This window comes from Streptomyces sp. NPDC034049 (genome assembly GCF_055575575.1).
The window spans coordinates 1-57671 of the sequence record NZ_JBVISJ010000005.1; the positions used below are offsets into that span (position 1 = coordinate 1).

Below are 57671 nucleotides of genomic sequence, written 5' to 3' on the forward strand. Positions count from 1 at the left end.
CTGTTGAGTTCTCAAGGAACGGACGCTTCCTTTGTACTCACCCAAGCTACTCTCGGGCTTTCCTCCGGGCAGTTTCCCTTCGGTCTTGCGTTTCCAACCTTACCAGATCCGTTTTCCGTTCCGTTTCCGGTCGGAATTCATTTCCGGTGGCCGTTGGAGGGCCTTACCTAATTGATTGCCCTGGGGCTTTCTTTCGGTGAGTCCGACTTTATCAGAAGTTTTTGACCGGGCTAACCGGCCGTTCGTTCCGATTCATCGGGTGGACTCGCTCGGGACATTGCATTCACGAGGAGCCGATACATTTTCACTGCCGCCCTGGGGTATGACCACCTCTAGGCAACTGTTCAAATCTACCTCCCCACAGTGGCCGTGTCAACGGCTCTTGCGGGAACGAAGAGGAGACTAACAGCCCGACGGGGGTGGACGCACATCAGGCGGCGGTCGGGACCGCGGCGCTGCGTTCGTGCTCCTCGACATCGCCCGTGTCGCCGGCCCGGACGGCTCGTCCGCCCAGGACATAGACGTACGCCAGGAAGGCGAGTTCGGCGAGGATGCCGATGCTGATGCGGGCCCAGGTGGGCAGGCCGGACGGGGTGACGAAGCCTTCGATGGCGCCGGACACGAACAGGACCAGCGCCAGGCCTATCGCCATGCCGAGGGCGGCTCGCCCTTCCTCGGCCAGCGCCGAGCGGCGGGTTCGGGGCCCTGGGTCGATGAGGGTCCAGCCCAGTCGCAGCCCCGTGCCGGCTGCCACGAAGACCGCGGTCAGTTCCAGCAGGCCGTGCGGGAGGATCAGGCCGAGGAAGACGTCGAGGCGGCCGGCTGAGGTCATCAGGCCGATGCCGACGCCCAGGTTGAGCATGTTCAGGAGCAGGATCCAGAGGACCGGCAGGCCCAGGAAGATCCCGAGAACGAGGCACATCGCGGCGGCCTGGGCGTTGTTCGTCCACACCTGGGCCGCGAAGGACGCGGCGGGATGGCTGGAGTAGTACGTCTCGTACTCGCCGCCGGGGCGGGTCATCTCGCGGAGCGCGTCGGGGGCCGCGATGCTGGCCTGGACCTCCGGGTGGGTGCCGATCCACCATCCCAGGAGCACGGCGACGAGGGTGGAGAGCAGCGCGGTGGGGACCCACCAGTGACGGGAGCGGTAGACCGCGGCGGGGAAGCCGTGGGTCAGGAAGCGGGTGACGTCGCGCCAGGAGGCTCGTCGGTTGCCCGTGACGGCGCTACGCGCGCGTGCCACCAGTTGGCTGAGCCGTCCGGTCAGCTGCGGGTCCGGAGCGCTCGACTGGATCAGTGACAGGTGGGTGGCGGTGCGCTGGTAGAGGGTGACGAGTTCGTCGACCTCGGCTCCGTCGAGGCGGCGCTGGCGGCGGAGCAGGGCGTCGAGGCGGTCCCACTCGGCACGATGGGCGGACACGAAGACATCGAGGTCCATCGGGTGTGCTGCTCCTCGTCCCTCTCGCACTGCGTGTCGGCTTGTCGTACTGATCGCACTGGTCGTACTGCGGCGCGATATGACCTCAGCTTGGCAGACTGGCCACTCTCGGGGCAGGTCAGGGGATGAATCCGGAAGGGACTACGGGTGTGAGTGAGCTAGTGACAGGCGAGGCGGTGGCGCTGGAACTGCGTCCCGCGAAGCTGCCGAGCCGGGCGCTGGCCGTGCTGCTCGACCTGGTCGTGGCCATGGTCGTCTACCTCGCGGTGGTTCTGGTCCTGGTGCTGTCCACGGCCGGTCTCGACGAGGCGGCGCAGACGGCGATATCCATCGCGAGTTTCCTGCTCGTCCTGGTGGGCGGGCCGATCGCGGTGGAGACGCTGAGCCATGGGCGTTCGCTGGGGAAGCTGGCCTGCGGGTTGCGGGTGGTGCGGGACGACGGGGGGCCGATCCGGTTCCGGCACGCGCTGGTGCGCGGGGCGGTCGGGGTGGTCGAGATCCTGATGACGTTCGGGGTGATCGCGTGCATCGCCTCGCTCGTGTCGGCGCGGGGGCGGCGGCTGGGTGACGTGTTCGCCGGGACCCTGGTCGTGCGGGAGCGGGTGCCTGCCGGGCGGGCGGCGTTCGTGCCTCCGCCTCCGCCGTGGCTCGCGGGACAGTTCGCCGCGCTCGACCTCTCGGCCGTGCCGGACGGGCTGTGGCTGGCCATCCGCCAGTACCTGACACGGATGCGGCAGCTGGACCCGCACGTCGGCGCGGCCATGGCGGAACGTCTCGCCTCGGACCTCGCGGCGCGTACCGGGGCGCCGGCCCCCTACGGGGTGCCGCCGGGCGCCTACCTGGCGGCCGTGGTGCACGAGCGGCAGGCCCGGGAGGCTCGCCAGGCTTTCCAGGGCTCGGCAGGGGCGGGGGCGGGTGGCGTGCCCGCCGCTCAGCACCCTGCCGTTCAGCCTCCCGCGACTCTTATGTATGCACAGCCCGGGGAGTACGTGGGTCCGGCCCCGGCTGCGGGCGGCTCCGGCTCCGGGTACGTGCCGCCGGCGGGAGCCGCAGGTGCCGCGCCCGGGCCCGAGCGCGGCGCTGTCGGCCTTCCCGGCATGGCCGCTCCCGGCGCCCCGCCCGCCTCCGAGCCGCCGCACTCGCCGTCGCCCGAGCGGCCGAGCACCGGGTTCGCCCCGCCGTCCTGAGGAGCGGGTAGGGCTGCGTCTCAGTCGAACGTGGACGGCGGAGTCTCCAGGTGCTCCAGCTCGATTCCGGGGGCCGCCAGGACGACGTCGCCCGCGATGTGAACGGTGTGCCGCTCGCCTGTGTCCAGGGCTGTGACCTGGTATTCGTCCACGGTCAGGGGGCCGTTGTCAGTGGCGTGTGCTTCTCTTGCGATCAAGGCCCAGGACTGGTCGAGGGTGCGCGGGGCCAGGACCGGGTCGGTGAAGGCGACGAGGCGTACGCGGGTGGCCGGGGCGGAGGGGGTGAGGCGCAGCAGGCGGGCTGTGGCGATCAGGAACGCCGGGGAGGTGCCGGTGAAGGCATGGGCGCGGACATTGCCTTCGGCGGCTTCCATACCGGTTGGGTCGGTGCGGACCCAGGTGACTCCGTCCAGGGCGGCGCCGCGGACCTGCCAGCTCGCGGCGTGCAGTTCGAGGCGGATGGGCCGGCCGAGTTCGTCCAGGGCGAGGTCGACGGAGCCGGCGTGGTCGCCGGAGGGGGCGGTCAGTTGCGAGACATAGCGCCAGCCGGAGGGGCCAGGCGCGCAGTGGAAGTGTTCCTCGGCGAGGAGGGTGTGGTCGTGCGGGTCGTGAAGCGAATACCGGCCGCGGGGCATGGGGGTCCTGGGTCTTGACGGGCTGGTCCGGCCGACGGGCCTGAGGAGGAGCCGAACGGGCAGGCCCCCGGCACGGGGGTGCGGGGGCCTGCCTGGGTGCTGCTGCCGTGGCGGATGCGTCGACGGTCGACGTACCCGCCGCCGGGTGGATCAGTAGCGGTAGTGGTCCGGCTTGTACGGGCCCTCGACCTCGACACCGATGTACGACGCCTGCTCCGGACGCAGCGTCGTGAGCTTCACCCCGAGCGCGTCGAGGTGGAGCCGCGCGACCTTCTCGTCCAGGTGCTTGGGCAGCGTGTACACACCGATCGGATACTCGGACTGCTTGGTGAACAGCTCGATCTGCGCCAGCGTCTGGTCCGCGAACGAGTTGGACATCACGAACGACGGATGACCGGTCGCGTTGCCCAGGTTCAGCAGCCGCCCCTCCGACAGCACGATGAGCACCTTGCCGTCGGGGAACGTCCAGGTGTGGACCTGCGGCTTGACCTCGTCCTTGACGATCCCGGGGACCTGGGCGAGACCCGCCATGTCGATCTCGTTGTCGAAGTGACCGATGTTCCCGACGATGGCCTGGTGCTTCATCCTGGCCATGTCCGAGGCCATGATGATGTCCTTGTTGCCGGTCGTGGTGATGAAGATGTCCGCCTTGTCGACGACCTCGTCGAGCGTCGTGACCTGGTAACCGTCCATCGCCGCCTGCAACGCGCAGATCGGGTCGATCTCGGTGACGATGACGCGGGCGCCCTGTCCGCGCAGGGACTCCGCGCAGCCCTTGCCCACATCGCCGTAGCCGCAGACCACGGCCGTCTTCCCGCCGATGAGGACGTCGGTGGCACGGTTGATGCCGTCGATCAGGGAGTGGCGGCAGCCGTACTTGTTGTCGAACTTCGACTTCGTGACGGCGTCGTTCACGTTGATCGCCGGGAAGAGGAGGACGCCGTCGCGCTGCATCTCGTACAGGCGGTGGACACCCGTCGTGGTCTCCTCGGTCACGCCGCGGATCTCCGAGGCGAGCTGGGTCCACTTCTGCGAACCGTCGGTGATGGTGCGGTTGAGGAGTTCGAGGATGACGCGGTGCTCGTCGTTCTCGGCCGTGTCGACCGCGGGGACCTCACCGGCCTTCTCGTACTCCACACCCTTGTGGACCAGGAGAGTGGCGTCACCACCGTCGTCGAGGATCATGTTGGGACCGCCGGTCGGGCTGTCCGGCCAGGTCAGCGCCTGCTCCGTGCACCACCAGTACTCCTCCAGCGTCTCGCCCTTCCAGGCGAAGACCGGGACGCCCTGCGGGTTGTCCACCGTGCCGTCCGGGCCGACCGCGATGGCGGCGGCGGCGTGGTCCTGGGTGGAGAAGATGTTGCAGGAGGCCCAGCGGACCCGGGCGCCGAGCGCCACCAGGGTCTCGATGAGGACGGCCGTCTGCACGGTCATGTGCAGAGAGCCGGTGACGCGGGCGCCGGCGAGGGGCTGCGCCTCGGCGTATTCCTTGCGGATCGCCATCAGGCCGGGCATCTCATGCTCGGCGAGAGTGATCTCCTTACGGCCGAAAGCGGCCAGGGAGAGATCAGCGACCTTGAAGTCCTGTCGGTTGTCGACAGTCGTCATTGCGAACTGCTCCTCGGTGTCGGGTCGAGGGTGGGTAGGGCTGGTCTGCGCGGCGGCGGACACAGGGGTGCCCCGAAGAGGACACAGGCATGCCCGCGTGCGCGCAGCGCAGTCCGTCGGAGGCCCTCTCTCCCTCGGCCGGTCCGCGGTGGGACCGCCCGACCGCCATCAGCAGCGACGTCTGGCTCCGTCCCAAGCTACACGGTGGGCTCGGCCTGCCCCAGTCCGCCTGCGTACGGATCGAGCCGAAGGGAGCGGTGCGGCGGGTGATGCGGAGGCGGAAGGCGTGCGGAGGCGGGACGGGGTGGAGGCGGCGCGGCCGGGGGACGGGCAGGGGCCCGTCGCGGCCGTTCGCGCGACGGGCCCCGGGGGTTCGGTGCCTGATGGGGTGGCCCGGCAGGGGCCCGTGGGTCAGTGCTCGGCGGGGGCGGACGGGCCGCCGGGGGCGGCCTCGGGGTCGGCGCCCTTGGCGGCTTCGGCCTCGCTGTAGATGTCGGGTTCGAGGTAGATGACGCGGGCGATCGGGACGGCCTCGCGGATGCGGGCCTCGGCCGCGTCGATGGCGTTCGCGACCTCGGTGGCCGTGTCGTCGTGCTGGACGGCGATCTTGGCGGCGACGAGGAGTTCCTCGGGGCCGAGGTGGAGGGTGCGCATGTGGATGACGCGGGTGACGGTCTCGCCGTCGACGATGGCGTTCGCGATCTTCTCGACGTTCTCCGCGCCGGCGGACTCGCCGAGCAGGAGGGACTTGGTCTCGGCGGCGAGGACGATCGCGATCAGGATGAGCAGGACGCCGATGCAGAGGGTGCCGATGCCGTCCCAGACGCCGTCTCCGGTCAGCAGGGCGAGGCCGACGCCGCCGAGGGCGAGGACCAGGCCGACGAGGGCGCCGAGGTCCTCCAGGAGGACGACGGGCAGCTCCGGGGCCTTGGCGTGGCGGACGAACTCGGTCCAGGACTTCCTGCCCCGCAGGACGTTGGACTCCTTGATGGCGGTCCGGAAGGAGAAGCTCTCCGCGATGATCGCGAAGACGAGGACGCCGACCGGCCAGTACCAGGCCTCGATCGCGTGCGGGTGCTTGATCTTCTCGTAGCCCTCGTAGAGGGCGAACATGCCGCCGACGGAGAAGAGGACGATGGAGACGAGGAAGGCGTAGATGTAGCGCTCGCGGCCGTAGCCGAAGGGGTGTTCCGCGGTCGCCTCGCGCTTGGCCTTCTTGCCGCCGAGGAGCAGCAGGGCCTGGTTGCCGGAGTCGGCGAGCGAGTGCACGGACTCGGCGAGCATCGACGACGAGTGGCTGAAGAGGAACGCCACGAACTTCGCTGCCGCGATCGCGAGGTTGGCGGCGAGTGCCGCCACGATCGCCTTGGTGCCGCCTGACGCGCTCATGTGTCCGAGGTGTCCCTTCGCCTACGCATCTGTCTGTGCGTGGGATGGGTACCCACGCTTCCGTCCGTCACCGGCCGGGCTTTGCCCGCCTTTTGCAGGGGGCATTGTTGCAGCCCGGCCGGGTGTCGGCGCGTCGGGTTGTCGAGAGGCGAGGAGCCAAAGGCGAAAGGCGAGGAGCGAAAGGCGAGGCGTGAGGGGTCAGGCCGTCACGCGATCACGGTCGCGCGGAACAGCGTGCCCGGCCCGGACACCTCGGCCTTCTCGTCCGCCGGTACGAAGACGGACTCGCCGGGTGCGAGCGTGTGTTCGCCGGCTCGGACCGAACCGGCCGTGCAGAGCAGGATCTGCGGGGTGGCGCGGGTGAGGTCGTGGGGGGCGCCGGCCTCGGGGAGGACGAAGCGGGAGAGGCGGAACTCGTCGATGGGCGTCTCGTAGACCTCCTCGCCGTCGGGGGACGCCTCCGGGCGCAGTACGCCCGGGTCGGTCGCCTCGAAGCGGACGACGCGCAGGAGTTCGGGGACGTCGACGTGCTTGGGGGTGAGGCCGCAGCGCAGGACGTTGTCGGAGTTGGCCATGATCTCGACGCCGAGGCCGTTCAGATACGCGTGCGGAATGCCGGCGCCCAGGAACAGGGCCTCGCCGGGCTGCAGGCGTACGTGGTTGAGGAGCATGGCGGCGATGACGCCGGGGTCGCCCGGGTAGTGATGGGAGAGGTCGGCGTAGGGGGCGTGGTCGCCGCCGAGGCGGGCGCAGGCGGCCGCGGCCTCGGTGACGGTGTGGGCCATCTCCTCGAGGTCGGCGCCCAGGACGGCGGTCAACACCTCGCGCAGCGCGGCCTCTTCGGGGTGGGCGTGCAGGAGGTCGACGTACGGCTTGAGGGAGTCGACGTCGAGGGCGGCCAGCAGTTCGGCGGCCCGGAGCGGTTCGCGGAAGCCGCAGAGGCCGTCGAACTCCGTGAGGGCGCAGATCAGTTCGGGCTTGTGGTTGGCGTCCTTGTAGTTGCGGTGGCCCGCGTCGATGGGGATGCCGCGCCGCTCCTCGTCCTCGTACCCCTCCCTGGCCTGTTCGAGGTCGGGGTGGACCTGGAGGGAGAGGGGGGCGCCGGCGGCGAGAAGCTTCAGGAGGAAGGGCAGGCGGGGGCCGAACTTCTCGACCGTGCGGGTTCCCAGCTCGCGTTCCGGTGCTTCGTCGATCACCTCGGTGAGGGGGCCGCGCCCGGTGCGCGAGGGGGCGCCGGGGTGGGCTCCCATCCACATCTCCGCCTGCGGCTCGCCGGTGGGCGCCACCCCGAGGAGCTGCGGGATGGCGGTGGTCGAGCCCCAGGCGTAGGGGCGGACGGTGTTGTCGAGGCGGTCCATGGTGTGTGTTTCTCCGTACGTGGGGAGCCGGTCGGGCCCGGTGGAGGTCGGGCCCGGTCGGGTCGGGCTCCGTGCGGGTCGGGCTCCGGAAGCGTCCGCGAAGGATCAGGCCCCGGAAGCGAGCGACAGGTAAACGGCGGCGAAATCGGTGATGGCGATCATCTCCGCGAGGGTCTCCAGGTCGCTGCCCTCCTCGGGCTCCAGCTCACTGATCGCGGTGTCGTGGCCGAGGGCCAGCTCGCGGGCGGCCGGGACGGCGCTCAGGCCGCCGGTGGGCCTGTCACGGACGAGCACCACGCGCGCGTGCATGACGGGAGCGTCCTCGACGCGGTCACGGAAGAAGTCGTCCGGGTCGGCGTTCCCGGCGAGCGGACCGGACAGCAGCACCATGTGCGAGGCAAGCGCCTCCGGCAGCTGGGCGACGACGGCCGGGCGCCCGGCGAGTTCGGCGAGCGCGGCGGCGAAACGGCGGCCCACGGGTCCTGCGGCCTGGCCTTCGGTCCAGATCATCGGGAGGGAGTCGGCCAGCTCGGCGGCGAGCGTCTTGGCCGGATTGCTGTACGTGGCGATGGCCGGGCCGCACCGCTCGGCGACGTGGTCGAGGCGGTCGGCGACCTTCTGCAGGGCGTCCGGCGCGGCGGCGACCAGGCCGGTGCGGTCCAGCAGCGCGAGCATCGGGGTGAGCAGCGCCCAGAGCACGCCGGGGGCGGCGGCGCCGAGGGGCACCTCCTGCTCGTACGGGGCGGTCGCCATCGGTACGAAGAGCCCGTGGGCGCCTTCCACGGCCTCGGCGACCGGGGTGCGGGGCGGGGCCACGGCGACGATGGTGCAGCCGCGCCGGTAGGCCTGGTCGACCAGGAGCGACAGGCCGGGTTCGGCGCCGTCGGCGGTGGCGATCAGCAGGAGGTCGACCGAGCCCGCCCAGCCCGGAAGGTCCCAGCGGAGAGCGCCCGCCGCGGGGGCCACGCCGGTGGGGTGGATGCGGGTGAGGGGGCAACTGGATCCCGCGAGGGCGCCGAGCAGGTCGGCGACGCCCGCGGAGGCCATGCCCGGGCCCGCGATCAGGAGCGCGCGGGGGCGGCCGTCGGGTTTCAGGTCCGGGATGCCGGCCTCGATGCCGAGGCGGATGGCCGTACGGACCCTGGCGCCTGCCTCGGCGGCGCCGCGGAGCAGGTCGCGGCGGTCCGCCTCCGACAAGGCGTCGGGGGTGTCTAGCAGCGATTCGTCGAGCATGGGCGGCAGCCTCCGATCGCCGGGTGCCCTGATGCGCCTTTTGCCGGGTTTCCCCGCTCGTACGGGGTTACGCCTTGCGCGGGATCGTGATCGCGTGGGTCACGCGGGGCGGCGGGCCTCGTCGACGAGGAGTACGGGGATGCCGTCCCGGATGGGGTAGGCGAGGCCGCAGTCCTGGCTCGTGCAGGTCAGCTCGGTGTCCTCCTCCGTGAGAGGGGCGTGGCACGCCGGGCAGGCGAGGATCTCCAGGAGGCCGGCTTCGAGCGGCATGTCTCGGTCCCTTCGGGGGCGGGGTCGTGCGGTGCGGCCTGGTCAGAGTACCGCCGTGGGGAGGTTGGCGCCGGGGTTGGGGGCGGGGTGGTTCGCGCCCCCGCCGCCTCTACCCGTCCCATCCGGAAGGGGCTGCGCCCCTTCGACCCCCAAGCGTCCGCCCGGTGGGGGCTGGTCGCGCAGTTCCCCGCGCCCCTGAAAGGCAGGGGCTCAGGCCCTGATGATCGCCAGGACCTCGTCCCTCACCTTTGCCATCGTCGTCTCGTCCCTCGCTTCCGCGTTCAGTCTCAGCAGGGGTTCCGTGTTGGAGGGGCGGACGTTGAACCACCAGTCGGCGGCGGAGACCGTCAGGCCGTCGAGGTCGTCGAGGGTGAGGCCCTCGCGGCCCTCGTAGGCGGAGCGGATCGCGGCCAGGCGGCCCGGCTGGTCGGCGACCGTGGAGTTGATCTCGCCGGAGCCGGCGTAGCGGTCGTACTGGGCGAGGAGGCTCGAGAGGGGGCCGTCCTGGCCTCCGAGGGCGGCGAGGACGTGGAGGGCGGCCAGCATGCCCGTGTCGGCGTTCCAGAAGTCCGCGAAGTAGTAGTGGGCGGAGTGCTCGCCGCCGAAGATGGCGCCGGATCTCGCCATCTCGGCCTTGATGAAGGAGTGGCCGACCCGGGTGCGCACCGGCGTGCCGCCGTTCTCGCGCACCACCTCCGGGACGGACCAGGAGGTGATCAGGTTGTGGATGACCGTGCCCGTGCCGCCGTTCCTGGCGAGTTCCCGGGCGGCGACCAAGGCGGTGATCGCGGAGGGTGAGACGGCATCGCCGCGCTCGTCGACGACGAAGCAGCGGTCGGCGTCGCCGTCGAAGGCGATGCCGAGGTCGGCGCCCTCCTCGCGGACGCGCTTCTGGAGGTCGACGATGTTCGCCGGGTCGAGGGGATTGGCCTCGTGGTTCGGGAAGGTGCCGTCCAGCTCGAAGTACATCGGGACCAGGTCCAGCGGCAGGCCCGCGAAGACCGTGGGGACGGTGTGGCCGCCCATGCCGTTGCCCGCGTCGACGACGACCTTCAGGGGGCGGACGGAGGTCAGGTCGACGAGGCCGCGCAGGTGCGCCGCGTAGTCCTCGAGCGTGTCCCGCCGGGTGATCGTGCCCGGTGCGGCGGCCGGGGCCGGCGCTCCCGACTCGCTCCAGCGCTCGACCAGCTCACGGATCTCGGCGAGGCCGGTGTCCTGGCCGACGGGGGCGGCGCCGGCGCGGCACATCTTGATGCCGTTGTACTGGGCGGGGTTGTGGGAGGCGGTGAACATCGCGCCGGGCAGGTTCAGCGCGCCCGACGCGTAGTACAGCTGGTCCGTGGAGCAGAGGCCGATCTCGGTGACGTCCACGCCGAGCGTCGCCGCGCCGCGCGCGAAGGCACGGGACAGGCCGGGCGAGGAGGGCCGCATGTCGTGGCCGATCACGAGGGCGTCGGCGCCGGTCACCTGGGCGAAGGCCGCCCCGAAGAGCTCGGCCAGGGGCTCGTCCCACTGGTCCGGAACCACCCCGCGTACGTCGTACGCCTTCACGATCGTCGACAGATCAGCCGCCACGGCCACACCCTCCTGAAGTCCCCACCGGATCACCCCAAACTACCCGGACGGACCGACAGCCGAGGGCGGGACCTCCGGGTGACGGCCGAGGGTGGCTCGGGTCCGGCGGAAGGGCCTCAGGGAAGCATCCATTCCAGTACGGGCGTGCTCTGTCCGACCACGATCAGGCACATCACCAGCAGCAGTCCGAGGCTCCATGGCAGCACCTTGCGCAGCAGGTCGCCCTCGCGCCCGGCGAGGCCGACCGCGGCGCAGGCGATGGTCAGGTTCTGCGGGGAGATCATCTTGCCGAGGACGCCACCGGAGCTGTTGGCGGCGGCGAGCAGTTCCGGCGACAGGCCCGACTCACGGGCCGCGTTCACCTGGAGGGCGCCGAAGAGGGCGTTGGCCGAGGTGTCCGAGCCGGAGACCGCGACGCCGAACCAGCCGAGCACCGGCGACAGGAAGGCGAGTCCCACGGTGAGGATGGCGAACCGCAGTTCGTGGACCGTCGCCGCCCACTCCCTGACCGCCACGCGCGCGTGGACCCCCAGGACCACGGCCGTGAGAAGACCGGCGAGCAGCACCAGCGTGCCGCCGGTGGACACGATCGGCCAGGTGAAGACGTTGCCTCCCACCGGGTCGCCTTCGGGGCCCGCGACGTTCAGGAAGGGCCAGTCGTACGTCCGGGTCGCACCGGCCAGCCAGTCCTTCACCGCGGGGAGCTGGGCGACGGAGAAGATCACGACGATCAGCGCGTACGGGGCGTAGGCGCGCAGGACTTCGCGGGGCGGGTCCTGTTCGTCGAGGTCCTCGCTGCGCACACCGGTCAGGACGGCGGCGCGTACGGGCTCGGCGGCGGGCCGACGGGCCTGCGGTACGGCGACGAGGGCGCCCGCGCCCAGCAAGGCGGCGCCGATGTCGGCGAGTTGTGCGGAGACATAGTTGGAGGCGATGAACTGGCCGACCGCGAAGGCGAGTCCGCACACGAGGGCGGGCACCCAGGTCTCGCGCAGCCCGCGGCGCCCGTCGACGAGCCAGACCAGTACCAGGGGCACCGCGAGGGCGAGCAGCGGTGTCTGGCGGCCGACCACGGACGCGACCGTGTCCAGGGGCAGTTCGGTGACCTGGGCGAGGGTGACGACAGGGGTGCCCATGGCGCCGAAGGCGACGGGCGCGGTGTTGGCGACCAGGGCGACCACGGCGGCCTTCACCGGTTCGAAGCCCAGCGCGACGAGCATGACGGAGCAGATGGCGACCGGCGCGCCGAAGCCGGCGAGGGCTTCCAGGAGCGCGCCGAAGCAGAACGCGACGACGAGCGCCTGGATGCGCGGATCGTCGGAGAGCCGCCCGAAGGAGCGGCGCAGGATGTCGAAGTGCCGGGTGTGGACCGTCATCCGGTACACCCAGAGGGCGTTGACGACGATCCACATGATCGGGAAGAGGCCGAAAGCGACCCCCTGGGCGGCGCTGGAGAGCGTCTGACCGAGCGGCATGCGGAAGGCGAGCCAGGCGACCAGAACGGCCGTCAGAAGGCCGGTCAGGCCCGCCAGATGGGCTTTCAGTCGTACGACGCCGAGCAGCACCAGGACGGTGACGAGAGGCAGGGTCGCGACGAGGGCGGACAGGCCGAGCGAACCGGCCACGGGTTCCAGTTGCTGGACGTACACGGGAGCCTCCCCGGATTCCGCGATGCGGAAGCGGTCTCTCACGGCACGGGCACCCGGAATGGTCGCGTCCGCACCGAGGCGGCGTCAACAGGCGTGCGCCCTCGCGGGGAACGGTGCGAACGGAAAGAGCCACGACGGGAGCGGAGCCACGGCGACGGCCTCTCGTCAGAGGCGAGCCGGAGTCGGCCCGGGTCAGCCGGAGATCAGCCAGACATTAATTGTCGGGCGAGCGCAGCACTCGGAGGTGGCCGCGGCGGGCGACCTCCATCGGGTCGGCCGTGCGAGCGCCGCCACCGCCACCGGCCTCGGCCGTGCGCTGCTGCGGACGGGCCGCCTCGCGCACGGCGTTGGCCAGTGCCTCCAGGTCGTCACCGCTGGGGCGCGCCGGGGCCGAGGCGTCCAGCAGCCGGACGACCTCCCAGCCGCGCGGCGCGGTGAGGCGCTCGGAGTGCTCGGCGCACAGGTCGTAGCAGTGGGGTTCGGCGTAGGTGGCGAGCGGGCCGAGGACCGCGGTCGAGTCGGCGTAGACGTACGTCAGCGTCGCGACGGCGGGGCGGCCGCAAGCGGTGCGCGAACAGCGACGTACAGGGCTCACGACGTTGGACGGTACCGCACTCTTGAGCGGGCCGCGACGACTCTGCACCAGGTCACTCCCCCGTGTCGTGCTGTGAAACGCCCCACACGCCCCTGGAAACCCACCTCGTTGACCTGCGAGTAACCCCGTGTCCGGCATGCCGAACAGTACCGAGGCCGATCAATTTTCCGCATAAACCACGCCAATTGGCGCGAGATCGCCGGTCTCGTGGAGATACGGAAACGAGCCCAACCTTGGCTGGAATGGTCATCCCGCGACAGGCCGCGGGGCCCGCCGGGGCGCCTCCGTGCGGCGAGCCGGTTGGACAGGCCAGGTCAGCGGTGCCGGGTCCGGGGCGCGGCCGGGAGTGTGGAGCCGGGCGGGCGGACCGTGCGGGGACTACGCTTCACAGGTGATGGACGACCTCGTACCGCCCCGCGCCGCCTCCGCACCCGGGCCCCGCCGCCGAGATCGGCACGGCAGGGGGATGCGCGGGCCCATCGCGCCGCCGCAGGTGCCGCTCGCGGCGAGTCGCGCGGACGTGTTCGCGGATCTCGTGCAGGACTCCGTGGAGCGGCTGGAGCGGCGGTGGCCGCAGCTGGCGGACATCGACTTCCTCGTGCTGGAGGTGCCTCGGCTCGACGGGCCCTCGGACGGGGCGTGGAACGACGAGGCGGTGCCGCTCGGGGGGATCGTGGTGGCGCGGGAGGGGCGGCCGGCTCGGGTCGTGGTGTATCGGCGGCCGGTGGAGATTCGTACCAAGGGGCGTGAGGAGCGGGCCGCGCTGGTGCATGAGGTCGTGGTGGAGCAGGTGGCCGAGTTGTTGGGGCTGAATCCGGAGACCGTGGATCCGCGGTACGGGGAGGACTGACGTCGGTGGGTGCGCCCGGGAGGGGTCGCCCCCGCCGCCCCTACCCGTCCCATCCTCAAGAGGCTGCGCCCCTTCGACCCCCAGCGTCCGCCCGGTGGGGGCTGGTCGCGCAGTTCCCCGCACCCCTGATGGCCTGCGGCCATCTCAGAAGCGCGGGGAACTGCGCGAGAAGCCCCACTCACCCGCACCCGCCGACGAAACCCGCACCCCCGAGTTCTCCGGCGAACCCGTCCCCCACCTAACGCTGCATGATCGACAGGTCCTGGCGCGCCTTCGGGACGGCCACCATTCCTCGGTCGTCCGGGAGGGTCTGGATCGTGAAGGCGGGGATGCCGTCGAGCTTGGATTCGAGGGTGCGGGAGGCGTAGACGGGGGCGCCGGACGTGGACTCCACGGTGAGGGCGTAGGTGCCCTTGAGGCCGCTCGGGGCCGGCATCTCGACCTTCTGGGTGGTGCCGGCCTTGATCTTGAAGGTCTTCGTCGTGGCCTCGCCCCCACCGCTGCCGACGGACGCGGTGACCTTGACCTCGGCCGCGCCCGTGGGGGCGGTGAGGGCGAGTGTCGTGCCCTTGGCGCGGTTGTCGGTGACGGTGGCGCGCGCGCCGACCGCGCGGGTCGCCGGGATGAAGGCCGTCTCCTGGTCGGCGCCCTTGCCCCGGACGACCCGGAGGGCGGCCACCACCGGGACCGCATCGCCGGTGGGGGCGAGGATCAGCGACCCGGGCTCGCCGCGCGTGATGTCGCCCAGGTCGGCGGTGGCGGTCATACCGCCCTTGACGTGCAGCGTCTCGTTGCCGGCCGGGGTGATCGAGCCGCTCGGCGCGGCGAGGCGGAGCTTCAGGTCGGCGTCGGTCTCGCCGGGGGCGAAGGCGACGAGGGTGACGGAGGTGGCGTCCTCCGGGATGCCGGGGAGGACCAGGGTGCCCGCCGGGTCGGCCGCGGCCGAGAGCCAGTCGCCGCCCTGCTTGTCGTCGAGGGCCTGGACCGCGGCGGCGACCCGGCCGCTGCGGACGTTGATGTGGACCGTGAGGCCGGCCTCCTTCGCCGTGGCGAGCGTCGACAGCAGGACCGGCTCGCCGGAGCGGGGCTGGACCGTGATGCCGTCGCCCACCGTCGACTTCAGGGCGCCGTCCTTGCCGAAGAGCTCGATGTCGACGACGGCCGCCGAGTCGTCCGGGTTGACGAGGTGGACATAGTCGGTGCGGCCGGCGGCCGTGCTCGCTCCCGGGAACCAGAACTCGGTGTCGGGGGCGGAGCAGTTGACGCCGAGCAGACCGCGGCCGGTGCCGGCGGCGACCTCGGTGGTCTCCTGGACCGTCCAGCCGGGCGCGAACTTCCCCTCGGCCGTGCCGATCAGCGCGGGCGAGTCACCGCCGTCGGTGCTGTCGGCGACGGGCTTGCCGGGCTCCTTGACCTCGATGACCGGCTTGGCGGCCTTGCCCTTGCCGCCGCCGTCGCCCTTGTCGCCCTTCTCTCCCTTGTCGTCCTCGCCGCCTGTGTCGGGGGCTGTCGATCCCCCGCCGGCCGCGACGAGTTCGGCGGCGCCCTCGCCGGCGGTGCCCTTGGTGACGGGGGTGAAGGCGGTGTACGCCGTCTCCGCGAGGTCCGACGTGCTCGGCTGGGGGCAGAGCAGACTCGTGCGCTGGACGGGCAGTTGGGCCGCCGCCTTCGTCGTGGTGTCGCCGCCGGAGGCGTCGGGCGCGGAGAGCGCGGCGAAGCCGGTGACGGCGGCGAGGGCGGTCGCGCCGGCGATCAGGGACAGGGTCTGGCGGTTCACTGCTGGTGGCTCCCGTCGGGGCGCTCGCTGTCGGCGCCGGTGCCGTGCGACGGGTCGTACGTCGCGTCGTAGCCCTGGGCGTACGTCTGGTCGTACGGGGCCGTGTTGCCGCCGTAGGTGGCGTACGGGTCGTACTGGGCGCCCTGGTAGGGGTCGGCCTGGTACTGCTGCTGGTCGTAGGTGCCCGCGGGGTACTGCTGGCCGCCCTGGTAGGCCTGGTCGTAGTGGCCGTACTCGGCGCCCGCCTGGTCCGCGGTCGCCCACTCCCCGTACGTCTGCTGCTGCGGGACGGGGGCGCCTACCGGGGCCTCCTCCGGCGCGGGGGGCGGGCCGGCGTCGGCGGACTGTTCGGCCTCCGCCTCCGCCTGGGCGCGCAGTCGGCGGGCCCGGCGACCGTCGCCGGTGAGGTCCTGGGCGGGCACGGCGACGGGCTCGTCGGGGAGGTCGTCGTCGACGTCCCGGCGGCGGCCGGGCAGGGCGAGGACCACCAGGACCACGGCGAGCGAACCCTGGGTCCACAGCCAGCCGGTGTGGGTGACCGGGGCGTCGAAGGTGACGTCCAGCCTGCCGCCGTCGACGGGGAGCTGGAAGCCCTGGGCCCAGCCGTCGACCGTGGTCGGGGTGAGCGGCTTGCCGTCGAGGGTGGCCGTCCAGGACTCGTCGGCGGTGTCGGCCAGCCGCAGGACCCGGCCCGAGCCGCCGGCCGGGATGGTGGTGTGCACGTCGACGGGGCCCGCGGCGACGGGCTCGGGGGCACCGGAGGAGGCCTCGACGGTGACGCGCGCGACCTGGCGGTCCACCCGCCACAGGGCGCTGCCGTCCTGCTGGCTGAGCCTGCTCAGACCGGGCGTGGCGTCCAGGACCCGGCTGACTTCGCGGGGCGCGCCCGGCCGGACCAGGACGTAGCGCACGGCGAAGCCGCCGAGTTCGTCGGTCTGGTCGGCGCCGGAGCCCGCGACGAGGTTGGCGACGACCTTGTCGAGCTGTTCGTTCTCCCCGGCGCCGGCGGTGAGTTCGGCGTCGCCGAGGCGGACGCCGGAACCGCGGATCAGGGTGTAGCCGACCTCGGCGGCGGAGTCGCTGTCGAGGACCAGGGTGCGGGCCTGGTCGCGGGTGCCGCTCTCCTCGGCGACGAACGCGGGCACCTGGACCGGGTCGCGGCGCTTCAGGGGGCCGTCGGCGCCGCCGAGCACCCAGCCGGCGGCGGCCAGCAGCGGGCCGACGGCGGCGGCGAGCGCGATGAGCACGGCCACCGGCTGACGCCAGCCGAAGCTCTGCTCGGCCACCCGGTGGCGGGCGCCGTCGGCGCCCAGGGTGGCGGCGGTGAGGAGGGCGATGCCGTAGACCAGGGTCGCGGGGCCGGCCCAGGTGGAGCCGTTGGAGAGGACCGCGAGGACGAGGGCCACCAGGGCTGCCGTCCAGGCGGTGCGGATGGCCGGCTGGCGTTCCGCGCGCAGCAGGGCGGCCAGTGCCGCGAGGACGACGCCGATGAGCGTCAGCCCGCCGACCGTGCCGGGCCCGCCGGGACTGATGCCGAGCAGATCGGTCGCCGAGGCCGTGCCGGAGCCGTACTCCAGACCGGCCTCCTCGAAGAAGCCGAACGGCAGCAGCGTCAGCGACCAGGGGGCGAGGATCAGCAGCGGGGTGCCGAGCTGGGCGAGGAAGCGCGGGCCGTAGGCGGTGATCTCGCGGCGGCGGACGACGAGGAGCCCGAGGCCGAGGAGCAGCGCGATGGGCCACACGATCGGGGTGAACGCGGTGGTGATCGTCAGCAGCAACGCGTACGCCCAGGTGGCACGCCAACTGCCGCGCGCCCCCGTGTTGCTCGTGAGCCCGGCGGCCGCGGCGCCCGCGCGGGCGATGAGGGGCAGCAGGATCGCGAGGACGGCGGTGCCCAGACGGCCGGTCGCCAGCGCGCCGGTGACGGCGGGCAGGAAGGCGTACACGATCGCGGCCCAGGCGCGCAGCAGCCGGGACTCGACCAGGCGGCGGGAGGCGAAGTACGCCGTGAAACCGGCCAGCGGCACGGAGGCCACCAGGAGCACGGTGACCGCGAGTCCGGTGGAGCCGAACAGCAGCGAGGCGAGCATGGCCACGACGGCCAGGTACGGCGGGGCGGCCTCGGCGCCGCCCGCGCCGACCGGGTGCCAGGCGTCCAGGTAGCGCGACCAGAGCTCGGCGGAGTCCGCGGGGGCGGGCAGCAGGGTGCCGCCGGCCAGCGCGCCGCCGCCGAGCAGGGCACGGCAGGCGACGAGCGAGGCGAGCAGCAGGAGGGCGAAGAGCACGGGGCCGGGGGCGCGCGCGATGCGCTTGAGCCGGGCGAACTGCTCGACCTGGAGGAACTCGGCGTCGTCGTCGCCGGGGCCCGACTCGACCGCGCCGCCGTGCCGTCCGGCCGGGGTGGTCTCGGCGTCGGTGTGGCCGAACAGGTCGCCGGCGGCCTGTTCGACGGTGGCCCGGACGGTCGCTCCGGGCGGCGGGAACAGCGGCCGCAGCTCGCCCTTGTCCAGCTGCGAGCGGCCTCGTCTGCGCCGCCCGGCGATGATCCGCTCGGGCCGCAGCAGCACGCTCAGCAGGCCCCGGATCTCGTCGACGGCCTGTCCGGGGACCTTGCCGACGAGGTACGCGACGATCCTGAGCAGGGTGCCGAGGACGATGCGCAGCAGCACCCAGGGGAGCTGCGCCGTACGGGAGTTGACGAGGAGGGTGTAGACCGCGCCGGCCTTGTCGACCATGTGCGGGGAGGCGGCGCTGCGGCCCACGCAGTCGACGGTGCGGCGCTCGCGCGAGGAGGCCTCGGCGTGCCGGACGACGGCCTCGGGGGCGACGAGGACGCGGTGTCCGGCGGCGGTGGCGCGCCAGCACAGGTCGACGTCGTCCCGCATGAGGGGCAGTCGGCGGTCGAAGCCGCCCAGCTCCTCGAAGACGTCGCGGCGGATCAGCATGCCCGCGGTGGAGACGGCGAGGCTGGGCTTGACGTGGTCGTGCTGGCCCTGGTCCTGCTCGCGGCGGTCCAGGCCGGTCCAGCGGCGGCCGGAGTGGGCGATGGTGACGCCGACCTCCAGGAGCTGACGGCGGTCGTACCAGCCGCGCAGCTTGGGGCCGACGACGGCGACGTCGTCGCGGCCCAGCTCGCGTTCGTTCTCCACGACGCGCAGCAGCTGGGCGAGGGCGTCGGGTTCGGGGGCGCAGTCGTCGTGCAGCAGCCAGAGCCATTGGACCGGCTCCCCGTGGGGGAGTTCCGGCAGGTCGTACGCGTCGTCGCGCCAGCTGCGGGTGACCGGGTCCCAGCCGCTGGGGCGGCGGAGGTAGGCGAGGTCGTCCGGGGTGAGGACGCCCGCGGTGCGGTTGGCCTCCTCGACGGCCTGGCCGAAGCCGGTGCGGCGGGCGAGGTGCAGGACGCGGTCCTCGCCGAGGGCGTCGGAGAGGAGCCGGGCGGAGTCGTCCGCGCTGCCGGTGTCGGCCGCCATGGCGCTCTGCACGGGGCGCTCCTGGCCGAGCAGGCCGGCGAGCGCGTCGGGCAGCCAGCGGGCGCCGTCGTGCGCGACGAGGACCGCGGTCACCACGTGACGTGGGAACTCGGGAGTGGCAGCGTCGTGGTGGGCTGCGGTGTGGCTGTGCACGGACATCGAGGTACGGGCCCCGGTTCGGTGGACTGCGGTGGACGTCTGTGTCCGGCGGGGACAGCGGGACGTCTCGGACGAGGGCCCACACTAACGGCTGAGCAGCACGGCGGCCCGCCGCCTGTGGACAACCCACGCGCGACGGGCCGGACATGTTCGGTTGTTTCTGTTCGACTGTCCCCGGGACGGGTCGGGTGTTCCGGGAGGGGTCAGACGGCCGCCTTCTTGAGGCGGCGACGCTCGCGTTCCGACAGGCCGCCCCAGATCCCGAACCGCTCGTCGTTCGCGAGGGCGTATTCGAGGCACTCGGAGCGGACCTCGCAGGCGAGGCAGACCTTCTTGGCCTCGCGGGTCGAGCCGCCCTTCTCGGGGAAGAAGGACTCGGGATCGGTCTGGGCGCACAGCGCGCGCTCCTGCCAGCCGAGTTCCTCGTCCGCGTCGTCGACCAGCAGTTGCTGCACGAGCTCGGTCATGTGCGCCCCTCGTCCGTCTTTCGCGTCCCCGTCGTGCGGCCGTTACCGATTTCGGCTGAACGACACGAGTGAAATTACAAGTGTGCTGCTACGGGCGAGTCAAGCCGAGATCTGCTATTGAGCCCCTTATTCACTCTGCGGAACCAAGGCTATGCGGAAAGTGTTCAAATCGGCATAAACCCTGACGGCAGTGCGGCCGCAGAGGGGAGCTCTCACCGGATCACCCTTCCTTACGGGGAAAGACGCCCAGGAGTTCGATCTCGTTCCGGCTCGATCCCACTCGCTCGTTGCGGGATGTGCGCCATGTGTCCCCGACTCCCCCAGCACAAACCTTTCGCCGCGCGGATGCACCGAAAGAGGTGAACAGGCATCCACATACCGGACCCGAAGTTGACAGCGGAGGTGTGAACCGCTGTGCTTGTGGGCATGCTCGCGCACTTGGCACTCACCACGACCCGGACCGCCGGGTCCCATGGTGCTGCCCGCTGCCGCTGTAGCTGTTGCTGTCCCAGCTGTTGAGCCTTCCCCGCTCCGGCTGCCACTGAGCCCGTCCCGGCTCGGCTGCTGTTCCCACTTGCGAAACCCAGCCCTCCCCCACGCACTCATCGTCGAGGACCACCTCTCTTCATGAACAGCGACAGCGACCTCCAGATCGCCGGCGACCTTCTCGAAGTACCGCACCTCCTCCAGGCGCCGCGCCAACACCCGGTCACCGTGGCCGAGTTCGCCGGACTGGCCCGTGCCCTCGCCGACGACCGCTCCCGCTGGGAGCACCTCGTCGAGTACGACGCGACCACCCGCTGGTACCACCGGCTGCTGACCGGGCCCGGGTACGAGGTGTGGCTGCTGTCCTGGGTGCCGGGCCAGGGCACCGGACTGCACGACCACGGGGGCTCCTCCGGCGTACTGACCGTGCTCGACGGCACGCTGACCGAGCGCACCGACCGGGGCACGCGCGTGCTCGGCGCGGGCGCGCAGCGGGTGTTCGCGCCGGGCTACGCGCACGAGGTCGTCAACGACACGCTGGAACCGGCCGTCAGCCTGCACATCTACTACCCCGGCCTGACGGACATGCCGATGCACACCAAGGCCTGCGCGACGGGCGCGGCGACCGCCACGGTCTGAGCCGGGCACCGGGCACGCCGGCCCGCGGCCCGCCCCGGGGTGCGAAACCGGCCGTGATCACGGCCGGGCGACCCGTTGTCGTACCCGCCTGCGAGACTGAGTGCCATGCGCATTGTGGTTCTGGCAGGCGGCATCGGTGGTGCCCGGTTCCTGCGCGGTCTGAAGCGGGCCGTGCCGGACGCGGACATCACGGTCATCGGCAACACCGGGGACGACATCCACCTCTTCGGGCTGAAGGTCTGCCCGGACCTCGACACGGTGATGTACACCCTCGGCGGCGGCATCGACGAGGAGCAGGGCTGGGGCCGGGCGGACGAGACCTTCCACCTCAAGGAGGAGCTCGCGGCGTACGGCGTCGGGCCCGAGTGGTTCGGCCTCGGCGACCGGGACTTCGCCACGCACATCGTGCGGACCCAGATGATCGGCGCCGGATATCCGCTGAGCGCCGTCACCGAGGCGCTGTGCGACCGGTGGAAGCCGGGCGTGCGGCTCATCCCGATGACCGACGACCGCGTCGAGACCCATGTCGCCGTCGAGGTGGACGGCGAGCGCAAGGCGATCCACTTCCAGGAGTACTGGGTGCGGCTGCGCGCCTCCGTGCCGGCCGAGGCGATCGTGCCGGTCGGCGCCGAGCAGGCGAAGCCCGCGCCCGGGGTCCTGGAGGCCCTCGCCGAGGCGGACGTGATCCTCTTCCCGCCGTCGAACCCCGTCGTCTCCGTCGGCACCATCCTCGCCGTGCCCGGCATCCGGGAGGCGATCGCCGAGGCCAGGGTCCCCGTGGTCGGTCTCTCCCCCATCGTCGGTGACGCGCCCGTGCGCGGTATGGCCGACAAGGTCCTCGCCGCCGTCGGCGTCGAGTCCACGGCCGCCGCCGTCGCCGAGCACTACGGCTCCGGGCTGCTGGACGGCTGGCTCGTCGACACGGTCGACGCGGGCGTCGTCGAGCGGGTCGAGAGCGCCGGGATCCGGTGCCGGGCCGTGCCGCTGATGATGACCGACGTGGAGGCGACGGCGCGGATGGCGCGTGAGGCGCTGGCGCTGGCGGAGGAGGTGCGGGGGGCGTGAGCGATACGCGGGACTCTCGGGAGTCACAGCAAGCGCGGGACCTCGGGGGCGCGTCGGGCGCGGCCTTGGGTGGGGACGGTCTGCCCGGTCCCGCCTACCGGGTCTGGGCGCCGACGGGGATCCCCGAGGTCCAGCAGGGGGACGATCTGGCCAAGCTGATCGCCGCCGCCGAGCCGCGGCTGGCCGACGGGGACGTGGTGCTCGTCACCTCCAAGATCGTGTCCAAGGCGGAGGGACGGTTGGTTGAGGCGGTCGACCGGGAGGCCGCGATCGACGCCGAGACCGTGCGGGTGGTGGCCCGGCGCGGGGCGCTGCGGATCGTGGAGAACCGGCAGGGCCTCGTCATGGCCGCCGCCGGGGTCGACGCCTCCAACACCCCTTCCGGGACCGTGCTGTTGCTGCCCGAGGACCCCGACGCCTCCGCGCGGGCGATCCGGGACGGCCTCAGGGACGCGCTCGGGGTCGAGGTCGGGGTCCTGGTCACCGACACGTTCGGGCGGCCCTGGCGCAGCGGGCTGACGGACGTCGCCATCGGTGCGGCGGGTGTGCGGGTCCTCGACGACCTGCGCGGCGGCACCGACGCGCACGGCAATCCGCTCAGCGCGACCGTCGTCGCCACCGCCGACGAGCTGGCCGGCGCCGGTGACCTGGTGAAGGGCAAGGCCGCCGGGCTGCCCGTCGCCGTCGTCCGGGGGCTCGGGCAGGTGGTGGCCGAGGACGCCGGCGAAGGGACCCGGGCACTCGTTCGGGGCGCGGCGGACGACATGTTCCGGCTCGGCACCTCCGAGGCCGTACGGCTGGCGGTGACCCAGCGGCGTACGGTCCGGGCGTTCACGGACGAGCCGGTGGACCCCGGGGCGGTGCGGCGGGCCGTGGCCGCCGCGGTGACCGCGCCGGCGCCGCACCACACGACGCCGTGGCGGTTCGTGCTGCTGGAGTCGGAGGAGTCGCGGGTGCGGCTGCTCGACGCCATGCGGGACGCGTGGGTCGCGGATCTGCGGCGGGACGGCAAGAGCGAGGAGTCCATCGCGAAGCGGGTACGACGGGGGGACGTGCTGCGCAACGCGCCGTATCTGGTGGTGCCGTGCCTGGTGATGGACGGGTCGCACACGTACGGGGACGCGCGGCGGGACGCGGCCGAGCGGGAGATGTTCGTCGTCGCCGCGGGCGCCGGGGTGCAGAACTTCCTCGTCGCGTTGGCCGGGGAGCGGTTGGGGTCGGCGTGGGTGTCGTCGACGATGTTCTGCCGGGATGTCGTACGGGAGGTGCTGGGTCTGCCCGAGGGGTGGGATCCGATGGGGGCGGTGGCTGTGGGGCACGCGGCGGTCGCGCCTGCGGCGCGGGCGGAGCGGGATGCGGGGGCGTTCATCGAGGTGCGGTGACGTGTGACGGGTAGGGCCGGGCACCTACGGTTCAGGGCGCCTATGGTTCGGGGTGGCTCGGATCGGTGGGCGGGTACGGCTGTGTGGGGCTTCTCGCGCAGTTCCCCGCGTCCCTCGGGCGTCACCGCTACGCGGTTCCCCCCGCTCCTGAAAGGCCCCTACGCTCATAGGGTGCCCCTCACTACCTAGGACCTCTTCGTGGCCGGACGGTTTCCTCAGCGGCCCACTCGTACGACCGTGCGGGGTGGGCATGTCGCCGTGCCCGGTGGGGTGCCCCGGCAGGGGCTGGTGGCCGGGCGGCGGCGGAGCTGGGTGCCCGAGGGGGCGCTCGATCTGGGGCTCGTGCTGGGGCCGCTGCGGCGGGGGCCCGGCGATCCGACCTTCCGCGCCACACCGGACGGGTCCGTGTGGCGGGCCAGTCGTACACCGGTCGGCGCCGGGACGCTGCGGGTCGCGCTGCGGGGCGGGGTCGTCGAGGCGGAGGCCTGGGGGCCGGGGGCCGAGTGGCTGCTCGACCAGGTGCCCACGATGCTCGGCGCGTCGGACGAGCCCGAGGCCTTCGCGCCCCGGCATCGGATCGTGGCGATGGCCTGGCGGCGGCGCCCGGGGCTGCGGCTGACGCGGACCGGGCTGGTGCTGGAGTCGTTGATCCCGTCGGTGCTGGAGCAGAAGGTCACGGCGGACGAGGCGTATCGGGCCTGGCGGCTGCTCGTACGGCAGTTCGGTGAGCCCGCGCCTGGGCCCGCGCCGGGGCGGATGTGTGTGATGCCCGGGGCCCGGGACTGGGCGCTGATCCCGTCCTGGGAGTGGCATCGGGCCGGGGTCGACGACAAGCGGGCGTCCACGATCCTGCGGGCGGTGCGGGTGGCGGGGCGGCTGGAGGAGGCCGTGGGGATGTCGCCGGTGGAGGCGCGGGCGCGGTTGGAGCTGGTGCCGGGGATCGGGCCGTGGACCTCGGCGGAGACCGTGCAGCGCAGTCATGGGGCGGCGGACGAGGTGACCGTGGGGGATCTGCATCTGCCGGGGATCGTGGGGTTCGCGTTGGCGGGGGACCGGGATGCGGACGACTCGGTGATGTTGTCGTTGTTGGAGCCGTATGCGGGGCAGCGGCATCGGGCGGCTCGGTTGGTTCTGTTGTCGGGGCGGGTGCCGGCGCGGAGGGTACCGCGGATGCCTCGGGGGGACATCGGGCGGTTGTAGCGCCCCCGCCGCCCCTACCCGTCCCATCCCCAGGGGCTGCGCCCCTTCGACCCCCATCCGCGGGCCCGGTGGGGGCTGGTCGCGCAGTTCCCCGCTCCCCTGAAAAGCAGGGGCTGCGCCCCGTGCTTTTCGGCCCGAAAGGGCCGTAGGCCCTTGAGGGGCGGGGGGAACTGCGCGAGAAGCCCCACTCACCCGCACCCGACAACGCACCCCGCAGTTACTGGTCCGACGAGAAGCGGAGCGCCCCCGTGGGGATTTCCGCGTCGCACCAGACGCGGACCCCCGTGCGGAGTTCGTTGTCGGCGCCGATGATCGCGCCGTCGCCGACGACCGTGCCGGTGAGGACCGAGCGTTCGCCGATGCGGGCGCGGGCGCCGATGAGGGAGTCGGTGATGACCGCGCCGGGTTCGACGACCGCGCCGGCCAGGACGGTGCTGCCGAAGACCCGGGCTCCCTCGCCGACGAACGCGCCCTCGCCCACCACCGTCCCGCCGGTCAGCTTGGCGTCGCCCGCGACCCGGGCGGTGGGGAGGATCAGGCGGTCGCCGCAGCGGCCCGGGACGGCGGGGGACGGGGCCCGGCCCAGGACCAGGTCGGCGGAGCCCCGGACGAAGGCCGCGGGGGTGCCGAGGTCCAGCCAGTACGTGGAGTCGACCATGCCCTGGAGATGGGCGCCGGCGGCGAGGAGGTCCGGGAACGTCTCGCGTTCCACCGAGACCGGGCGGCCCGCCGGGATCGTGTCGATGACCGAGCGGCGGAAGACGTACGCCCCCGCGTTGATCTGGTCGGTGACGATCTCCTCGGGGGTCTGGGGCTTCTCCAGGAAGGCGAGGACGCGGCCCGTGCCGTCGGTGGGGACCAGGCCGTAGGCGCGGGGGTCGGTCACCTGGGTCAGGTGGAGGGAGACGTCCGCGCCGGTCGTCTCGTGGGTGGCGACCAGCCGGCGGATGTCCAGGCCGGTGAGGATGTCGCCGTTGAAGACGAGGACGGGGTCATCGGGTCCGGAGTGGAGGTGCGAGGCGGCGTTGCGGATCGCGCCGCCCGTGCCCAGCGGTTCCTCCTCCGTGACGTACTCGAGGTGGAGGCCGAGGGCGGAGCCGTCGCCGAAGTGGGGTTCGAAGACCTCCGCGAGGTAGGAGGTGGCGAGGACTATGTGGTCCACACCCGCCGCTCTGGCTCTCGCCAACTGGTGGGTGAGGAAAGGGACTCCGGCCGCCGGGACCATGGGCTTCGGAGTGTGCACCGTGAGCGGACGCAGCCGAGTGCCTCTGCCGCCGACCAGGAGGATCGCTTCTGTCACCTGTCGTCTCTGCTTCCTGCCGGGACCGGCCGAACTGTCATTCGACCGGCCAGTGTATGCAGACCGTTCCATGGCGCCTTCGCGGCCGTACGCATAGCCGTTGACGTGCCCCGGGGCACGTCAACGGCGGTGTCCGTCGAGGGCGCGGCGGGCGCGCCCCCGGCCTGTGCTGTACGTGTGTGACCCCCGCCCGGTCACCGGCCCTGCAAGCGGGCGGCCTCCGAGCGTGCCGTACCGAGCTTTCCGTAGAGGCGCCCCCCCGGGCACTCGGTCGCGAACCCGTCGCGGTGACCGGAGATCACGTTCAGTCGCACCTTCTTGCCCTTCGGGTAGAGATTGCCGCCCCCCGAGGTGAGGTATGTCTTGCCCTTCGGGTTCGCTCCGTAAAGACCCAGTTTCCAGGCGGTCAGTTGCGCGATCGCCTTGACGGAAACGGCGGGCGGCTTGGTCGCGCCGAAGCTGCCGATGACCGCGATGCCCATGCTGTTCGTGTTGAACCCGAGGGTGTGGGCCCCCATGACGGCCTTCGCGACGCCACCCGCGCGGCCCTCGTAGATGTTTCCGCACTTGTCGACGAGGAAGTTGTAGCCGATGTCGCGCCAGCCGCTGCTCACGACGTGGTAGCGGTAGATACTGCGGATGACCGAAGGGGCCTGCGCGCACTTGTAGTTGTTGCCCGACGCGGTGTGGTGCACGAAGGCCGCGCTGACCCGGTTGGTGTAGCGGAAGTCGCGCTCGCGCAGCTTCTCGTCGGCGCCCCAGCCGGCCCGCGTGACGATACGGGGACGCGGGCCGATGTACGGCTTCGCCCCGGGCACCGCGGTCGCCAGCCGTTCCACCGTCTCCTTGCGCGACAGCGCCGGGATCGTGGTGGAGCCGAGCGGCGCGAGGTCGGCGTTGACGGCGGAGGCGGCGGCCGACTCGGCGGTCAGCGCGCCCAGCCGCGGGGCGTCCACGGTGCCGACGGGCGGGGGTTCCGCGGTGTGCGCGGCCTCCGTCACGGTCTCTGGTCCCGCAGCCGCGCCGGGGGCGCCGACGCCGGGGTCGACCAGCTCCAGACGCAGGCCCTCCGGGAGCAGCTGGACGCCCGGGGCGGCCGTACGGCCCCGGGTCTCGGCGCGCACCCGCACCTCGACGCCGTCCGAGTCGCCGACCCAGAGCGGGGCGGTGGAGCCGCGCACCCGGCCCGAGGAACGTTCGGCGGTGTCCAGGTCGGCGGCGTGCTCGTGATTGTGCGTCTCGACGTCCTGCCAGCCCGACCAGCGAGCGGTGTCGGTCGCGCGGGCGCGGACCTGGACGCGGCCCTCCAGCTCGGCGTCCGGGTTGTCCCAGACCACGCCGACCAGGGAGAACGAGCGGACGTCCCGCTTGCCGAGGCCCTGTTCGGGAGCGGCCGGGCCGAGGTTCCGGTCCACTCCGAGGGGGGCGAGGGGGATCGACTGGGTGCTGCCGGACGCGGGGGCGAGCGCGAGCGGACGGGTGGGGGTCGAGGGCTGCGCCAGGGCCCGGGTCGCCGTGGAGGACGAGTCCGTCGGGGTCACCGCGGAGGCCGTCGCCGGGAGTGCCGCCGGGAGGGCGAGTGCCGCGGCGCAGGTGACGCCGATCGAGGACGCGAGGAATCGTGATCTACGCATGCGTCTGATCCTGGACATAGTCATACATATCTGTCCATCGCGGAATTGACGGGTCGTCGACTCCGCTCCGCCGAACCGGTTAGCCTTCCGCTCCGCCCGGGCCCGCGGGCGGCGTGCTGCCCGCGTACGCTTACGCGGATGAACGCCACCGACCGCACCCCTGCCGACCTGCTGCGATCCGCACTGGCCGCGGACCCCGCGCGCCCGCTGGTGACCTTCTACGACGACGCCACGGGCGAGCGGGTCGAATTGTCCGTGGCCACCTTCGCCAATTGGGTGGCCAAGACCGCGAACCTCCTCCAGGGCGAGCTGTCGGCGGAGCCCGGCGACCGGGTCGCCCTGCTGCTGCCGGCGCACTGGCAGACGGCGGTGTGGCTGCTGGCGTGTTCGTCGGTAGGAGTGGTCGCCGAGGTCGGCGGGGACCCCGGGGCGGCCGACCTCGTGGTGAGCGGCCCGGACACGCTGGACGCGGCCCGGGCGTGCTCCGGCGAACGCGTCGCGCTCGCGCTGCGGCCGCTCGGCGGGCGGTTCCCGCAGGCGCCCGCCGGGTTCGCCGACTACGCCGTCGAGGTGCCCTCGCAGGGGGACCGGTTCGTGGCGTACGCGCCGGTGGATCCCGAGGAGGCGGCGCTGGTCGTGGCCGGGCGGGAGTTCAGCGGGGCCGAGGTCGTGGAGCGGGCCCGGGCCGACGCCGCCGGGCTGGGGCTGACGGGGCCGGGGTCACGGCTGCTGTCGGGGCTGGGGTACGACACGTGGGAGGGGCTGGCCGCGGGGTTGTACGGGCCGCTCGCCAGTGGGGGGTCCGTGGTGCTGTGCCGGCATCTGGAGCAGGTGGGTGAGGACGCGCTCGCCAAGCGGATCGAGAGCGAGCGGGTCACTTCGGTCTCTCGGTGACGTGTTCTCGTGACGTGTTCTCGTGACGTGTTCTCGGTGACTGTGCGCGGTGACGCCATGGGGGCGAGGTCGGTGGGCGGCTGCGGGTGCGTCGTGGTTGCTCGCGCGGTTCCCCGCGCCCCTGAAGGGCGCGGCTGCCCCCGCCCATCAGCCGCAGGGTGCCGCCCCGTCCCCCGTTCGGCCTAGCCCCGGCCGCCCCTCCGGCCCCTCCCGCGCCATCGTCGTAGGAGCAACGACTCGCTCGTACGCCGTGAGGGGTGGCCGGACATGGACGACGTCGGAGGGCAGGCGCGTGGGCTGGGGCCCGGTGCGGGCGGTTCGCCCACCGGGCTCGGGCCCATGCGTCGGCGTCGACGGCGGTGGGTGCGGTGGGTGGGCGGCGGCGCCGCCCTGATGGTCGTCGGGGCCCTGGGGGTGGGCTGGGCGGCGTACCAGAAGCTGGACGGGAACATCACCTCGGACCGGTCGGCGGCGGACGAGCTGGCGCGGTACGAGAAGGAGCGGCCGACGGCGCTGGTGCGGGGCGCGCAGAACATCCTCGTCATCGGGTCGGACTCGCGGTCGGGGGACGAGAACGGCGAGTACGGGCGCGATTCGGGCACCGAGCGCTCCGACACCACGATCCTGCTGCATCTCGCGGCGGACCGGCGGAGCGCGACCGCGGTGTCGCTGCCCCGGGATCTGATGGTGGACGTGCCGAGCTGCCGGCGGCCGGACGGCAGTCGCACCGAACCGGTGTTCACCATGTTCAACTACGCGTTCCAGAGCGGCGGCTCGGCCTGCACGATTCGGACGGTCGAGCGGATGACCGATATCCGTGTCGACCATCACATCGTGGTGGACTTCAGCGGCTTCAAGGAGATGGTCGACGCCGTGGACGGGGTCGAGGTGTGTCTCACCGAACCCATTCACGACAAACAGGCCGAACTGCGACTGCCCGCGGGCAGGGTGAAGCTCGACGGGGAACAGGCCCTGGGATATGTGCGCGCCCGCAAGTCGCTGGGTGACGGCAGCGACACCGAGCGGATGGACCGGCAGCAGCGCTTCCTCGCGGCGCTGGCGGCGAAGGTGCGCGGCAATGACGTTCTGCTGAATCCCGTGAAGCTCTATCCGGTGCTCGACGCGGCCACCTCGTCACTCACCACGGACCCGGGACTGGCGAGTCTGCGCGGACTCTACGACCTTGTGCGCGGCCTGCGTACGGTCCCCATGGAAAAGGTGCAATTCCTGACCGTCCCCCGGAAGTCGTATGCGTACGACGTCAATCGCGACGAGCTCGTCGAGCCTGCGGCGCGGAGCCTTTTCGCACGGTTGCGCGCCGACGCACCCGTGGCGGTGGCGCGGGAACTGCCGGAAGGAACGCGGGAAGGGCATTCGGAAGAGCTTTCGGGAAGCCTCTCCGGGACACCGGATCCGGTACCGACTTTCCGGGGCAGTACGGCCGCCGAGGAGGACTGCGGATGACTCCGGAGGGGTTCCGCAGGTAAAGCGCACGTCAACAGCAGGAACAAATGCTCTAGGAAATGGGCGGATTGCCCGGTTGTAGGGACGTGCAATTTGTCACCGCCGTCGCTCGGCGCCTGATCGTGCGGCTAGTGTGAGCGATCCGGTGCGGCAGGCCTTCTCGGCCACGCACCTTGCAGCGAGACCCGAGCGTCTTTTGAGGGGGAAGACGCCGCGTGGCCCCGACGGAGGAATCAGACAACCGTGGACGCGCAAGGCCGTGGGCGGGCGGACGACATCGACCCCGCAGACCAGTGGGTACTCAACCCGAGCACCGGTGAATACGAACTGCGACTGACCCCTTCCGCACCGCAGTCGGCGGTGCCGAGGCCGCGTCGGGCCGCGCCCGCCACGGCGGGGGCCAGGACCGCGGGAAGCGGTACGTCCACGCGCTCCGCGTCGGCGGGCACGGACACCCGGGAGATCCCCGACACACTGCCGGGACCCCGGCGTCGGCGCGGTACGCCCGAGGAGGAGCCGCTGCCGGGTCGCCGCGGCGGCCGGGGCAGGACCAAGCCCAAGAAGTCGACGGGCAAGCGGATACTGGTGTGGACGGGCGGCACGCTGGCCTTCGTGCTGGTCGGGGTGAGCGCCGCGGGCTACCTCTACTACCAGCACCTGAACGACAACATCCAGAAGATCTCGGACGACGGCGCCGGCACCGGCGGCTTCAGCAAGGACCGGGCGATCAACCTGCTGGTGATCGGCACGGACAAGCGGACCGGCGCGGGCAACGAGAGCTACGGCGACAAGGAGAGTGTCGGCCACGCCGACACCACGATCCTGTTGCACGTGTCCAAGGACCGTACGAACGCCACCGCGATGAGCATCCCGCGCGACATGATCGTGGACATCCCGGACTGCCTCACCACACAGGAGGACGGCTCCAAGAAGAACATCCGGGGCACCTCCAACGTCCGCTTCAACACGAGCCTCGGCCAGGACGGCCGGACGCCGAGCTGCACCATGCGCACGGTCACCGAGCTGACCGGGATCACCCCCGACCACTTCATGGTGGCCGACTTCAACGCGGTGAAGACGCTCTCCACGGCCATCGGCGGCGTCGAGGTGTGCCTGGAGAAGGACATCAAGGACTCCAAGTCCAAGCTGGACCTCACCGCGGGCAAGCACACCATCGAGGGCGAGGAGGCGCTGGCCTTCCTGCGCACCCGCTACAGCGTCGGTCTCGGCAGCGACCTGAGCCGGATCGAGCTGCAACAGCAGTTCCTCAGCTCGATGATCCGGCAGATGAAGTCCAAGGACACGCTGACCGATCCGACGAAGGTGCTGGACCTCGCGGAGGCCGCCACCAGTGCGCTCTCCGTCGACTCCCAGATCTCCGACATCAAGAAGCTGGCCTCGCTCGGCCAGGAGGTCGGCAAGGTGAAGACGAAGAACATCACCTTCACCACCGTGCCGGTCATCGACAACACCGACGGCGCGACCGTGCTGCCCAAGCCGCAGAGCGCCGAGCAGCTCTTCGAGACCATCAGGAACGACGTCTCGCTCAGCGAGGTGAAGAAGCAGAAGAAGGAGAAGGAGGCCGCGAAGCTCAAGGGCGAGCGCGCCGACGCCTCCGAGGTCCGGGTCAGCGTCTACAACGGCGGTGCCGAGGCCGGCAGCGCACAGGCCACTCTCAGCTGGTTGCAGAACGATGTCGGCGTGACCAAGTCCAGCCAGCTCGGCAACGCCGACAAGACGTTGTCGAAGACGACCCTCGCGTACGACCCGGACCAGGCCGACCAGGCGCGCAAGCTGGCCGACCTCATGGGTCTGTCCGCGTCCGCGCTGAAGCCCGGCAAGGGCAACAGCGAGACCAACTCCCAGGGCCTGCCCTCGATGGTGCTGACCCTGGGCAAGGACTTCAAGGGAGCCGGGGTGCCGCTCAGTGGGGGCTCGGCGGCGGATCTGGACGTCCAGAAGAACACCGCGGACAAGGAAAAGTGCGCCAGTTGATGACCTGACGGGGTCGTGGCGCGTCTGACCCGACGCGAGCAGCGCAAGACAGTCGAGAGATCCGGTGGTGCACCGGGCGGGCGCGAGGACGCCCCCGCCCGGTGTCGTGAATGTCGTCGAAGTGCCGTGGGGCGGCGAGTGCCGCCGCGGCGAACCGTGTCCGCATGTCATCCGGTCGGAACACATGACGCGTTCAACAGAACATGAGTACATCCCGGTTGGGTTCTCGACAGTCCAACAGGAGGCGGGGACGGCCCCGCCACGGCAGGGTGGGGAGGGGCAGGGAGATGGTACGGAGCGACGTGCGCGGGGACGGGGGGCGACCGCGTGTCGACGAACCCGGCGACCGGGACGGGGACCTGGATCCGAAGGACGACGCGTCCGGCTCGGACGGCGACGCGGGCGCCAGGGTTCCCGAGCAGGGCGGGCGGGGCGGACGCAAGCGCCGCAACGGCGGCGGGGGCGATGGCGGGCGAGGGCGCGCCAAGGCCCCCGGGAGGCCCCGGCGCAGACGGGTGCTGCGCTGGTCGGCGACGGTCCTGGCGGTGGTGATACTCGGCACCGCCGGTGCCGGATACCTCTACTACCAGCACCTCAACGGCAACATCAAGAAGGAGAAGCTGAACCTCGGCGACACGAAGATCGCCGAACCGACGCCGAACGCGGCCGGTCAGACCCCGCTGAACATCCTGCTGATCGGTTCGGACGCCCGGGACACCGCGGAGAACCAGAAACTCGGCGGCGCCCGGGACACCTTCGACGGCCCGCCGCTCGCCGACGTGCAGATGCTGCTGCACCTGTCCGCCGACCGCACCAACATGTCGGTCGTCAGCATGCCCCGCGACACCCTGCTCCCCATCCCCAAGTGCACGGACCCCGACAGCGGCGACGTGTACGACGCGTCCACCCAGGCGATGACCAACGACTCGCTGCGCCGCGGTGGCCCCGGCTGCACGGTCGCCACCTGGCAGGAACTGACCGGCATACACATCGACCACTTCATGATGGTCGACTTCTCCGGTGTGGTGTCGATGGCCGACGCGATCGGCGGTGTGCCGGTGTGCGTGGACGCCAACATCTACTCGCACACCAGCGACGGCAAGGGCTCGGGGCTGAAGCTGGAGGAGGGCACCACCTACATCCAGGGCAAGCAGGCCCTGCAGTGGCTGCGCACCCGGTACGGGTTCGAGGACGGCAGCGACATCGCGCGCGCCAAGGCCCAGCACCAGTACATGAACGCGATGGTCCGCGAGCTGCGCGAGAACGCCACGATCACCAACCCGAACAAGCTGCGCAAGCTCGCCGAGGAGGCCACCGACGCGCTCACCGTCGACGAGGGCCTCGGTGACGTCGCCAAGCTCTACGACCTCAGCACCGAGCTGCGCAAGGTCGAGCCGGCCCGGATCACGATGACGACGATGCCGTACACGTACGCCGGCGCGCGCGTCGTGCCCAAGGAGGGCGACGCGGAGAAGCTGTTCCGGCTGGTGCGCGAGGACATCGCCCTGGACGGCAAGGACAAGAAGAAGACCACCACCGAGGACGTGGCCTCCGATGATCCGGCTGCGGCGAAGGACGAGATCGGGGTGCTGGTGATCAACGGCACCATGACCTCCACCCTCGCGCCGGTCGCGGGCCGCGCGCTCTCGGTGTCGCAGCTGCTCGTCGAGGACGGCTTCGCCAAGGCCTCGTCGTCCACGACGACCGCGGTCGTCGAGGACAAGACCGTCGTGCGCTTCCCGAGCGCCGAGTTGGAGGGTGACGCCCAGGCGGTCGCCAAGGCCCTCGGCATCCCGCTGGCCCAGGTGGAGAAGTCCACGAACGTCAGCGGTGTCACGCTCGTCGTCGGCGCCGACTGGCGCGAGGGGAAGACGTACGAGGCCGAGAAGGAGGACGACACGACTCCGGAGTCGGCGGACGCCCTCAACGGCGCTGACAAGAAGGCCTGCATGAAGGTCAATCCGGCGTTCACCTGGTGAGTGCCCGGAACGTCGAGCGGGGCCCCTCCCGGCGGTGGGAGGGGCCCCGCTCGTACGTGCTCGGTGCCCAGCTTTCGGTGCTCAGCTTTCGGTCAGCACCGCCGGGCGGCGGGAGGCGATGACCTTCTTCGCCAGCGATTTAGGGCTGGTGAGGAAGCCGAAGCCCCACGACATGTGCATGGTGGCGAGGGCGACGGGGATCTGGAGGCGGGCCTTGAGCGGCAGCCCCTTGCCCGCCGGGACCGAGCCCGCGACGATCGCCGCGAGATAGCCGCCGGGGACGACGAAGCCCAGCGGGGTCAGCAGGGCACCCACCAGGGTGCCGGCCACGATCGCGCACACCGCGGTCGGCGGGGCGAGATAGCGCAGGTTGATGGAGCCCTCGTGGTAGCGGGCGACGACGTGCCGCCAGCGCCCGTAGTCCTTGTACTGCTTGGCGAGCGCCTTCACGCTGGGCCGGGGCCGGTACGACACGCGCAGCTCGGGCGAGAACCAGATGAGGCCGCCCGCCTCACGGATGCGGAAGTTCAGCTCCCAGTCCTGGGCGCGGATGAACTCCACGTTGTAGCCGCCCTGCCGCTCCAGCGCCTCGCGGCGGAAGACGCCGAGGTAGACCGTCTCGGCCGGGCCCGCCTCGCCGCCCGTGTGGAAGGCGGCGTTGCCGACGCCGATCTTCGAGGTCATCGCGGCGGCGACCGCGTGCTCCCAGTCGTTCTCGCCCTCGGCGTGCATGATGCCGCCGACGTTCTGCGCGCCGGTCTCCTCCAGGAGCCGTACGGCGGTGGCGATGTAGTTCGGCGAGAGGATGCCGTGGCCGTCGACGCGGACCACGATCGGGTGGCGTGAGGCCTTGATCGCGGCGTTCAGCGCGGCGGGCGTACGGCCGGTGGGGTTCGGGACGGTGTGCACGCGCGGGTCCTCGGCCACGAGCTGGGCCGCGATCTCGTCCGTACGGTCCGCGGACGGACCGAGGGCGATCACGACCTCCATCTCGCCGGCGTACTCCTGCGCGAGGATCGCTTGGACGGCTCCGCGCAGATGCCGCTCCTCGTTGAGGACGGGCATGATCACGGACACGGCGGGGAGCGGCACGTCGGGCTTGGCGTTCATAGGGGGCTCACGTTACCGCGAACGGGGGACACGAACGCGCGCCGCCCGGTCGCGTGCGCGGGGCGCGGATGCCGGGACCCTACGGTGCTCAAGGTTCTCCGACTCTCCCCTTCCCCTGACCGGTCTCGCGGAGGTGTCCCCCGTGTCCGCACCGCCCCGTCCAGCCCGTCCGCAGCAGCCCCGGCCCCCCGTTCCTCCCCGGCGGCGGAGCTGGGCCATGCGGGCGGTGACCACGCTCTCGGTGGTGGTGCTGGCCGCCGCGGGCATCGGGCACGCGGTGGTGACCCGCCTGGACGGCGAGATCAAGCGGGTCGACGCCTTCAAGGACATGAAGAACCGGCCCGAGGCGGGCCACGGCATGAACGTGCTGCTGGTGGGCACCGACGGCCGCGACCGGATCAGCGAGCGGGAGCGGCGCAGGTACCGGCTGGGGGGTGCCCCCTGCCACTGCACGGACACGATGATGATCGTGCACATCTCGGAGGACCGGGAGCGCGCGAGCGTGGTGAGCCTGCCGCGCGACTCCTACGCCGAGACGCCCGAGCACACCGACCGCGCCACCGGGAAGGTGCAGCGCTCCCACCCGCTCAAGCTGAACGCGGCCTACGCCGAGGGCGGGCCGCAGCTCACCGTGCGCACGGTCGAGCACATGACCAAGGTGAAGATCGACCACTACGTCGAGGTCGACTTCACCAGCTTCATGCGGACCGTCGACGTCCTCGGCGGTGTCGAGATCTGCACCACGCGCCCCCTCAAGGACTCCTACACCGGCCTCGACCTGGACGCGGGCACCCACGAGCTGGACGGCGGCGAGGCGCTGCAATACGTCCGCTCCCGGCACACCGACGGCTCCTCGGACCTCGGCCGGATGAAGCGCCAGCAGCGGTTCATGGCGGCCCTGATGTCCCAGGCCACCTCCTCCGGGGTCCTGCTCAACCCGATGAAGTTCCGCGACATCACCCAGGCCGTCCTCGGTTCCGTCCGCGCCGACAAGGAGTTCGGCACGGGCGAGCTGATCGACCTCGGCCGCGCGCTGCGCAATCTCACACCGGCGTCCTCGGAGTTCACCACCGTGCCCATCGGACGCATGGGGTACGCCGTGGAGGGCGTCGGCTCGACCCTGAAGTGGGACGACGCCAAGGCCGCCCGCCTCTTCGAGGCCCTGCGCGACGATCGCCCCCTCGCCCCCTACAAAGCGCGCGGCACGTACACGCTCGTCGACGTGGCCCCGCAGCAGATCCGTGTCCAGGTCGAGAACGGCACCGCCGTCCCGGGCCTCGGCAGGCAGGTCGACCGGCAGCTGGCCGCCACCGGCTTCCGCACCACCAGGTCCCCGGTCAACGCCCCGCAGCCGAACGTCACCCGCACCCTGGTCCTGCACGACCCCCGCTGGGACCGTTCCGCCCGCTCCCTCGCGGCCGCCCTGCCGGGCGCGGAGCTCCGCCCGGTCCGTGCCCAGGGCCCCACCATGAAGGTGATCGCCGGCACGGACTTCGAGCGGGTCCGCAAGGTGCGCGCGGAGAACCCCGAGCAGGGCGAGTCGGGCGTGGTGCGGGGCGACCAGGTCTCGTGCGCCTGACAGGCCCGCCCCCGACTGTTCGACTTGCGTGCGATTTGTGTCAGCTTGGCAACAGCACGGCCCTGGTTTTTCGTCGACCCTTGTGAAGGGCACTGCCCTACCCGGCACACTGGGGCGCATGAACGATTGGCCCGAGGGATGGTCCGGCAACAACCGCGGCGGCGACTACGCCCAGCCCGACGGGCCGCGCGTGATGCGCCAGGTCCGGCGCGGCCCGTCGGCACCCCCTCAGGGTGGCGTGCCCCAGCAGCCGTCGTACGGCGACCCGTACGGTGACGGCTACGGCAACGGCGGCCCCGACCAGTACGGCGGCGGCCACAGCGACTACAACACCGGCCAGGTCTACGGCGCCGGCTCGGGCGGCATCGGTGGTCACGGTGGCGGCCGGGGCGACCGTCCCGCGCCGAACTGGCGGCGCCGTATCAAGGTGACCGCGATCACGGCCACCGTGGTGCTGCTCGCGACGACGATCGGCACGTACTTCTGGGCCGACTCCAAGCTGAACCGCGAGGTCGACCTCTCCAAGGTCATCGACCGGCCGGCCGAGGGCGAGGGCACCAACTACCTGATCGTCGGCTCCGACAGCCGTGCGGGCCTGTCCGACGAGCAGAAGAAGGAGCTCCACACCGGGTCCGCCGAGGGCAAGCGCACGGACTCGATGATGATCCTGCACACCGGATCCAACGGCCCGACCCTGATCTCGCTGCCCCGCGACTCCAACGTGGAGATCCCGTCGTTCGTGGGCTCCGAGTCCGGCAAGACCTACAAGGGCACCGGCCGCCAGGTGAAGCTGAACGCGGCGTACGCGGAGGACGGGCCCGAGCTGCTCGTCCGTACCGTCGAGGCCAACACCGGGCTGCGCATCGACCACTACGTGGAGATCGGCTTCGCGGGCTTCGCGAACATCGTCGACGCGGTCGGCGGGGTGGAGATCGAGATCCCGAAGGGCGGCATGAAGGACACCAAGTCCGGTGCCGACTTCGAGGCGGGCAAGCAGACCCTCAACGGCGAGCAGGCCCTCGCCTTCGTCCGCACCCGCTACGCCCTCGCGGGCAGCGACCTGGACCGGACGAAGAACCAGCAGAAGTTCCTGGCGGCCCTCGCGAGCCAGACGGCGACGCCGAGCACGATCCTGAACCCCTTCAAGCTGTACCCGACGATGGGCGCGGGTCTGGACACCCTGATCGTCGACAAGGACATGAGCCTGTTCGATCTGGCCGACATGTTCTGGGCGATGAAGGGCGTGACGGGCGGTGACGGCAAGTCCATGAACATGCCGATCTCCGGCAACGCCGGCAACGGCAACCTCCAGTGGGACACCGCGAAGGTGAAGCAGCTGGTGGAGCAGTTGAAGAACGACGACACGGTGACGGTGTCGAGCAACTGACCCGGCGACTCACCCGGCGGACGACGTGACCGAGGGGCACCCCCTGTTTCAGGCGGGTGCCCCTCGGCCGTTCAGGTGTTCGTGTGACGGGTCAGGCGGTCGCGCCCGCCATCGTCCGGCACATCTCGGAGCAGCGGCGACACGCCTCCGCACAGCGCATCATCTGCGGGTCGTCCGGCATGGACATACACGCCTCGGCGCACATGTCACAGGCGCGGGCGCACATCGCGCACATCTCGGCGGACAGCGGCGAGCGGCGCATCATCATGTCCGCGCACATACGGGTCATCTCGGCGCAGTCCATCAGGGCGCGCATGATCTGCATCTGGGCCTGGCCGCCGGCCTGCATGCAGGAGCTCATGGTCTCCTCGCACATGCTGTGGCACGTCATGCAGGCGTCGACGCAGTCCTGCATCTCCTTGCTCATCGCGGTCATGTTCCCGGCCTGCTGCGTCATGGCTCCTCCTGGGGTGGTGGGAGAACGGGGTCCGGGGCCGGACCCTCGCACCTTCCGTCCTACGCCTCCGCGCCCCCGCCCGCCATCGGGCGGACGGAACCGATCCGCCCCGTTCGTCCCGTACGACGACAGCCCCCGGCGGGACACCGGGGGCTGTGCACGGACCGCGCCGAGGGGGTTACGGCAGGTTGCGCGCCATGACGATGCGCTGGACCTGGTTGGTGCCCTCGTATATCTGCGTGATCTTGGCGTCGCGCATCATGCGCTCGACCGGGTAGTCGCGGGTGTAGCCGTAGCCGCCGAGGAGCTGGACGGCGTCGGTGGTGACCTCCATGGCGACGTCGGAGGCGAAGCACTTGGCGGCGGCGCCCTGGAAGGTGAGGTCCTTGTCGCCGCGCTCGGACTTGGCCGCCGCCTGGTAGGTCAGGGCCCGGGCGGCCTCGATCTTCATGGCCATGTCGGCGAGCATGAACTGGATGCCCTGGAAGTCGGCGATCGGCTTGCCGAACTGCTTGCGCTCCTGGACGTAGCCCTTGGCGTAGTCGAGGGCGCCCTGGGCGACACCGAGGGCCTGGGCCGCGATGGTGATGCGGGTGTGGTCCAGGGTCTTCATCGCCGTGGCGAAGCCGGTGCCCTCCTCGCCGATGATGCGGTCGGCGGGGATGCGGACGTTGTCGAGGTAGACCTCGCGGGTCGGGGAGCCCTTGATGCCGAGCTTCTTCTCCGGGGCGCCGAAGGAGACGCCCTCGTCGGACTTCTCGACGACGAAGGCGGAGATGCCCTTGGAGCGCTTGTCCGGGTCCGTGACGGCCATGACCGTGTAGTACTCGGAGACGCCCGCGTTGGTGATCCAGCGCTTCACGCCGTTGAGGATCCAGTGGTCGCCGTCGCGGACCGCACGGGTCTTCATCCCGGCCGCGTCCGAGCCCGCGTCCGGCTCGGAGAGGCAGTACGAGAACATCGCGTCGCCCTTGGCGAGCGGGCCCAGGTACTTCTTCTTCAGCTCCTCGGAGCCGGAGAGGATCACGGGCAGCGAGCCGAGCTTGTTGACGGCCGGGATCAGGGAGGACGACACGCAGGCGCGGGCCACCTCCTCGATCACGATGACCGTGGCGAGCGCGTCGGCGCCGGCGCCGCCGTACTCCTCGGGCACGTGCACGGCGTGCAGATCATTGGCGACCAGCGCGTCCAGCGCCTCCTGCGGGAAGCGGGCCTCCTCGTCCACGGCGGCGGCGTAGGGCGCGATCTTCGCCTCGGCGAGGGAACGGATCGCGTCACGGAGCATGTCGTGCTCCTCGGACGGGCGGTACAGGTCGAAATCAGCCGATCCGGCCAAGGTCTCTCACGCTCCTGACGCTAACTACCGTTAAGTAACTCAAATTTTAATGGGCTGCCCACGGCACTGGGTACGTGAGTTTGACGACAGGCCGCGCTCCTCCGGGCAATCTGCCCGGTGAAGGGCTCGAACACGCCCCGACTATGCTCACGAGCACGCGTGCACACGACATGTGCGCGCGTGCACAACCTCTCGGCCGGACACCCCAGGAGCACCCCATGGCCCTCAAGATCACCGTGATCGGCACCGGCTATCTCGGCGCGACCCACGCCGCGGCCATGGCCGAGCTGGGGTTCGAGGTGCTGGGGCTCGATGTCGTCGAGGAGAAGATCGACATGCTCCGGCGGGGCGAGGTCCCGATGTACGAGCCGGGGCTGGAGGAGCTGCTGCGCAAGCACGTCGCCGGGATCGAGGGGTCCAGCGGGCGGCTGCGCTTCACCACCGACTACGCCGAGGTCGCGGCCTTCGGCGACATCCACTTCGTCTGTGTGAACACCCCGCAGCGGCACGGCGAGTACGCCTGCGACATGTCCTACGTCGACGCGGCCTTCGCCTCGCTCGCCCCGCATCTGACGGGCCCCGCGCTGGTCGTCGGCAAGTCGACGGTGCCGGTGGGGTCCGCCGACCGGCTGGCCGCCTATCTCGCCGAGCACGCGCCCGCCGGGCAGGACGCCGAGCTGGCCTGGAACCCGGAGTTCCTGCGCGAGGGCTTCGCCGTGAACGACACGCTGCACCCGGACCGGATCGTGGTGGGTGTCCGCAGCGAGGGGGCCGAGAAGCTGCTGCGCGAGGTGTACGCGACGCCGGTCGAGGAGGGCTCCCCGTTCGTCGTCACCGACTTCCCGACCGCCGAGCTGGTGAAGACCTCCGCGAACTCCTTCCTCGCCACCAAGATCTCCTTCATCAACGCCATGGCCGAGATGTGCGAGGCCTCCGGGGGCGATGTCGCCAAGCTCGCCGAGGCCATCGGGCACGACGACCGGATCGGGAAGAAGTTCCTGCGGGCCGGCATCGGCTTCGGCGGCGGCTGTCTGCCGAAGGACATCCGGGCGTTCATGGCCCGCGCCGGTGAACTCGGCGCCGACCAGGCCCTGACGTTCCTGCGCGAGATCGACTCCATCAACATGCGCCAGCGCGGCCAGATGGTGGAGCTGGCCCGGCAGGCGCTGGGCGGCGGTTCCTTCCTGGGCAAGCGGGTCGCCGTGCTCGGCGCCACCTTCAAGCCCGACTCCGACGACGTGCGCGACTCCCCCGCCCTCAACGTGGCCGGGCAGATCCACCTCCAGGGCGGCCAGGTCACCGTCTACGACCCCAAGGGCATGGACAACGCGCGGCGGATCTTCCCGACGCTCGGGTACGCCGACACCGCGCTGGACGCCGTACGGGGCGCCGACATCGTGCTGCACCTGACGGAGTGGCAGGAGTTCCGGGCGCTGGACCCGGAGGCGCTGGGCGAGGTCGCGTCGACCCGGCTCGTGCTGGACGGCCGCAACGCGCTGGACCCGCAGCTGTGGCGCCGTGCGGGCTGGACGTACCGGGCGATGGGGCGGCCGACCGCGTAGGGCGCCTCGCGGCGTGCCCTGAGGGGCTCACCGCAGTGACAGGTGACGCCGTTCCGGCCGAGGCTCAGTCGGCCGGAACGGCGTCTTTAGCCATTGTCCACCGTTCCGGCGCCCGGCGGGGGCGAAGCGCTTACTTCGCTCGGTAGCGGCGCATCTTCGCACGGGCCCCGCACACCTGCATCGAGCACCAGCGGCGGCGTCCGGCCGGGCTGCGGTCGTAGTACGCCCAGTGGCAGTCACCGGCCTCGCAGGCCTTGAGGCGCTGCCAGGTGCCCGCCGTGAGGGCCTCGGCGACGGCGGCGGCGACGCGGGAGAGAAGCGGGGCCGGGTCGACGGCGGGGCGCAGCCTCGCCGAGCCGTCCTCGGCACGGACCGCGACGACGAGCGGCGCGGCGGCCAGCAGGGTGCCCAGCGGGGTCACCGCGCGGTGCGGGGGGTGACCGGCGTGGGCCAGCAGGGCCGCGCGGAGGGACTCCCGCAGATCGCGTACGGCCGTGAGGTCCTCGTCGGCCGCCAGGTACAGGCGGGCGCGGCTCTCCGGTGTCTCCAGGGTGTCGGCGCCCGTCTCCAGGTCCAGCGTGTTCACCAGGTCCTCGACGAGGGCCAGGGCGCCCGGCGCGGACGCTCTCTCGCTCATAGCGGTGAGGTTACTGCTTATGGGGGTGCATAGGGTAACCGTTACTGGTTACTCTGCCCTACAGGTAACGCTGTGTGGGTGAACAGAGAACGAGCAAGGAGAAGGCCATGGCCATCGCCAAGCTGGATGTCGTCGTCCTGGACTGTCCCGACCCGGCCGCGCTCGCCGGGTTCTACGCCGAGGTGCTCGGCGGGAAGGTCAGCGGGGAGGGGGAGTGGGTCGATCTGGAGGTGCCGGGCGGGGGTGCGCGGCTGGCGTTCCAGAGGGCGCCGGGGTACGTCGCGCCCGCGTGGCCCTCGGCGGAGCGGTCGCAGCAGTTCCATCTCGACCTGGACGTGGAGGACATGGACGCGGCGGAGAAGCAGGTGCTCGCGCTGGGGGCGACGGTGCTGGACGCGGCGGACCGGGAGCGGGGGTTCCGGGTGTACGCGGATCCCGCGGGGCATCCGTTCTGTCTCTGCCGGAGTTGAGTGCGCGATAGCGGGAGGGGGTGCGGGGAACCGAGCGGCCGCGGGTCGTTCGTGGCTGGTCGCGCAGTTCCCCGCGCCCCTGACGGGCAGTGGCCCCGTCAACCGTCCAGTTCCGCGATCCTCGCCGTCGAGGCCTCCCGGCGGTCGCGTGCCGCCCTGGCCGTGAAGTCGGCGGTGCGCAGGACGCGTTGGACGTTGCCCCAGGTGAGGAGGGCGAGGTCGGCCTCCGGCCAGCCCCGGTGCATGAGTTCGGCGACGAGGCGGGGGTAGCAGGAGGCGTCGGTGAGGTCCCGGGGATGGGCCTCGCCGGAGTCGTAGGCGCCGGAAAGGCCGACGCACTCGGGGCCGGCGATCGCGCGGACGTGGTCGAGGTGGTCGGCGACGTCGCGGATCGAGGGGCCGGTCTGCTCGGCGGTGAGCGGCACCATGCACAGGCCCCGCGCCTCGCCCAGCGCGGCGAGGAGGTCGTCGGGGAGGTTGGCGGGGTGGGACCGCAGCGCGGCGGCCGCGGAGCGGGTGCACACCACCGGCGCGCGGGAGACCGCGAGCGCCCGGCGGACGGTCTCCCCGGAGGCTCCGGAGAGGTCGGCGAGGACACCGATGCGGTTCATCTCGCGGACCACCTCCTCACCGAACCGGCTCAGCCCGGACTCGCCCGCCCAGGACGCGCCGGCCAGGGTGAGGGCCTTGAGGCCGAGGGCGTGCAGGGAGCGCAGGATGCCGAGGGAGTCGCCGATCGCCGGGGCTCCGGCGGGGCCCAGCAGGACGGCGACGCGACCGCAGTTGCGGGCGTCGGTGGTCTCACCGGCGCTGTGCGTCAGCCGCAGGCCCTCGGGGTGGGCGTCGACGACCGTCCGGACCAGGTCCAGCTGCTCCAGCGTGGCTCCCACGGCCCGCTCGCCCGCGAGGCCCTCCGGAAGGTGCAGCGACCAGAACAGTGCGCCGATGTGGCCCTTGCGCATGCGCGGCACGTCGGTGTCCACGCCGCCCCCGCCCAGCTCCAGGTCGTACCGGGGCAGCTGACGCAACACCCACGGCAGCCCGCTGTATCCGTCGGCGACGGGGTGCGCGACGAGGAAGGCGTCCGCCTCGGCCAGCTCCGAGGAGGGCGAGGCGGGCGAGGCCGCCGAGGAGGGCTCGGGGCCGGACACCACGACGGCTTCGCCTCCGGGTGCCTCGGGGACGTCCGCTCCGCCGCGGCGGACGTCGGCCGCTGTGCCGGGACGGATGTCGTCGGCCGCGCCGTCGCCGGGGTGGCCGCCGTCGCCGGGGGCTATCGGCTCCGCCGCCGGCGGGCGCCGGTCGCGTTTCCGCCCGGGCCCGGTGCGGGTGGTCGTGGGAGGCGTGTCGAGTTCGCCGGCCTCCCCCGCGGCTTGCAGTTCGTCCTGCAGATCTGCCATGGCGGACCTCCGTAGCCGTTGGGTGATCGCAGTACTCGTCACCGTGGCACGGAGGCAGCCCGCCTTCCTGGTGGGTGCGGCGTTCGGGTTGAACGGCCCTCGCGGGACCGCCGCTGGGCCACCCGGGTGAGGTCCGGGCGGCGCCCGGTGTCACCCGTCCAGCTGCTCCAGCGTCGCGTGGGACGCGCTCGTGCGGGCCTGGAGGTCCCGGGCCACGTCCTCCGCCGCGCCCAGCACCCGGACCGCGTTCCGCCAGGTCAGCTTGGCCAGGTCGGTCCGGGACCAGCCGCGGTCGAGCAGCTCGGCGATCAGGTTCGGGTAGCAGGAGACGTCGCCCAGACCGTCCGGGGTGAAGGCCGTGCCGTCGTAGTCGCCGCCGATGCCGAGGTGGTCGACGCCGGCGACCTCACGCATGTGGTCGAGATGGTCCGCGACCGTGGCCACCGTGGCGACCGGGCGGGGGTTGCGCTCCTCGAAGGCGCGGTGGACCGCCATCCCCTCGGGGGTGGTGTCGAGGTGGTGCAGACCGTGGGCCCGCATGTTCTCGTCGGCTGCCGCCGTCCAGTCGACGGCGGCCTGGAGCACGAACTTCGGCACGAACGTCACCATCGCCACTCCCCCGTTGGCCGGGAGCCGCTCCAGGACGTCGTCCGGGATGTTGCGGGGGTGGTCGCAGACGGCCCGCGACGAGGAGTGGGAGAAGATCACCGGGGCGACCGAGGTGTCCAGCGCGTCGCGCATCGTCGTCGCGGCGACGTGCGAGAGGTCGACGAGCATCCCCTCCCGGTTCATCTCCCGCACGACCGCCCGGCCGAAGGCGGTGAGGCCGCCGACCGCCGCCTCGTCCGTCGCGGAGTCCGCCCAGGCGATGTTGTCGTTGTGGGTGAGCGTCATGTAGCGGACGCCGAGCGCGTACAGCGTCCGCAGCGTGGCGAGGCTGTTGTCGATGGAGTGGCCGCCCTCGGCGCCCATCAGGGAGGCGATCCGGCCCTCGGCGCGGGCCGCCTCCATCTCGGCGGCGGTCAGCGCGGCCCGCAGCTCCGCCGGGTGACGGTCGATCAACCGCCGTACGCAGTCGATCTGTTCGAGGGTCGCGGTGACGGCGCCCGGCAGGGCCGCCGCGTGCGAGGGGACATACACCGACCAGAACTGCGCCCCCACCCCGCCCGCGCGCAGTCGCGCGAGGTCGGTGTGGAGGAAGGCGCTCTGGTCGTCTGCGATGTCGCGCGCGCCCAGGTCGTAGCGGACCTGCTCACGCAGTGCCCAGGGCAGGTCGTTGTGCCCGTCCGCGACCGGGAACTCCCGCAGCAGTTCCCGCGCCGCCTCCAGCGATGCCATGGCCATCTCCCCCGTGTCCCCCGTGTTCCCCGTCATGTCGGTCGTGCCTACTTCCCGAAGCCGAAGCCGCTGCCCGCTCCCTCGACCTTGGTGCGCAGGCGCTTGCCCTTCTCGGTCGCCTGGTCGTTCAGCTCCTGCTGGAACTCCCGCATACGGCCGAGGAGTTCCTCGTCGTGCGTGGCGAGGATGCGCGCGGCCAGCAGACCGGCGTTGCGGGCGCCGGCGACGGAGACCGTCGCGACGGGCACACCGGCCGGCATCTGCACGATCGACAGCAGGGAGTCCATGCCGTCGAGGTACTTCAGCGGCACCGGCACACCGATGACCGGCAGCGGCGTCACGGACGCGAGCATGCCGGGCAGATGGGCGGCACCGCCCGCACCCGCGATGATCACCTTGAGACCCCGTCCCGCGGCCTCCTCACCGTAGGAGACCATCTCGCGCGGCATCCGGTGCGCCGAGACGACGTCGACCTCGTACGCGATCTCGAACTCGTCGAGGGCCTGCGCGGCGGCCTCCATGACGGGCCAGTCGGAGTCCGACCCCATGACAATGCCTACGACAGGGCTCATTCGGTGATCGTGCCTCTCAGGTAACCGGCAGCGTGACGGGCGCGCTCCAGCACGTCGTCGAGGTCGTCGCCGTAGGTGTTGACGTGACCGACCTTACGGCCCGGCTTCACGTCCTTGCCGTACATGTGGATCTTGAGCTGCGGGTCGCGGGCCATGCAGTGCAGGTACGCGGAATACATGTCCGGGTAGTCGCCGCCGAGGACGTTGACCATGACGGTCCACTTCGCGCGGGGGCGCGGGTCGCCGAGCGGGAGGTCGAGGACGGCCCGGACGTGGTTGGCGAACTGCGAGGTGATCGCGCCTTCCTGGCTCCAGTGGCCGGAGTTGTGGGGGCGCATGGCCAGCTCGTTGACGAGGATGCGGCCGTCGCGGGTCTGGAACAGCTCGACGGCGAGGTGGCCGACGACGTCCAGTTCCTTGGCGATGCGCAGGGCCATCTCCTCGGCGCGCAGGGCGAGCGTCTCGTCCAGGTCGGGGGCTGGCGCGATGACGGTGTCGCAGACGCCGTTCACCTGCCGCGACTCCACCACCGGGTACGCGACGGCCTGCCCGTGCGGCGACCGTACGACGTTGGCCGCCAGCTCCCGTACGAAGTCGACCTTCTCCTCCGCGAGGACCGGGACGCCGGCGCGGAAGGGCTCGGCGGCGTCCTCGACGGACCGGACGAACCAGACGCCCTTGCCGTCGTAGCCGCCGCGGACCGTCTTGAGGATGACCGGAAACCCGTCGCCCTCGGCGCCCTCGGGGAGCCCCTCGGCGGCGAAGGCGGCCACGTCGTCGGGGTCCGCGACGATCCGGTGCCGTGGGCACGGTACGCCGATCTCGACGAGCTTGGCCCGCATCACACCCTTGTCCTGGGCGTGCTGGAGCGCGTCCGGGCCGGGGCGCACGGGGATGCCGTCCGCCTCCAGTGCCCGTAGATGCTCGGTGGGTACATGTTCGTGATCGAAGGTGATCACGTCGCAGCCCTGCGCGAACGCCCGCAGCGTGTCGAGGTCGCGGTAGTCGCCGATGACGACATCGCCGACGACCTGCGCCGCGGAATCCTGAGGGGTGTCACTGAGGAGCTTGAACCTGATGCCGAGCGGGATGCCCGCCTCGTGTGTCATACGAGCGAGCTGGCCACCGCCGACCATGCCGACTACCGGGAACGTCACACCCCCAGGGTATCGGCCACGGAATCGGCCACTCCCGGGTGCCCGATTTCCTCGCCCATTTCCCCACCGGGCCGCCCCCGGACCTCCCGTGCGTCCCGGCTGTGAGCTTCTGCACAGGCAGCGTCCAGGGGCGCTGGTTAGCATGGCGGGACCAGTGGAATTCGACCGAAGATCAACTCATTTCTGATCGTTCAGATCTTTTCGGACGGGGCAGCGCCCGGCTGACCACCGGCACGACACCGACCGGAACCGAGTGACGGGGGCAGCACACGATGGGACATACCAGCTCGGGGCCTGATACGAGGCCCCGCGGCGCCCTGCGCCGCCGACTCGACCTGCTCGTGCGCGAGCTCGCCAAGTTCGGCGCGGTGGGCGGTGCGGGGCTGTTGGTGAACCTCGGGGTGTTCAACCTCGTGCGGCACACCACCGAACTCCAGGTGGTCCGGGCCAGCGTCATCGCCACGGTCGTCGCCATCGCGTTCAACTACGTCGGCTTCCGCTACTTCACGTACCGGGACCGCGACAAGAGCGGCCGTACGAAGGAGCTGTCGCTGTTCCTGCTGTTCAGCGCGGTCGGCCTGGTCATCGAGAACGGCGTCCTCTACACCGCCACGTACGGCTTCGGCTGGGACAGCCCCCTGCAGTCCAACGTCTTCAAGTTCCTCGGTATCGGCGTCGCGACCCTCTTCCGGTTCTGGTCGTACCGCTCCTGGGTGTTCCGGGCCCTCCCGGCGCGCGAGACGGTGGCCCGAGCGGAATCGTTCCTGGAAGCGGAGTCGGCCCACCCGCGGACGGTCACGGGCAAACGCCGCTGAAGGGGCGCGGGCCGCTCCTTTCAGGGGCGCGGGGAACTGCGCGAGGAGCCCCACCGGCCCGCAGCCGCCGTCCTACGCTCCGGAAGGCCACGGCGCATCCGCGAACCTCCGCACCGACCGCCGAGAGCCACGCGGCCGCCGGGCTACCGAACCGGCCGGTCCTCGCCGGAAGGCGTCCGCACCGGCGTGCGCGACAGAAACAGCCCGAACACCGGCGGCTGTGCCTGGAGCATCTCCAGGCGCCCCCCGTCGGCCTCGGCAAGGTCCCGCGCCACCGCCAGCCCGATGCCCGTGGAGTTGCGTCCGCTGATCGCCCGCTCGAAGATCCGCGCCCCGAGGTCGGCGGGGACGCCGGGCCCCTCGTCGGTGACCTCGATCACCGCCTGGTTGCCGGTGACCCGGGTGCGCAGCGCCACCGTGCCGCCGCCGTGCATCAGCGAGTTCTCGATCAGCGCGGCCAGCACCTGCGCGACCGCGCCCGGTGTGCCCACGGCCTGGAGGTGGCGTTTGCCGGAGCTGACGACGGCCCGCCCGGCGCTGCGGTAGGCCGGCCGCCACTCCTCCAGCTGCTGCTTGATGACCTCGTCGAGCTCGAAGGAGACGGCGGAGCCGTTGCGGGGGTCGCGCGAGTTGGTCAGCAGCCGCTCGACGACGTCCGTGAGGCGCTCGACCTGGGTGAGCGCGATGTGCGCCTCCTCCTTCACCGTGTCGATGTCGCCGGTGAGGGTGATCTCCTCCAGCCGCATCGACAGCGCGGTCAGCGGTGTGCGCAGCTGATGGGACGCGTCCGCGGCGAGCCGCCGCTCGGCGGTCAGCATGCGGCCGATGCGCTCGGCGGAGGCGTCCAGCACGTCCGCGACCCGGTCCAGCTCGGGGACGCCGTACCGCTTGTGGCGGGGGCGCGGGTCGCCGGAGCCGAGCCGTTCGGCGGTCTCGGCGAGGTCGGTGAGGGGGGAGGCGAGGCGGTTGGCCTGGCGCACGGCGAGGAGGACGGCGGCGATGACGGCGAGCAGGGCCACGGCCGCGATGATCAGCAGCGTACGGCCGACCTCGCGGCTGACCGCCGAGCGGGACTCCTCGACCGTGACGACCTCGTCCTTCTCGCCCTTGGCCTGGTGGCTGATGACGTCGCCGACGGGCTTCTCGCCGATCTCGATCACGGACTGGCCGGGGATCTCGATACGGGCGTAGCGCTCGTCGCCGACCTGGTCCCGCAGGACCTCGGCGGTGATCCTCTCGTCGCCGATGATCCGGCTGTCCACGATGCTCGTCAGCTGGACGGCCTCGGACTCCACGCGTTCCTCGGCGCTGTTGCTGATCGTGCGGGTCTCGACGATGACCAGGGAGACGCCGAACACGGCGATGACCACGAGGACCACGGCGAGGGTGGACTGGATGAGACGGCGACGCACGGTTGCCCTCCGGGCGGGGCGGGTTTTCCTGGACCTCTGATTGTGCGGCACCCGGCACCCGCCGCCGGGCGGGGGTCGGTGCCGCCCGCCGGCGCCGGCGGGGGGCCGGCGTGCGACGGGGCGAAGCCCCGTGAGGGGCACGGGAAGCGGCGCGGCCGGCCACGAGGGACCCGCGGCCACCACACGTCCCGCACCCCCGAGCCGTGGGGCGCCCGGCTCGGCCCGGCAGGTCTCAGTTCTTCTCGAACCGGAAGCCGACCCCGCGCACCGTCGCGATGTACCGCGGGTTCGCCGCGTCGTCGCCGAGCTTCTTGCGCAGCCAGGAGATGTGCATGTCGAGGGTCTTCGTGGACGACCACCAGGTGGTGTCCCAGACCTCGCGCATCAGCTGGTCACGGGTGACGACCCGGCCGGCGTCGCGCACGAGCACCCGCAGCAGATCGAACTCCTTCGCCGTGAGTTGGAGCTCCTCGTCCCCCATCCACGCCCGGTGGGACTCGACGTCGATCCGCACGCCGTGGGTGGCGGGCGGCTGCGCCGGCTCGGAGGAGCCGCGCCGCAGCAGGGCCCGGACGCGGGCGAGCAGCTCGGCCAGCCGGAAGGGCTTGGTGACGTAGTCGTCGGCGCCCGCGTCGAGACCGACGACGGTGTCCACCTCGTCGGCGCGCGCGGTCAGGATGAGGATCGGCACGGTGTGCCCCTCGGCGCGCAGCCGACGGGCCACCTCCAGGCCGTCCATCCCGGGCAGCCCCAGGTCCAGGACGACCAGGTCGACGCCACCCTGCATTCCGGCGTCCAGCGCGGTGGGACCGTCCTCGCGGACCTCCACCTCGTACCCTTCCCGGCGCAGTGCGCGAGCCAACGGCTCCGAGATGGACGCGTCGTCCTCGGCGAGCAGTACACGGGTCATGGGCTGATGGTAGTCCGCCGAGAACCGCAGGTGGAGGGTGATCGGCAAGCGTGATTCACACCTTTGTCCCGTGGTTCTCTTACTCCCCATGGGCATGATCCACTGCGGTGGGCGTTTCGTCCGCCGCCGGTGAAGATCCGCGTCGCCGTGTGGAGATGACGGCCGGGTTCGGTGGGAATCGGCGCCGCCCCCGTGAACGAGGCGTCGCGACGCCGCGCCCTGTGGGGTCACATCCTGTACCTGCGCGCCACGAACCCCCGATTCACCTTGGAATATGCGATCACAGGGTCTTCTTACCTGTGATCCCTCTCTCAAGCCCTTCCGTTTCCTGCTTCCTCCTGGCGTATGGTGACGGAACGCCTGTAGCTGCACGTGGGGACCTTTGGCGACATATCCGCGCCGAGGGTCTCTTTTGTGTGCGGAACAACCTGTGGGCGCGCGCCCCCACGCGCGCCGTCCCGAACAGCAAGGAACGACCATGGCGTCCAGCCTGACGAAGGACTCGGCCGGCCGGGAAACCCCCGGCGCCGAGGGCACCTTCTTCGGCCACCCCCGCGGACTGGCCACTCTCTTCATGACCGAGATGTGGGAGCGATTCTCCTACTACGGCATGAAGGCTCTCCTCACCGTCTACCTGCTCTCCGGCGGTCCCGACGCCGGCAAGGGGAGCATGGGAGGCGGCCTGGCCATGGACCTGGCCACCACCACCACGATCGTCGCCGTCTACTCGGCGATGGTCTATCTGCTCGCCATGCCCGGCGGCTTGCTCGGCGACCGTGTCTGGGGCCCCCGCAGGACGGTGGCGATCGCGGCCGTCACGATCATGTCCGGACACCTGGTGCTCGCCCTGCCGGGCGGTCAGGCACCGTTCTTCGCCGGCCTGGCGCTGGTCGCGGCCGGCTCCGGTCTGCTGAAGGCCAACATCTCCACGATGGTGGGCCACTTGTACGACGGCCCCGAGGACCCGCGGCGCGACGGCGGCTTCACGATCTTCTACATGGGCATCAACGCGGGTGCCTTCTTCGCCCCGCTGGCCATCGGCACCGTCGGCCAGGAGGTCAACTGGCACCTCGGCTTCGGTCTGGCCGCGGTCGGCATGGCCATCGGTCTCGCCGTCTTCCTCGCCGGCAGCCGGACCCTGAGCCCGACGAGCGACATCGTCCCGAAGCCGCTGGCGGCCGAGGAGCGCGCCGCCTGGCTGCGCAAGGGCCTGCTCTGGCTGGCCGTCGCGGCCGTGTTCTACGGCGCCGTGGGCCTCAGCGGCCACTTCACCCTGAACTGGGCGATGATTCCCCTGACCGTCATTGGTCTGGTCGTCCCGGCCGGCGTGCTGCTGCGCATAAAGCGCGACAAGGAGCTGACCACCGCCGAGCAGTCGAAGATGACCGGCTACATCTGGTTCTTCGTCGCCGCCGCCGTGTTCTGGATGATCTACGACCAGGGCGCGTCCACGGTCCAGGCGTTCGGCTCGAACGACGAGAAGGTGGCCGGCTCGCTGCTCGGCTTCGCCTTCCCGACGTCCTGGTACCAGTCGCTGAACCCGCTGTTCATCATGGCGCTGGCGCCGGTCTTCGCCTGGCTCTGGCTGTGGCTCAACCGCCAGGGCAGGGAGCCCAGTACGGCCGTGAAGTTCGCGATGGCCCTGGTGCTCATCGGTGTCTCGTTCTTCTTCTTCCTGATCCCGCTGGGCATGGCGGCGGACGGCACCCTGGCCAGCCCGATGTGGCTGGTGGGCATCTACTTCATCCAGACCGTCGGCGAGCTGTGCCTCTCCCCCGTCGGCCTGTCGGTGACGACGAAGATGGCCCCGGCCAAGTACGCCAGCCAGATGATGGGTGTGTGGTTCCTCGCGGTCACCGCGGGCGACTCGATCACCGGCCTGCTCTCCAACCCGGCCGTCGGCGGCTTCGACCTCAGCGGCACCGCCATGGTCGCCGTCGAGGCCACCCTCGCCGTCCTCGCCGGCTTCGCGATCTACATGTACCGCAAGAAGGTCAGGGCCCTCACGGGCGACGTCAACTGAGGGACGACGCCCGCCGAACCGTGGGAAGGGCCGCCGCACTCCGGGTGCGGTGGCCCTTTCGCGCGCTTCACGTGCCCGTACGGTGCGACCGCGCCCCTCCGGCGGATGTGCCCGCCTCCGCGTCCGTGTCCGAGTCCGAGTCCGGCGTGAACCACGGCAGGGTCGAGGGTGGGCGCGGCGGGGTGCGGGGCTGGGCGTGGGCCGCGGTCGACGGAGGTGGCCGGGGGAGCCAGGCGGGGAGGGACACGACGCGTCGCCTCCGGGGTTTCCGCTCGGGAGCCTCGCGCCCTGGCCGGACGCGGTCCACCACCACCATGCCGATCCGGAACAGCGCGGCGGGCACGACGAGGCAGAGCATCAGCCAGAAGAGGGTGACGCCCCAGGGACGGCCCACGCTCCACGGCTGCTCGGCGAGGACCTTGCCGCCGTACGTGAGCGAGACGGTGTAGTCGCCGTGGGCCCCCGCCGCGAGCTCGACGGGCAGGGTGATGCGGGCCTCGCCGCCCGGCGGCACCGTGCCGCGCCACCGCTGCTCCTCCCAGCGTGGCGCGAACACCCCGTGGGAGGTGCCGACCTGGAAGACCGGGTCCTTCACCGGGGAGGTACCGACGTTGCCCACGGTGAGGACCAGTTCACGGGCGGGCGGCGCCCCGAACCAGGTCAACAGCCCGCTGGAGCCCGTCAGTCGGCTGTCCGTCAGGAGCGACAGGCGTCCGCCGGTCACCTCCCGCGGCAGCGGCTCGACGGAGTGCCCGGCGACCCGGAACGCCGCATCGGCCTCGGCCTCCGGGCCGGTGATGGTGGAGACGTGCACGACGCACGGGCACGGCACCGGGGGCTCCGCCACCGGCAGCTCCCGGCGGAACGCGCCCTTGTCGTCGACGGTCACGGCCCGTCCGTCGGCGTTGGCACAGGAGTCGGTGCCCCCGGGCACACCGCCCGACGGAGTCGACCGGCCGCAGATCAGCACCATCAGGATGGCCTTCGGCCGCCAGCCGCTCCCGGTCACGGTGACCGAACCACCGGTCCCCGCCTCCGACTTCGACAGCTGCACGATCGGCGTGGCCGCGTTCGCGAGGGGTGCCGGGAGCACCAGGGCAAGGGTGAGCACCACCAGGGTGAGCACCCTGGTGGTGTACGACGCCGGGGTCCGCCCACTGATCACGTCCGGCTCCCGTCAGCGACGTACCGCCTGGTTCCTGCGCGTCACCCACAGCACCCCCGCCGTGCCCGCGAGCAGCACCGTGCCGCCGAGCGTGCCGAGTGCGACCGCCGAGTCCAGGGGGCCGGTCTGCGGCAGCTCGCCACCCGAACCGCCCGAGCCACCCGTACCGCCCGTACCGCCCGACGTGTTCGACCCGCCCGAGCCACCGGTGTCGGACCCGCCGCCCGAGTCGCCTCCGGCGGTGACGTCGAGGGTCAGCGACGGCCCGGGATCGTTGCCCGGGGTGCAGGTGGTCACCGTGCCGAGGGCCTTGATGGTCAGGACCCCCGCGGTGAACTCGACCTTGCCGGTCTTCTTCGGGGTGTACGTGCCGCTCAAATCGTTGATCTTGATCGGTGTGTTGGCCGGGATCGCCTCCTCGTTGGCCGGCCCCGTCACCGTGAGCGTGCCGCTGTCGGCCCCGCCCAGTTCGATCGTGGCGCTGGGCGTCATCGCGCCCTTGCCCAGCTCGACCGGGCTGGACGAGACACCCTTCTGCCACGACATCGTGATCTTGTAGCCGTCGCCGCTCTCGACACCCTTGATGTCGATCGGCGACACCGCGGACTTGTCCCCGATCGGCGTCTTGCAGTTGTACTCGACGTCCACGACCTCGGCACGGGCCACCGGGGCGGCCATCAGCACCGCCGAGCCGGCCAGGGCCGCGAGGGACGCGAGCGCGGCGGTTCGTTTCTGGTACGTCCGGTACGACACCTCGGCACCCCACATTCTGACGGAACATCAGATCGGCGGCTCAAGGTACGCCGGGGCCCTTGGAGAAGGAAGACACGCGCAAGTGTCGGATGTGTGTCGACGAGCCGGGCGACGCCACGGCGAGGACGGGTGAGGCCACGGCGGCACAGAGGAAGCCACCACGAACGTGGGCGACGCCACCATGAGCGCGGCTGAAGTCACGGCGGGCGCGGCCGAGCCATCGCGCGACGGCGCGGTGGACGGTGCGACGGCGGTGGACGGTTCGGCCCGCCGGTTCGCGCCCGCGCGCCCGGCGCGGGGCCGCTACGCGGGCGCCCCCAGCTCGGCCCACACCGTCTTTCCGGACGCCCCGGGATCCCGTACGACGCCCCAGTCCAGGCAGAGCCGCTGGACGATGAACATCCCGTGCCCGCCCGGCCGTCCGGCTCGGTGCGGCGTGCGCGGCGCCGGGCTGCCCGTGCCCCGGTCGGCCACCTCGATGCGCAGCACCTTGTTGTCGCAGCCGATGCGCAGCTCGGCCGGGCCCCCGGCGTGCAGGCAGGCGTTGGTGACCAGCTCGGAGACCACCAGCAGCACGTCCTCTGCCGCGGCCCGCTGGTCCGCGGTCGCGGCCGGCAGCCACCCCCACGCGTACAACGCCTGGCGGGTGAAGTCGCGGGCGAGCGGCACCACCCCGCTCTCTCCGTCGAAGCCGAGTCGACGGGGGAGACGGCTCGCGGCGGGAGCCTCGGGCGGGTCTCCGCCCGGCACCCCGGAAGCGCCGCCGGCACCCGGTTCCGGGCCGCGGTCGCCCGGCGAGAAAGGCCGGGTGGTGCTCATCAGCGCTTCACCTCACCGATTCACCAGTTCACGATTCAGGACTTGTCAAGAGTGCGGGACGAGGGCCCGCGGTGCATGCCGTTCTCTGCTGTCATCCGTTGCGCCATCCGTAATTTCCGTCACGCCTCGCCGTACTGCCGGGCCGCCGGGCCGGGACCCGGCCGTATCCGGGTCACCACCTACGCGTTCAGGATGTCTCCTGCCCGAGCGAACCGTCAGAACACCCATGTTTTCGGCACAGAACCTGTGACGCGAATAACCCGACGGGCGGGGTGCCACACCTGGGGTGGGCCAGGACATGCGAACGGCCGACGCCACCGACCCACCTCCACCGACCCACCTCCGTCGACCCGCCGTCGTCGGCCGGGCCGGGCGACGGGGCTCGTGACGGAGGTCACGGGCGGGCCGGCCGCGGCTAGGGGGTGTCTCGAAAGTCCTGTGCGGTGCCCGCGGCCTCCGGTGCGTGCTCTCGGCGTGCCGGACGAAAGCCCTCGTACTGGACGTACTTGGACTTTTGGCCGGTGCGGCGAGAGGGCGTGCCGGGCGCCGTGGGTGCTGTGCGGGACTTTCGAAACACCCCCTAGTCGCCCAAGGCGGCCTCAAGGGTGTCGTGGACGGTGAACACCGCGTCCGCCCCGGTGATCTCGAAGACGCGCGCCACCGCCGGAAGCATTCCCGCCAGATGGACGCCGCCGCCCGCCGACTCCGCCCTGAGTCGCACGCCCAGCAGGACGTTGAGCCCGGTGGAGTCGCAGAACTCCAGGCGTGTGCAGTCCACCACCAGACGGGCGAACCCCTTGTCCAGGCAGCTCTCGAGTGGCTCACGCAACAGATCGGCGGTGTGGTGATCGAGCTCACCCGCCGGGGTCACGACGGCACTGAGGCCCTCTTCCCGTACCTCGACCCGTAGTCGGCCCGACTGTGCGCTGCCGACCGTCCCACGGTCCATGCCGTCTCTCTCCCGACCGTCGTGACTGCTGACTCGCCCTCGAACACTACGCCTTCTCCACACTCCCCGACACCCGAACAATCGCCCGCAAAGGGACATTTCGCCACAGGAGGCACTTGCGACGACCTCGGGAAACCGGGTAGGGCTAGTACTGACACCAATCGACACGGCCGGCTTTGGAGGCGCCGCACACCGCAGTGCACGTATTGGCATCGGCGGCCATATGCCGAGAACGATGGAGGACATCATGTCACCCCGGCTCGACGAATCGCATACCCAGAGGGCGACGTCGGCATCCGCCCCGGAAGAGACGCAGGACGACCTCGCCCACAATCCGGGCGCCGCACTCGCCGACCTCCCGGAGATCCCCCCGTACGACGAGGTGGGACCGGTGGACGCGCGAGCCCTGTCCAAAACCCTCTTCGAGCGGCTCGAATCCCTTGAGGAAGGCACGTACGAATACTCGTACGTCCGCAACACCCTGGTCGAACTCAACCTGGCTCTGGTGAAGTTCGCCGCCTCCCGGTTCCGCTCGCGCAGCGAACCCATGGAGGACATCATCCAGGTCGGCACCATCGGCCTCATCAAGGCGATCGACCGCTTCGAACTGAGCAGGGGCGTCGAGTTCCCCACGTTCGCGATGCCGACGATCGTCGGCGAGATCAAGCGTTTCTTCCGCGACACGAGCTGGTCCGTGCGGGTGCCGCGCAGACTCCAGGAGCTCCGTCTCGACCTGGCCAAGGCCGGTGACGAGCTCGCTCAGAAGCTCGATCGCGCTCCGACGGTGGGAGAGCTGGCGGAGCGCCTCGGGCTGACGAACGACGAGGTCGTCGAAGGCATGGCGGCGTCGAACGCGTACACCGCCTCGTCGCTGGACGCCCAGCCCGAGGAGGACGACTCCGAGGGTGCCCTGGCGGACCGGATCGGCTACGAGGACCACGGGCTCGAAGGCATCGAGTACGTCGAGTCCCTGAAGCCGCTGATCGCCGAACTGCCGCCGCGCGACCGGAAGATCCTGTCGCTGCGGTTCGTGGCCGGCATGACGCAGTCCGAGATCGGGGACGAACTGGGCATCTCCCAGATGCATGTCTCCCGCCTGCTGTCCCGCACGCTGGTGCGCCTGCGCAAGGGCCTGACCCTGGAGGAGTGAGCGCGCGCCGGCGCCGACGACGGTCCTGGTGACGGAGTCGGTGACGGACGTGCGAAGAATTCGAGTCGGCCGGGTGCGATGGGAGTTGCGACACTCCCGACGTATCCGGCCGAACTGCGCCCGGCCCGCCCCTGTCTCACTCCCCCTCGCCCCCTTACCGCAAGAAACCCCTTCCCCCCGGTTCACCTTCCGCCACTATGGTCACGCGCCAGACTGTTCGGTATGCCAGAAGCCGACGGGCGGACACGGGGGTGCGAGGAGGCACGAGGATGGCTCGGGCTCGGGACGAGCGCCCCGGCGGCGACGACGGCCATGCGGACCACCACCGGGACACAGGTGCGCCGGGCGCACGCCCCGACGACGGGTCCGAACACCGGCACGCGAACGCGTCGGACTCCCGACTCACCGCGCTGTTACGGTCCGACTCGCCGACCGCGTACGCGGCCCTGCGCGAACTGCGCGAGCGCCACCACCCGTCGGTCCTCGCCTACGCCCGGCTGTGCGCCGCGAGCGAGTCCGCGGCGCGGGAGCTGGCGACGCAGGCGTTCACCGTCGCCACCAAGGAGACGGCGCGAGGGGTCGAGGCGACCGTCCCCTGGCGCCATCGGCTGCTCCTGCTGACCGCGCGGGTCGCCGCCGGCTGGGCCACGGACGGCGGCGCGACCGGACTCGCCCCCGCCCTGCGGGTCGTGCTGGACACGGCGGGCCCCGGCGGCCGCGTCCCGCCCCTGCTGGCGGCGTTCGAACTGCTGCCGCCCCGGCCGCAGGGGCTCATCTGGTACGGCATCGTGGAGGAGGAGCCCGACGACCGTACGGCCGTGCTCCTCGGCCTCACGCCCGACGACGTGACCTACAAACGGGAGTCCGCGCTCGACGCCCTGCGCCAGGCCTGTCTGCGTGTGCGCCTGGCCGCCTCGGACGACCCGCGCTGCCAGGACTTCCGTCGGCTGATCGAGGAGTCCGTACGGCCGG

General features: G+C 71.6%; 47 protein-coding genes (1 of these 47 running past the window's edge). 18 read left to right on the top strand and 29 right to left on the bottom strand.

Annotation, left to right across the window (positions count from 1 at the left end; translation table 11 throughout):
• Positions 1–430: 430 nt before the first annotated feature.
• On the bottom strand, positions 431–1438 hold the full coding sequence (locus tag ACZ52C_RS16305) for a stage II sporulation protein M (protein ID WP_469075354.1): 1008 nt from the start codon (positions 1436–1438) through the stop codon (positions 431–433).
• Between the two features lie 149 nt (positions 1439–1587).
• On the opposite strand from ACZ52C_RS16305, the gene ACZ52C_RS16310 reads away from it, so the two are divergent.
• Complete coding sequence (locus ACZ52C_RS16310) at positions 1588–2625, top strand: RDD family protein (RefSeq protein ID WP_469075355.1); 1038 nt, start codon at positions 1588–1590, stop codon at positions 2623–2625.
• 20 nt (positions 2626–2645) lie between these two features.
• Here ACZ52C_RS16310 and ACZ52C_RS16315 read toward each other — a convergent pair whose 3' ends face one another.
• From ACZ52C_RS16315 to ACZ52C_RS16355, 9 genes are all read right to left on the bottom strand, one after another.
• Complete coding sequence (locus ACZ52C_RS16315) at positions 2646–3260, bottom strand: hypothetical protein (protein ID WP_469075356.1); 615 nt, start codon at positions 3258–3260, stop codon at positions 2646–2648.
• 150 nt (positions 3261–3410) lie between these two features.
• Positions 3411–4868, bottom strand: a complete 1458-nt coding sequence (gene ahcY, locus ACZ52C_RS16320) for an adenosylhomocysteinase (protein WP_469075357.1) — start codon at positions 4866–4868, stop codon at positions 3411–3413.
• A gap of 411 nt (positions 4869–5279) precedes the next feature.
• Complete coding sequence (locus ACZ52C_RS16325; protein WP_469075358.1) at positions 5280–6257, bottom strand: cation diffusion facilitator family transporter; 978 nt, start codon at positions 6255–6257, stop codon at positions 5280–5282.
• 206 nt (positions 6258–6463) lie between these two features.
• Positions 6464–7615, bottom strand: coding sequence for a mannose-6-phosphate isomerase, class I (gene manA, locus ACZ52C_RS16330; protein WP_469075359.1), 1152 nt, complete (start codon positions 7613–7615; stop codon positions 6464–6466).
• A 105-nt stretch (positions 7616–7720) separates the two neighbouring features.
• A complete protein-coding gene (locus ACZ52C_RS16335) occupies positions 7721–8848 on the bottom strand; it encodes an SIS domain-containing protein (protein ID WP_469075360.1) in 1128 nt (375 codons plus the stop codon).
• 99 nt (positions 8849–8947) lie between these two features.
• Positions 8948–9118 (bottom strand): Trm112 family protein, encoded by a 171-nt coding sequence (locus ACZ52C_RS16340; protein ID WP_005485663.1) that lies wholly within the window; start codon positions 9116–9118, stop codon positions 8948–8950.
• A 210-nt stretch (positions 9119–9328) separates the two neighbouring features.
• Positions 9329–10693, bottom strand: a complete 1365-nt coding sequence (locus tag ACZ52C_RS16345) for a phosphomannomutase/phosphoglucomutase (RefSeq protein WP_469075361.1) — start codon at positions 10691–10693, stop codon at positions 9329–9331.
• Between the two features lie 116 nt (positions 10694–10809).
• Complete coding sequence (locus ACZ52C_RS16350; RefSeq protein WP_469075741.1) at positions 10810–12342, bottom strand: L-lactate permease; 1533 nt, start codon at positions 12340–12342, stop codon at positions 10810–10812.
• Positions 12343–12556: 214 nt separating this feature from the next.
• Entirely contained in the window at positions 12557–12985 is a 429-nt protein-coding gene (locus ACZ52C_RS16355; protein WP_469075362.1) for a DUF3499 domain-containing protein, read from the bottom strand.
• 346 nt (positions 12986–13331) lie between these two features.
• Between ACZ52C_RS16355 and ACZ52C_RS16360 the strand changes: the two genes are divergently transcribed.
• Positions 13332–13787 carry a metallopeptidase family protein gene (locus tag ACZ52C_RS16360; protein ID WP_093793006.1) on the top strand — a complete coding sequence of 152 codons (456 nt, stop codon included), beginning with the start codon at positions 13332–13334 and terminating at the stop codon, positions 13785–13787.
• Positions 13788–14025: 238 nt separating this feature from the next.
• On the opposite strand, the gene ACZ52C_RS16365 is transcribed toward ACZ52C_RS16360, so the two are convergent.
• The 3 genes from ACZ52C_RS16365 to ACZ52C_RS16375 all read right to left on the bottom strand — a co-directional run bounded on the left by ACZ52C_RS16365 (position 14026) and on the right by ACZ52C_RS16375 (position 19660).
• Complete coding sequence (locus ACZ52C_RS16365) at positions 14026–15564, bottom strand: DUF5719 family protein (RefSeq protein WP_469075363.1); 1539 nt, start codon at positions 15562–15564, stop codon at positions 14026–14028.
• Positions 15561–19193 carry a glycosyltransferase gene (locus ACZ52C_RS16370; RefSeq protein WP_469075364.1) on the bottom strand — a complete coding sequence of 1211 codons (3633 nt, stop codon included), beginning with the start codon at positions 19191–19193 and terminating at the stop codon, positions 15561–15563. Before ACZ52C_RS16370 ends, ACZ52C_RS16365 begins: the two co-directional genes overlap by 4 nt.
• A gap of 203 nt (positions 19194–19396) precedes the next feature.
• Entirely contained in the window at positions 19397–19660 is a 264-nt protein-coding gene (locus ACZ52C_RS16375; RefSeq protein WP_003975777.1) for a WhiB family transcriptional regulator, read from the bottom strand.
• A gap of 627 nt (positions 19661–20287) precedes the next feature.
• Here ACZ52C_RS16375 and ACZ52C_RS16380 point away from each other — a divergent pair.
• The 4 genes from ACZ52C_RS16380 to ACZ52C_RS16395 all read left to right on the top strand — a co-directional run bounded on the left by ACZ52C_RS16380 (position 20288) and on the right by ACZ52C_RS16395 (position 24432).
• Positions 20288–20785: a cysteine dioxygenase gene (locus tag ACZ52C_RS16380; RefSeq protein WP_469075365.1), complete on the top strand. Its 498-nt coding sequence runs from the start codon at positions 20288–20290 to the stop codon at positions 20783–20785.
• 105 nt (positions 20786–20890) lie between these two features.
• Complete coding sequence (cofD, locus tag ACZ52C_RS16385) at positions 20891–21850, top strand: 2-phospho-L-lactate transferase (protein ID WP_469075366.1); 960 nt, start codon at positions 20891–20893, stop codon at positions 21848–21850.
• Between the two features lie 65 nt (positions 21851–21915).
• A complete protein-coding gene (locus tag ACZ52C_RS16390) occupies positions 21916–23232 on the top strand; it encodes a coenzyme F420-0:L-glutamate ligase (protein WP_469075742.1) in 1317 nt (438 codons plus the stop codon).
• 198 nt (positions 23233–23430) lie between these two features.
• Positions 23431–24432, top strand: a complete 1002-nt coding sequence (locus ACZ52C_RS16395) for a DNA-3-methyladenine glycosylase family protein (protein WP_469075367.1) — start codon at positions 23431–23433, stop codon at positions 24430–24432.
• Positions 24433–24649: 217 nt separating this feature from the next.
• On the opposite strand, the gene manB is transcribed toward ACZ52C_RS16395, so the two are convergent.
• Positions 24650–25732, bottom strand: coding sequence for a mannose-1-phosphate guanylyltransferase (manB, locus tag ACZ52C_RS16400; protein ID WP_469075368.1), 1083 nt, complete (start codon positions 25730–25732; stop codon positions 24650–24652).
• 194 nt (positions 25733–25926) lie between these two features.
• On the bottom strand, positions 25927–27384 hold the full coding sequence (locus ACZ52C_RS16405; protein ID WP_469075743.1) for a peptidoglycan recognition protein family protein: 1458 nt from the start codon (positions 27382–27384) through the stop codon (positions 25927–25929).
• Between the two features lie 120 nt (positions 27385–27504).
• Here ACZ52C_RS16405 and ACZ52C_RS16410 point away from each other — a divergent pair, with 120 nt between their 5' ends.
• The 4 genes from ACZ52C_RS16410 (at position 27505) to ACZ52C_RS16425 (ending at position 33698) form a co-directional block, all read left to right on the top strand.
• A complete protein-coding gene (locus ACZ52C_RS16410; protein WP_045556343.1) occupies positions 27505–28260 on the top strand; it encodes a TIGR03089 family protein in 756 nt (251 codons plus the stop codon).
• 267 nt (positions 28261–28527) lie between these two features.
• Entirely contained in the window at positions 28528–29724 is a 1197-nt protein-coding gene (locus ACZ52C_RS16415; protein WP_469075369.1) for an LCP family protein, read from the top strand.
• Positions 29725–29967: 243 nt separating this feature from the next.
• Positions 29968–31719 (top strand): LCP family protein, encoded by a 1752-nt coding sequence (locus ACZ52C_RS16420; RefSeq protein ID WP_469075370.1) that lies wholly within the window; start codon positions 29968–29970, stop codon positions 31717–31719.
• Between the two features lie 287 nt (positions 31720–32006).
• Positions 32007–33698: an LCP family protein gene (locus tag ACZ52C_RS16425; RefSeq protein ID WP_469075371.1), complete on the top strand. Its 1692-nt coding sequence runs from the start codon at positions 32007–32009 to the stop codon at positions 33696–33698.
• A gap of 81 nt (positions 33699–33779) precedes the next feature.
• Here ACZ52C_RS16425 and ACZ52C_RS16430 read toward each other — a convergent pair whose 3' ends face one another.
• Complete coding sequence (locus ACZ52C_RS16430; protein WP_469075372.1) at positions 33780–34808, bottom strand: glycosyltransferase family 2 protein; 1029 nt, start codon at positions 34806–34808, stop codon at positions 33780–33782.
• Between the two features lie 133 nt (positions 34809–34941).
• Between ACZ52C_RS16430 and ACZ52C_RS16435 the strand changes: the two genes are divergently transcribed.
• Complete coding sequence (locus ACZ52C_RS16435; RefSeq protein ID WP_469075373.1) at positions 34942–36387, top strand: LCP family protein; 1446 nt, start codon at positions 34942–34944, stop codon at positions 36385–36387.
• 118 nt (positions 36388–36505) lie between these two features.
• Positions 36506–37774 carry an LCP family protein gene (locus tag ACZ52C_RS16440; protein ID WP_469075374.1) on the top strand — a complete coding sequence of 423 codons (1269 nt, stop codon included), beginning with the start codon at positions 36506–36508 and terminating at the stop codon, positions 37772–37774.
• Positions 37775–37865: 91 nt separating this feature from the next.
• Here the strand turns inward: ACZ52C_RS16440 and ACZ52C_RS16445 are convergent, their stop codons facing one another.
• Both ACZ52C_RS16445 and ACZ52C_RS16450 read right to left on the bottom strand, forming a co-directional pair.
• Positions 37866–38231: a four-helix bundle copper-binding protein gene (locus ACZ52C_RS16445; protein WP_469075375.1), complete on the bottom strand. Its 366-nt coding sequence runs from the start codon at positions 38229–38231 to the stop codon at positions 37866–37868.
• A gap of 178 nt (positions 38232–38409) precedes the next feature.
• Positions 38410–39567: an acyl-CoA dehydrogenase gene (locus ACZ52C_RS16450; protein ID WP_391448369.1), complete on the bottom strand. Its 1158-nt coding sequence runs from the start codon at positions 39565–39567 to the stop codon at positions 38410–38412.
• A gap of 218 nt (positions 39568–39785) precedes the next feature.
• On the opposite strand from ACZ52C_RS16450, the gene ACZ52C_RS16455 reads away from it, so the two are divergent.
• The gene (locus tag ACZ52C_RS16455) at positions 39786–41129 is read left to right on the top strand and encodes a UDP-glucose dehydrogenase family protein (protein WP_469075376.1); all 1344 of its coding nucleotides are present in this window, start codon (positions 39786–39788) and stop codon (positions 41127–41129) included.
• Between the two features lie 130 nt (positions 41130–41259).
• Here ACZ52C_RS16455 and ACZ52C_RS16460 read toward each other — a convergent pair whose 3' ends face one another.
• Entirely contained in the window at positions 41260–41766 is a 507-nt protein-coding gene (locus tag ACZ52C_RS16460) for a CGNR zinc finger domain-containing protein (protein WP_469075377.1), read from the bottom strand.
• Positions 41767–41873: 107 nt separating this feature from the next.
• Here ACZ52C_RS16460 and ACZ52C_RS16465 point away from each other — a divergent pair, with 107 nt between their 5' ends.
• Positions 41874–42236, top strand: a complete 363-nt coding sequence (locus ACZ52C_RS16465) for a VOC family protein (RefSeq protein WP_365675843.1) — start codon at positions 41874–41876, stop codon at positions 42234–42236.
• Positions 42237–42334: 98 nt separating this feature from the next.
• Here ACZ52C_RS16465 and ACZ52C_RS16470 read toward each other — a convergent pair whose 3' ends face one another.
• The 4 genes from ACZ52C_RS16470 to ACZ52C_RS16485 all read right to left on the bottom strand — a co-directional run bounded on the left by ACZ52C_RS16470 (position 42335) and on the right by ACZ52C_RS16485 (position 46703).
• Complete coding sequence (locus tag ACZ52C_RS16470; RefSeq protein ID WP_469075378.1) at positions 42335–43636, bottom strand: dipeptidase; 1302 nt, start codon at positions 43634–43636, stop codon at positions 42335–42337.
• 150 nt (positions 43637–43786) lie between these two features.
• On the bottom strand, positions 43787–44974 hold the full coding sequence (locus tag ACZ52C_RS16475; protein ID WP_469075379.1) for a dipeptidase: 1188 nt from the start codon (positions 44972–44974) through the stop codon (positions 43787–43789).
• 47 nt (positions 44975–45021) lie between these two features.
• Positions 45022–45546: a 5-(carboxyamino)imidazole ribonucleotide mutase gene (gene purE, locus ACZ52C_RS16480; RefSeq protein ID WP_078853337.1), complete on the bottom strand. Its 525-nt coding sequence runs from the start codon at positions 45544–45546 to the stop codon at positions 45022–45024.
• A complete protein-coding gene (locus ACZ52C_RS16485) occupies positions 45543–46703 on the bottom strand; it encodes a 5-(carboxyamino)imidazole ribonucleotide synthase (RefSeq protein WP_469075380.1) in 1161 nt (386 codons plus the stop codon). Before ACZ52C_RS16485 ends, purE begins: the two co-directional genes overlap by 4 nt.
• A gap of 272 nt (positions 46704–46975) precedes the next feature.
• Here ACZ52C_RS16485 and ACZ52C_RS16490 point away from each other — a divergent pair, with 272 nt between their 5' ends.
• Positions 46976–47518, top strand: coding sequence for a GtrA family protein (locus ACZ52C_RS16490; protein ID WP_469075381.1), 543 nt, complete (start codon positions 46976–46978; stop codon positions 47516–47518).
• Positions 47519–47661: 143 nt separating this feature from the next.
• On the opposite strand, the gene ACZ52C_RS16495 is transcribed toward ACZ52C_RS16490, so the two are convergent.
• The gene (locus ACZ52C_RS16495) at positions 47662–48930 is read right to left on the bottom strand and encodes an ATP-binding protein (protein ID WP_469075382.1); all 1269 of its coding nucleotides are present in this window, start codon (positions 48928–48930) and stop codon (positions 47662–47664) included.
• 232 nt (positions 48931–49162) lie between these two features.
• Positions 49163–49840 (bottom strand): response regulator transcription factor, encoded by a 678-nt coding sequence (locus ACZ52C_RS16500; RefSeq protein WP_045556447.1) that lies wholly within the window; start codon positions 49838–49840, stop codon positions 49163–49165.
• Between the two features lie 478 nt (positions 49841–50318).
• Here ACZ52C_RS16500 and ACZ52C_RS16505 point away from each other — a divergent pair, with 478 nt between their 5' ends.
• Positions 50319–51863 carry a peptide MFS transporter gene (locus tag ACZ52C_RS16505; RefSeq protein WP_469075383.1) on the top strand — a complete coding sequence of 515 codons (1545 nt, stop codon included), beginning with the start codon at positions 50319–50321 and terminating at the stop codon, positions 51861–51863.
• A gap of 67 nt (positions 51864–51930) precedes the next feature.
• Here ACZ52C_RS16505 and ACZ52C_RS16510 read toward each other — a convergent pair whose 3' ends face one another.
• The 4 genes from ACZ52C_RS16510 to ACZ52C_RS16525 all read right to left on the bottom strand — a co-directional run bounded on the left by ACZ52C_RS16510 (position 51931) and on the right by ACZ52C_RS16525 (position 55549).
• The gene (locus tag ACZ52C_RS16510; protein WP_469075384.1) at positions 51931–53028 is read right to left on the bottom strand and encodes a hypothetical protein; all 1098 of its coding nucleotides are present in this window, start codon (positions 53026–53028) and stop codon (positions 51931–51933) included.
• Between the two features lie 12 nt (positions 53029–53040).
• On the bottom strand, positions 53041–53796 hold the full coding sequence (locus ACZ52C_RS16515; RefSeq protein WP_469075385.1) for an LPXTG cell wall anchor domain-containing protein: 756 nt from the start codon (positions 53794–53796) through the stop codon (positions 53041–53043).
• 288 nt (positions 53797–54084) lie between these two features.
• Positions 54085–54600 (bottom strand): ATP-binding protein, encoded by a 516-nt coding sequence (locus ACZ52C_RS16520; protein WP_469075386.1) that lies wholly within the window; start codon positions 54598–54600, stop codon positions 54085–54087.
• A 580-nt stretch (positions 54601–55180) separates the two neighbouring features.
• Entirely contained in the window at positions 55181–55549 is a 369-nt protein-coding gene (locus tag ACZ52C_RS16525; protein WP_469075387.1) for an STAS domain-containing protein, read from the bottom strand.
• A gap of 247 nt (positions 55550–55796) precedes the next feature.
• Between ACZ52C_RS16525 and ACZ52C_RS16530 the strand changes: the two genes are divergently transcribed.
• A complete protein-coding gene (locus ACZ52C_RS16530) occupies positions 55797–56699 on the top strand; it encodes an RNA polymerase sigma factor SigF (RefSeq protein WP_469075388.1) in 903 nt (300 codons plus the stop codon).
• 269 nt (positions 56700–56968) lie between these two features.
• Positions 56969–57671, top strand: partial view of a ricin-type beta-trefoil lectin domain protein gene (locus ACZ52C_RS16535; RefSeq protein ID WP_469075389.1) — the 5' portion only. The gene runs 1346 nt beyond the window's last position; 703 of the gene's 2049 nt are visible here — the first part of the coding sequence; it begins with the start codon at positions 56969–56971; the stop codon falls past the right edge of the window.

Excerpts from the sequence above, each read along its gene's own strand:
- ACZ52C_RS16505 (WP_469075383.1), top strand. The coding sequence starts at position 50,319 with ATGGCGTCCAGCCTGACGAAGGACTCGGCCGGCCGGGAAACCCCCGGC.
- ACZ52C_RS16460 (WP_469075377.1), bottom strand. The coding sequence starts at position 41,766 with ATGAGCGAGAGAGCGTCCGCGCCGGGCGCCCTGGCCCTCGTCGAGGAC.
- ACZ52C_RS16360 (WP_093793006.1), top strand. The coding sequence starts at position 13,332 with ATGGACGACCTCGTACCGCCCCGCGCCGCCTCCGCACCCGGGCCCCGC.
- ACZ52C_RS16305 (WP_469075354.1), bottom strand. The coding sequence starts at position 1,438 with ATGGACCTCGATGTCTTCGTGTCCGCCCATCGTGCCGAGTGGGACCGC.
- ACZ52C_RS16530 (WP_469075388.1), top strand. The coding sequence starts at position 55,797 with ATGTCACCCCGGCTCGACGAATCGCATACCCAGAGGGCGACGTCGGCA.
- ACZ52C_RS16475 (WP_469075379.1), bottom strand. The coding sequence starts at position 44,974 with ATGGCATCGCTGGAGGCGGCGCGGGAACTGCTGCGGGAGTTCCCGGTC.
- ACZ52C_RS16315 (WP_469075356.1), bottom strand. The coding sequence starts at position 3,260 with ATGCCCCGCGGCCGGTATTCGCTTCACGACCCGCACGACCACACCCTC.
- ACZ52C_RS16375 (WP_003975777.1), bottom strand. The coding sequence starts at position 19,660 with ATGACCGAGCTCGTGCAGCAACTGCTGGTCGACGACGCGGACGAGGAA.
- manA (WP_469075359.1), bottom strand. The coding sequence starts at position 7,615 with ATGGACCGCCTCGACAACACCGTCCGCCCCTACGCCTGGGGCTCGACC.
- ACZ52C_RS16340 (WP_005485663.1), bottom strand. The coding sequence starts at position 9,118 with ATGCCGCTCGAAGCCGGCCTCCTGGAGATCCTCGCCTGCCCGGCGTGC.
- ACZ52C_RS16470 (WP_469075378.1), bottom strand. The coding sequence starts at position 43,636 with ATGGCAGATCTGCAGGACGAACTGCAAGCCGCGGGGGAGGCCGGCGAA.
- ACZ52C_RS16410 (WP_045556343.1), top strand. The coding sequence starts at position 27,505 with ATGAACGCCACCGACCGCACCCCTGCCGACCTGCTGCGATCCGCACTG.
- purE (WP_078853337.1), bottom strand. The coding sequence starts at position 45,546 with ATGAGCCCTGTCGTAGGCATTGTCATGGGGTCGGACTCCGACTGGCCC.
- ACZ52C_RS16465 (WP_365675843.1), top strand. The coding sequence starts at position 41,874 with ATGGCCATCGCCAAGCTGGATGTCGTCGTCCTGGACTGTCCCGACCCG.
- ACZ52C_RS16430 (WP_469075372.1), bottom strand. The coding sequence starts at position 34,808 with ATGAACGCCAAGCCCGACGTGCCGCTCCCCGCCGTGTCCGTGATCATG.
- ACZ52C_RS16490 (WP_469075381.1), top strand. The coding sequence starts at position 46,976 with ATGGGACATACCAGCTCGGGGCCTGATACGAGGCCCCGCGGCGCCCTG.
- ACZ52C_RS16325 (WP_469075358.1), bottom strand. The coding sequence starts at position 6,257 with ATGAGCGCGTCAGGCGGCACCAAGGCGATCGTGGCGGCACTCGCCGCC.
- ACZ52C_RS16520 (WP_469075386.1), bottom strand. The coding sequence starts at position 54,600 with ATGAGCACCACCCGGCCTTTCTCGCCGGGCGACCGCGGCCCGGAACCG.
- ACZ52C_RS16455 (WP_469075376.1), top strand. The coding sequence starts at position 39,786 with ATGGCCCTCAAGATCACCGTGATCGGCACCGGCTATCTCGGCGCGACC.
- ACZ52C_RS16425 (WP_469075371.1), top strand. The coding sequence starts at position 32,007 with ATGGTACGGAGCGACGTGCGCGGGGACGGGGGGCGACCGCGTGTCGAC.
- ACZ52C_RS16440 (WP_469075374.1), top strand. The coding sequence starts at position 36,506 with ATGAACGATTGGCCCGAGGGATGGTCCGGCAACAACCGCGGCGGCGAC.
- ACZ52C_RS16335 (WP_469075360.1), bottom strand. The coding sequence starts at position 8,848 with ATGCTCGACGAATCGCTGCTAGACACCCCCGACGCCTTGTCGGAGGCG.
- cofD (WP_469075366.1), top strand. The coding sequence starts at position 20,891 with ATGCGCATTGTGGTTCTGGCAGGCGGCATCGGTGGTGCCCGGTTCCTG.
- ACZ52C_RS16405 (WP_469075743.1), bottom strand. The coding sequence starts at position 27,384 with ATGTCCAGGATCAGACGCATGCGTAGATCACGATTCCTCGCGTCCTCG.
- ACZ52C_RS16445 (WP_469075375.1), bottom strand. The coding sequence starts at position 38,231 with ATGACGCAGCAGGCCGGGAACATGACCGCGATGAGCAAGGAGATGCAG.
- ACZ52C_RS16525 (WP_469075387.1), bottom strand. The coding sequence starts at position 55,549 with ATGGACCGTGGGACGGTCGGCAGCGCACAGTCGGGCCGACTACGGGTC.
- ACZ52C_RS16515 (WP_469075385.1), bottom strand. The coding sequence starts at position 53,796 with ATGTGGGGTGCCGAGGTGTCGTACCGGACGTACCAGAAACGAACCGCC.
- ACZ52C_RS16370 (WP_469075364.1), bottom strand. The coding sequence starts at position 19,193 with ATGTCCGTGCACAGCCACACCGCAGCCCACCACGACGCTGCCACTCCC.
- ahcY (WP_469075357.1), bottom strand. The coding sequence starts at position 4,868 with ATGACGACTGTCGACAACCGACAGGACTTCAAGGTCGCTGATCTCTCC.
- ACZ52C_RS16415 (WP_469075369.1), top strand. The coding sequence starts at position 28,528 with ATGGACGACGTCGGAGGGCAGGCGCGTGGGCTGGGGCCCGGTGCGGGC.
- ACZ52C_RS16380 (WP_469075365.1), top strand. The coding sequence starts at position 20,288 with ATGAACAGCGACAGCGACCTCCAGATCGCCGGCGACCTTCTCGAAGTA.
- ACZ52C_RS16500 (WP_045556447.1), bottom strand. The coding sequence starts at position 49,840 with ATGACCCGTGTACTGCTCGCCGAGGACGACGCGTCCATCTCGGAGCCG.